Genomic DNA, 57671 nt, shown 5'->3' with positions numbered 1-57671 from the left:
AAAAATCAAGCTAAAATGAATTTAATTCACAAAAAAACTGAATATAAAGTCTTTTTAAAAGGAATTAAAGTATTAGAGAAAAATGAAAGAAAAGCTAAAAAAAGAGATTATATTAAAAATAAACTTCTCGAACGTAAGTTAAAAATTGCCTCTATTAAAAATAGTAAATTAGCTGAAAAAAACAATAAAATTCAAATTAAAAGATGAATTTTGTCAATTAATTATAAAGACAGAGCCTATGTTAAAGATAATTTAAGAGAAGCAGAACGTTATAAAAAACTTGTAAAAAATGGAGTATTAATATTTAAAACTAAATATGTTAACTAATAAAGGTAGGAATTTGCCTTTATTTTTTATATAATAATAGGTGGTATATAAAAATACTAAAGGGGCAGTCATATTATGGTACATCTAAGAGCTAGAAATTTACAATCTAAAGCTATTTTAAAAAAATGATTATTTTCTGGAGAAGAAATTGTTTTTGGTGAAGATTTTGCTCTGGTTGAACTAGAAGATGGTAAAGAAGTTAAGATAAAGTCTAATTATAATGGTCTTATTGCAAAAACAATTAAAATAGGTAGTCCTATTAAAAATGGTAGTATTTTGGCAAATATTGTAATTGGAGAAGAAGAAATTAAAAAATATAAGGGAGAAAGTTTTAAAAGAATTGAAGTTTCTAAGATCATTGATAAAGAAACTACAACTAAGCAACAAAACTTGCAAGAAAGTAATATTAACAAAAATTTAATATCTCAGCAAATAACAAAAGAATCATCTAATCAAAATACTAAATCAACAGTAGCAAATAATAATAATAATAATATCAAAGAAGAATTTAAAAGTACTTCAATTAAAACACAAGAGAGTCAAGAGGAAAAAAACAATATGAGCGAATCAAACAATCAATCAATGGATAAATTTGCTCAAATGAGAGCAAATATTAAAGAATCAATTAAAAATGCTCCTCAAAATAATTATAATGGAGATTTTTCAAAAGAAGAATTATTAAAAATTACCCCAGAAGAAGTAGTTAGAGAAGATGGTAAAAACTTATTGTCAACAGATAATGTTAGTGGAATGAGTAAATTTAGACAACTTGTACAAGCTAGAAAAGAAAAATTACTTGAAGAGGAAAACTTTAAAGAATTTAAAGATACATCAGCTGAAATTAATGCAATGTCAAAAACTGATGAAAAAGGTCGCCCACTAATTATGAGAAATATTATTCAAGCAAGAATTGAAAAATTAAATAGTGCAGGGGGAGATCCAAGAGTTTTAGAATCAGACATTATAGCTATCAAAAATAATGCTGTTTTAGACCATCAGAGAGTTAAAAATAATGACAGACCAGATAAACATTCGAATGACAATAATAGTCAATTACAACAAACTTCTCAAATTACAAATCAAAATAGAGATAATTCTCAGACACTTAATAAACAAGATAATGTATTAAATCAATCATATTTTAAAGAAGAAAAATCAGCATTAGTAGATTCTAATAATGAAATTGATTTCAGTGGGGCAAAAATGAGTAAAGATAATTCAAATCAATTTAATAAAATGGAAAGTAATTATAAACCTAATTGAAATTATGCAGAAGCAAAATTATCTAAACTTCATGATACAAGAAAAAGATGAAGTGTTATTAAAAATGATGATAGTTCTACTTCTATTAGAAAAAGAAGAGAAGCTGTTGAACAAGGTTTACTTGAGGGCAATTTAAGTTTTAGTAAAAAAATAAAAGAAATTGGAATACCAGCAGAATTTTTAAGAGAAGTTTTACATCAAGACCCTGAAACTGGAGCTACAACATATGTATTATATAATGAGACACCAAAAGGTAGAATTGAATTTGAAAAGTGATTAAAAACTACAAATTTGTATTCAGCGTATAAAGCAGAAAAGCGATATATTGAAAGAACTCAAGAGTTGCAAATTAAAGGTCAGGAAAATAATCAGGCTTTGAATGAGAAGAAAAACCAAGATGTAGATCAAGAGAAAGAGCAAGGAATATATAAAAAAATTCACTTAAAACTTTCAGAAAATGAAAATTTAAGAACAATGGAAACTGAGGAGTTTAATGCAAACGACGATGAATTTGATAATTCTCTTGTTCTTGAAAATTCAAGTACAGTTGATTTTGAAAAAGATGATATTCCTGAAAAAACTCCCAAAGTTGTTCAAAGAGAAATAAAAACAGAAATAAGTAAAAAGGATGATGAACTTGTGAAAGTATATGATAAAAAAATTGCTGATGAAACATTGGATTTTTTAAAATCTGAAATTAGAGAATTACATAGAACTTTAAAAGAGCAAAATCAGTTACATGCAGCAACTTCAAAATTAAATCAACAATCAAATTTTAATGCTGGTCCAGATACATTCGGTCAGATGATGCAGTATATGTTAATGCAAAATATGATGCAAAATATGAATCAAAATAAAATTACAAATAGAGATATAAGTGCAAGTGATTTAAAGTCAATTATCAAGGAAGAAATTAGTCTTTTTGCAAATGATTTAAAGGAAAAGCAAATTAAAGAAGAAGCAGAGAAACAAAAATTGGAAGCAGAAAGACGTAAGGAACAAGAAAGATTAATTTTAGAACAAGAAATTATTGCAAAAGTTGAAAGAGAATTTAGAGAAAAATATGAAAGAGAAAGACTTGAAGAGGAGCAACTTATACAAGAAGAAATTGATTTTAAAAAGTTGGAAAGACAAAAAGAAAATATTAGAGAAATAAATTTTGAAAAGGATAAACCAGATAACTCAGTTGGCTATTTGCAATTTGAATCTAATGATCAAAACAAAGTTATTGAAAGAGAAAAAATAAATCAAAATAGAAATTCAGCTGTTAAATCAATGATTTTAAGTCAAAACTTTATTCCACCATTAACAATTTCAACAGAAATTGATATGAGTTCAATTTTAAAATTAAAGCATATGTTAAAACAAACTCAAAATCATATAAAATTTACAACTATTTCATTTATAGCAAAAGCAATTTCAATTGCTCTTGAAGAATATCCAAGATTAAATTCAAGTTACGACCCAGAAACAAATGAGGTAATTATTAAAAAATATCACAATATTGGACTTGCCACAGAAACAAGTGAAGGTTTAATTATTCCTGTATTAAAATTTGTTGATAGATTATCGATAAAAGAAGTTGCAATTGATATTAAAGAAATGACATCAAGACTTCGTGCAGGAGAACTTTTAAATTATGAAGCAGAGGGAAGCACAATTACAATTTCTAATTATGGAACTGTTGGTGCGATTCAAGCAACTCCAACAATTTTCTATCCAAATGCAGCTGTAATTGGAGTAGGAAAGGTTGTTAAAAAGCCTGTAGTAGTTGATAATGAAAAATTAGCTATAAAAGCAATCATGCATATGAGTTTAACAGTTGATCAAAGAATAATTGATGCTGCAGAAAGCGGAAATTTCTTAGCAAAAGTTAAATCAATACTTGAAAAACCAGAAATATTAACAGTTTCTTAAAATACAACAAAATTGTTGTATTTTTTTTGCTCTTTTTAGTATAATAAATAGGTGCAATATTTTATGGCGTATATGGCGAAGTGGTTAACGCTCCGGATTGTGGTTCCGGCACTCGAGGGTTCAATTCCCTTTATACGCCCCATTAAAGAATTTAAAGTCTCTTTTTAATTAAAAGAGACTTTTTTTATCAATAATGAGCGATAACCTAATTGAGGTGATTTTATTTTAGATATAAATATTAAAGACGAAATTAAATTTACAAATGAACATCAAGATAAGGAATTTATAAAAGTTAGTGAAGTTAAAAACAACACTTTAAATTTAGATGCTGTATTTTTTAATGAAAAATATATTGTTAACAAGAAAGAATATTATAGATTATTTGTACGTCCAAGTTTATCAAACAAAAATGGTTATGATTATTTTAGAAGCTATTTTTTTAAAAATCCTATAATGTACCAAACAAAAATAAATTTTAAATCAGGAGCTATTCAATTTTATATAAAGACACCAACAGGAGTAGAAAATATAAAAGTTGGCAAAGAAGATTTACTTATCATCCCTAGTTATACGATAATAGGTAAAAGACTTAGAACTTATACTTTAAATGATTTTGACTTTATGCAATTAAATATACCTGCTAATTTAGTGGATGGCCAACAGCAGTTAGTTATTTCTTATAGTGCTAGTTACAATGTAGAAGGTTATGATTTAAAACCTCATACCAATTATGGAACTATTGAAATTGATCGTAGAAATTTAACTGAAAATATATATCAGACTAATAACTCTACAGTTACAATTGCAAATTTAGCTTATGGCTATTTGAATTTTGATTTTAATAATAAATATAAAAAAAACTATTTTGACTTAATAAAAAATGACTTGAAAATTAAAATTGAACAAAACTCATTAAATACAATTGATCCTAAAATTAGAATACAAAGTGATTATTCATTATGAAATGATTTGGAATTATCAATTTTAGGAAAAAAAATGAAGTTATTTATTGAAATGTTTTTACAAGGTGCTAATAGAACTAATAGATTAGAGTCAACTCCAAAATTAAAAAGTGTAACTAATTTTTCAAATTATTATAATATAAAAAAAATTAAAGATAGAGTTACATATCAAGAAAATTACTATGAAATAACTAATGATAATTTTACTTCATATAGTTTTCCAAAAAGCTTAGTTGAAGAAACAGAAAATGGAGAAAGGGGTATTTTATGAAATCCCTTATATAATAACCCCATTATTTATAATAGAGTCATAGATTTAAATTCACGAGAAATATCCATAGACTATATTTGTGATAACTTAAATAAAGGAATATATGAGATAAATTATGATAGAGAAATTAATAATAAACTAAATTATTTAGTAAATTATAAAATAGATGAAATTAATTCAATAGGTTGAAAAGAAAAAGAAAGTATTATTAATTATATAAATGAAAATCAAAAAATTATATAAGTATTTATTCCTATTGATACTTTTACTATCAATAATTTCAACTTTTGGATTTATAATTTTTTATTATATAAAATCAATTAATACAGTTATTGAAGAAAATAATGGAGTTGAAGAAGTTAATAAACCACCAGTAGTTGAAAAAAGTGATTTTGTAAAAAAAGATTTAAAAATTAACTTTAATTTAGAACAGAAAATTTTTATAATTAATTTTTCAAAGGAAAAATACTTTATTTTAAATGAATTTAAATATTATTTTATAATTGAGTTTAATAAACTCGGACCAAAAAATAATAATATTGAAATTAAGTTTGGAGTAGATAATTTAGCTCTCCCAAAAGAAATTTATGTTAATTATCAAGGAGTAAATCATAGATATAGTTGAAATTTTAAACTTATTTAAGTTATAATTATTAGAGGTGATTTAAATGAATTATTTTGAAGAAATTAAAAAGGCACTTTCAAATAAGGGTGCAAAAGGTACAATTACAAATAACACAGAATTCAAATCAATGGGTCTAGATTCACTTGATTTAATGGATATGATTGTTACTTTAGAAGATAAATTAAATATTACTGTTTCAGATGAAGACTTATTAAATATTAAAAAAGTAAGTGACCTATTAGAAATAATTGAGAAATTAAAAAAATAATATATGGAAAATAAATTAAATGAATATTTAAAACTTTTTAAAAGTAAAAAAATTAAGCTTACAGATGTAAGATTATCTATGTTAAATATTATAATTTCAAAAAAGCACTTTACAATTAATGAGGTTATTTCTATGGTTGAAAAAGATCTAGGCTCTGTTAATGTAATGTCAATTTATAATAATATAGACTTATTCTTGGAATTGCATTTATTATTTGCAAACACTATTAATGGTAAGCAAATAATTTATGAAGCTATTTCACCACAACTTATGCATATTTTTTGTGATAATTGTGGGAGTTTAGAAGATTTAGAAAGTCCTTCATTGGCAAGTGAATTATTTTTGAGATTTTCTGAGATATTAACTAATAAAGATATGAGCTTAGAACATTTTAAATTAGAGCTGCATGGAATTTGTAAAAATTGTAAATAAAATAATGTTGAATTTAAACAAAATATTTTTTAATGATATAATTAAAATGTATTTTTAAATAGGGGTATAGTTCAGTTGGTAGAACATCGGACTTCAAATCCGAGTGTCGTGGGTTCAAGTCCTGCTACCCCTGCCAAATATAAAACTAAATTTTACCCAAATAATATTTTGGGTATTTTTTTATAAATAGGGGTATAGTTCAGTTGGTAGAACATCGGACTCCAAATCCGAGTGTCGTGGGTTCAAGTCCTGCTACCCTTGCCAAAAAAAAAAAAAAAATAACTTTATGTATTTCTAATTAAGTACATAAAGTTATTTTATTTTTTTAGGTAGTAATGTTTTTTTAATTGCTATAAGTGCTATTGTATCAATACCTGCATGTCAAGGAAAAACAGTAGGTACTTTATCTTCTTTAAATTCCAATTTATTTTCTGATAGATAATTTCTGATTTGTTCAATTATTTTATGATTTATTTCTTCTAATGATACAAGAAGTAGCTCATATTCATTTTTCATTTCTTTTTTTAAAGCTGTAGTCATTTTATCTAAAACTGCTTTATATGTTCTTCCCATACCAATTTTTTTTGGTTTTTCTAATCATTGAATTGAAACTTTCGTCTTCATAAATTTAAGAATTGCTATTAAAAGTGAATTAGCACGACCACCTTCGGCAAATTTTTTTAGATCACTTGGTATAATTGCAATTCAAGTGTCCTTAGTTCATTTATCTGTTTCTTCTTGAAATTTCGAAATATCATTAATACCATCCATTATCATTTCTTCAAACTTTAATGCTAATAACTGTACACAATTAGCTGCTAGGAAATGCTTAATAATTGTAACTTTTCCTTTATAATTGTCATCATTTGCTAACATTACAGCTGTTTGATGCATACCTGATAAATTTGAAGGAATTGTCATATGAATTATATGATCAAATTCTTTTAACATTTCATCATATTTTTCCATTAGCTCACCAGGTGAGGCTTGACTTGTTGTAGTACGATTATTTCCTGCAAGAATTTTCATCAAGTCGTTATCTTTAATAACTTTTGGTGTATCCAAATAGTCGTCTTTATTATTAACAATTAAATGCAATGGTATTACCCTTATAAGTTTTGAATTATGTTCTTCTGGAATGAAACCAGTAGAACTATCTACTAATATTCCTATTTTCATATATATTCTCCTTATTTTTTTATAGTCAAATTCCTAATGCAAATGTCTCTCTACCTGTATGACAAGTAATAGTATTAGGCATTTCATCTAAAAATCCAATTTTAAATCCAAATTTTATTACTGTTTCTTTTACCATATTTAGAGTTTCTTCATCAACTCTTGAATATGAAATATCAATTGTGTCTTTATTACTAAAGTGTTTTAGTCCTGTTAATGATTCTTCAATTGCTTTTTTAAAAGTTCTAGTTTTTCCATGTTTATCGATTTCTCCATTATATTTTAATATTGGAGTAATTTTTAAAAACTTAGCAAGCCCTGCGGCAGCTTTGCTTATTCTTCCACCACGAACTAATTGAGTTAATGATTTAGGAATAATAAATACTCTAAAGTCTTTATTTGCTTTTTCAATTATATCAGATATCTCTTGTCCATTTTTTCCTTCTTTAATTAATTGTAAAACTCAATGAACTTGTTTTTTTAAGATTATACTTACACCATTTGTATCAACTACAAATACTTTTCCCTTGTAGTTATCTTCATTTGATAACATTTTGCAAGTATTAAATTGTCCTGAAAGACCTTTTGAAAGTAATAAACAAACAACTTGGTCATAATCTTTTAATAATTCATCTCATTTTTCCATCATAATACCTGGAATTGATTGTGAAGTTTTTAAAAGTTGTGAATCATTTAAATTATAAAAGTCATTTGCTTTAAATAATTCATCATCAGCTATTTGTTCTCCATCTTCTTTAGTAATCATTAAAGGAACTAAATACAGGTCTTTAATACTGCTTATATCATTAATTCCACACGATGAGTCAGTAATTACAGCTATTTTCATAGTTCTTCTCCTCATATTTGAAACGGCATAAAAGCAAACGTTTCTCTACCAGTATGACAAATAATTGTATTTGCTAGATCATCTAACAATCCAATCTCATAACCAGCATCTGTTACTAATTTTTTAACAAGATTGATAGTTTCTTCATCAGTTCTTGAATGTGAAATATCAATTTTTTTATTTTCAGGATACATAGCTTTTAATAATTTTAATGCTTCTTCTACAGCCTTTTTAAAAGTTCTGGTTTTTCCTTGTTTATCGATTTCTCCATTATATTTTAATATTGGAGTGATTTTTAATATTTTAGCAAGTCCTGCGGCAGCTTTGCTTATTCTTCCACCACGAACTAATTGAACAAGAGATTTAGGAATAATATAACCGTGGATATCATTGTAATGTGTTTCAATGATATCTCTAATTTCTTGTCCATTTTTTCCTTGTTGAATTAGTTTTTGAACTAATTCTAATTGACGTTTAATAACAATGCTTACACCGTTATTGTCAATTACATGTATTTTATCTTTATATTTATCTTCTTGAGAAAACATTCTGAATGTATTAAACTGTCCTGAAAGGCCTTTTGAAAGTAATAAACAAACTACTTGGTCATAATCTTTTAATAATTCATCTCATTTTGTCATAACATCACCTGGAATAGATTGTGAAGTTTTTAAAAGTTGTGAGTCATTTAATTTATAAAACTCATCAGTACTTAAATTTTCATCATCAGCTATTTGCTGTCCATCTTCTTTTGTGATCATTAATGGAATCAAATACAAGTCTTTATAATCTTTTGTATTCTTTATCCCACAAGAAGAGTCAATTAAAATTGCAATTTTCATAATTCCTCCTCTATATAAAAGACTTAATATATTATATAATTGTTTTGATATTATTCCAATAGAAAAGCCAGGTAATTGATATGAAATTATTTATAAAATATATTAGAAACTTTAATACAATAGCAGTTATTTTAAGTAATAAAAAAGTTACTGAAACAAAAACAGACTCAAATTTAGCAGTTTTATTTCATAATCAAGAAATTGCTGGATTTAACATTCTTAATTTCAATTCAAAGCAAAACTTTTATTTGGAAGATAAAAGATTACAACAAAAAATTAGGCCTATTTTAAAGCAATATTTTGGAGATATTAAATTTGAAAAACAGTTTATTATTGCAAAAATAACAGAATGTGAAAAAATTCCTGAAACTCATTTATCAAAATGTAAAGTTAATACTGGTAAAGAAGAAATTCAAATTATTTGTGGAGCAAAAAATGCAAGAAAAGATATCTATACAACTTTGGCTACAATTGATTCTTGAATGCCCGATGGCAGTCAAATTAAAGCTGGCAAACTTAAAGGATTAGACTCGTTTGGAATGTTATGTTCTGCAAAAGAATTAGAAATTAATGATGAAAAATATAATAAAGATGGAATTATGGAATGAGAAGTTGATGATACATATATTGGTAAATCAATTTGGGGTGTTTTAAATGAAAAATAAATTCAATATTGATTTGAGAATATTTGAAGATTACTATTCAGCTGATTATTTTAAAAAAACTAGAGAAATTCTTAGTAAATTTAAGCCTAATCAATTAGTAACAATGCAATGATTTCAAAGAAAAGAAAATACAGTAGTTTGTGGTATTGAAATCATAAAAGAAATCTTAAGATTATCAAAAATTAAAAATCTTAAAGTTGAAGCAGTTGATGAGGGTGATATAGTAGAACCACTAGAACCGGTTTTAAAAATAACAGGAAATTACAATGATTTTGCCCATTTTGAAGGTCTTTTTGATGGTATTCTTTCAAGAGCTTCAACAGTTGCAACAAATGCTCGAAAAATTTCAATTGCTGCAAATGGCAAAAAAGTATTAAATATGAATGATAGAATGGATTATTATACAAATCAGCAAGTTGATGGTTATGCATCAACAGTTGGTGGTATTAAAAATTTAGTTACATATGCTTCTTTTGAATATTTGCAAGAAGAAGTGGAATTGAATGGAACAATGCCTCATGCATTAATTGCTTCATTTAATGGTGACTTAATTGCAGCTACTAAGGCTTATAAAGAGGTTTTTCCTAATAATAACTTAGTTGCACTTGTTGATTATAATAATGATTGTATAAATGACTCTCTAATGGTATGTAATCACTTTAAAAATGAAATTTTTGCTGTAAGATTGGATACTTCTCCAAATTTAGTTGATAAATCCTTATTAAAATTGAAAGAAAAAGATAATGAACTACATGGTGTAAATCCTACCTTAGTAAAAATGTTAAGAGAAAAATTGGATTTGAATGGCCATCAAAATGTAAAGATTATTGTTTCATCTGGTTTTGATGAATATAAGATTAGATATTTTGAAGAAAATAGTGTTCCTGTAGATATTTATGGTGTAGGAGATGCAATTACCAAAAATAAAATAGGTTTTACAGGTGATATTGTATTAATTGATGGAAAAAAGCAATCTAAATTTGGTAGAGAAAATACTTTTTCAAACAAGATAAAAAGTATAAAATATATGTAATGTTGTATAGAAGGTGGTTTTCTAATGAATTTGTTTAAAAATAAAAAAACTAAAAATAAAGATAAAATCAAAGTAATTGAAAACTCTAATCAAAAGCAAGAGGAAAGAACTCCAAATCATTGAACATATAATGATGACCCTTTGCTGAATATGGAACCATTATTCTCAGATGATCCTGCCGCTAGCAAAATATCTAAAAATTTCTCTTCATCTTCGAATTTAGATAATACTGAAGTTTCTGGTGATGTAGATATTTCTGTAAGAAATAAGTTAGAAGAACTAAGAAAAATTGTTGGCGCTCAAAAAGTGACACCTCAAAAAAGAGAGGGAGTTTTAGGTTCAATTATTGACCGTGCTAGAAAAAACTCGCAAGACATTCAAACTCAAGTACTTGAAAACGACCCAGTAATTGCTAAATTACTAAAAATAGAAAATTTAAGAAAAACAGGTGGTGTTGATGAAGAATTATACACTGATGTTGAAAAAATTAAAAAAAATACAGTTAGTTATGCTGATAGAGCAAAGGAGTTCTATTCTAAACATACAAGTAAACCAGTAGAAAGTGAATTAGAAAGAGTAAGAAGATTATCCCAAGAAGTTCAAAGTAAACGAGAAGAACAAAAAAGACAATCTTCAAATTTTAAAACTAATGAAATTATTGAAAATTTAAATGTGGAAAAAGATAATCGAACTGTAAAAGGAATTTTTAAAGTACCACGAAAATTGCATTCTTATTCTCATATTCAAGAAATTACTAGAGAGCAAGAATTAAAAAATAAATTATTAGAGATTAAAAAAGTAAAATTTAGAAATATAGAAGAAGAGATTGATTTAACTATACAAGAGATTGATTCAAAAAAATTTAAAGATCAAAGTAAAAAGGACCAATATCTTGATGAAAAGCTTAAAGAATTTGATAAATTACTTAGAGATAGTACTAAAGAAAATAGAAAACCTGAATTAGAACTTATTAAACCAAGAAGAACTCAGAGTAAAAAGAAATAGGGTGAAATTAAATGGACAAGAAAAATGATGATTTCATTTTAAATAAGAAAACTTATGAAACAAATGAGACAAAAAAAAGACTTGAAGAAATTAAAAATAGTAATATATTAATGAGCTCACAATCAACTGCTAATGATTTTTATGTTCCAAAAAGAAAGACTAAAAATTCTCAATTAGAAAAAGTAGATATTATAAAACCAAGAAAGAAAAAGAACCTTCCTTTTAGTCCTGAACAGCAAAAAGAAATAGAAGAAACAATTACAAATATTCAATCAGAGTATAGAGAATTTGATAAATCAAGCAAAATTTTTGAAAAAAGACTTTTAAAAGAAGAACAAAAATTATCAAGATTAATTTTAAAAACTAATAGAAAAATTGGCAGTTTAATTTTTAAAGAAGATACAGAACAATTAGAAAAAACAGTAGAGTTACAAGAAGAATATTTAAAAGCCTTTGATAAAGTCCATGATAATATAGATACCATTGCATTGAGAGAACAAAATGTATCTCTTAGAGATAGAAGAAAACATATTTACAGTAAAGCCTATAATGCTGAAACCGAAAGAGCAAGAAGACTTATTGAATTAAGAAATAAAAATAGAGCTACTTGAACAAATCAAATAAAAAAAGAAGTTAAAGCAAATTCAATAAGAAAAAGTGAAAATTGAATGGAAAGATTGGGAATACTTGATGATGAATAGATTTTTATTATCAAGTATTTTTATATGTCAATTTGTTTTTGAAAAGGCACATTAGTGTTATATAATTTTAATAATTATTAGGAGATTTTATATATGAATTTAACATTAATTTATGCAACAGCAGTTGAAAAAACACAAACAGTTATGATAATTATTCTATTAGCATTAGCAATAATTTTAACTTTATATACAATAATCACTTTAAGAAAAGTAGGAATAGCTGCTAAAAAAGTTGATTATTTTTTTGAGGACTTAACTTATAAATCAGAAATGTTAAATGCAACAGTTGATACTGTTGCAAGAGTTACAAATTATGCAGATATTTTTGATGCTTTTGCTAAAAGAAATGTTAAATCATGAGTTAAAGTAGCAACTAAAAATAAAGATGTTGTTTATAAACTAGTGGATAAATTAAGAGAATTTGCTAATTCAAAAGACTAGAATGAGGGGGTTTTAAAATATGTTTAAGTTAATAAGATTTGCCTCATGAGTCTTTATTGGAATGATGTTAGCTCCAAAAAAAGGTGTTGAGATTAGAGCTGACTTTGTTGATTATTTAAAAAAATATAGACCACAAATAAAAAGATTAATTACTACTATTGAAGAAACTTGAGAAAAATCTCAAGGAAATGAAAGTGATGAAATAGTTGCTAATGTTGAAATGAAACTTTCAAATATTAGACAAGCAAGTGATGAATTAGATGCAGCCAAAACAAAGGAATTAGCATTTAAAGCTTTACAAAAAATTGGTCAAGCAACAGTTAAAATTGGTCAAGAAATCTCTAAATCTGATAATGTAAAAATTATTGCTAAGGACTTAGCTTTAATAACTGTTGACATTATTGATAAAGCAGATGACGTTTATTCAAAAGTAAAAGATGTATCAATAAGCATGAGCGATGATGTTTATGAAAATGGCGATTCAAAAAAAGTTAAAGCAAAACCAAAAATTAAAAAGGAGAAGTAAAATGCAAAGTATTTTAAAAGAACTAGAAGCAAGAGAGTTACTCAAGCAATACACAAATGAAGAAAAAATAATTAAAGCTCAAAAAGAAGGAGCTGGATTATATTGTGGATTTGATCCAACAGCCAATTCACTTCATGTTGGTCACTTAATTCAAATCATTAACTTAAAAAGGTTTAAGGAATTTGGTTTTAGTCCAATAGCAATACTTGGTGGTGGAACTGGAATGATAGGTGACCCTAGTTTTAAAAGTGAAGAAAGAAATTTATTAACTTTAAAACAAGTTGAAGAAAATGTTAAAGATCTTAAAAAACAATTAAATTTTTTAATACCTGATATTAAAGTTGTTAATAATAATGATTGATTGGGGAAAATGTCTTTAATAGATTTCTTAAGAGAAATTGGTAAAGATTTTAATTTAGCTTATTTATTAGCAAAAGAAAATATTTCATCTAGAATTGAAAAGGGATTAAGTATTACAGAATTTTCTTATACAATGCTTCAAGGATATGATTTCTACAAGTTATATCAAGATCATAATTGCTGAATGCAAATTGGAGGATCAGATCAGTGAGGTAATATCACAAGTGGTATTGATTATATAGCAAGTAAAATTGGTAGAGAAAATTCAAAAGCTTGTGGAATAACAATGAATCTTTTAACAAAAAAAGACGGTGTGAAATTTGGAAAAACTGAATCAGGAGCAATTTGGTTAGACAAAAATAAGACAAGTGAATATGAATTTTATCAGTTTTTTATTAATCAAGATGATGAAGACTGTGAAAAATTATTTAAATTTTTAACTACTGTTTCATTAAAAGAAATTGAAAAAGTTAAAATTGAACATGCTAAAGAGCCTTTTAAAAGATTAATGCAAAAAAAATTGGCTCAAGAAATTACAACTTTTGTTCATGGACCAGAGGGTTTAAAAAAGGCTGAAAAAATAACTCAAGCTTTATTTAGTGGTAATATATCTGATTTAAAAAAAGAAGAATTATTATCAATAATTAATTCTATGGAGAAAGTGCAAGTTAAAAAAAATCAGGAAATGGTTGATTTTTTAGTGGAGTCAAAAATAGCCAGTTCAAAAAGAGAAGCTAGAGAACTTCTTAATGAAGGAGCAATTTGAATTAACAATAGCAATAAATTTGATGAAAAAACTATTGTTAATGAAAAAATGACAACAGTAGATAATTTTATTATTGTTAAAAAAGGTAAGAAAAAATATATTATTATAGAAATTTTATAGGAGTATTCAATTATGAATTTTAATTTAATCTTGAAAAAAACTTTAGGGGAAATTTTAATTTATTTTAATGAAGAGTGTTTTAAAGACTTAAAAATAAATAACAAAAACATAAAATTAGGTTCAGAAGATTTAATAGAAAAAATAACTACCGATAATTTAGATATGATTGATTCGATTATTCAGGAAGTAAATATATTAAGACAAGAGAATCAAGAATTGCTAACAAGATCAAATGTTGATCATAAGCTTTATGCAAGTACAGAGATTTTACTGTCATCTGCTTTTGAAGCTTTTAAGAAAGTTAAAGAATCTTTTACTGATCTAAATTTTTTAAAACATTCTCAATCTGATGTAAAATTGATTGATCTAAATGAAAAATTTGTTATAAGAAAACTGACATCAAATTGTCAAAGAGTTTTAAATAAGTACGAAAATCTCCCATCAAGATTTTTAGATAATTTAAAAGTCGAAGAACTTTTAAATTGTTTTAAAAAAATAATACCTTGTGAAAATATTAATGAGATTGTAGTTTTGGCAAAAGAAGTTTTGATTAAACAAGATGAAATTAAAAGGCTAGATTATTTTATTGATTATAATGCTCTTATTGATGAATATGGCTGAGTTCATGATATTGTTAAATTATCATCAGCAAATGCAGAACATATGGGTTTAATAGTTAATGTTGAGATATTTTCTAATGTAATAGCTCAAGCAGGATTAAAAATTTAAATTTATAAATAAAAAAACTGATATGTAAATATATCAGTTTTTTTATTTTTTGTTCATTTCATTAATTTTTTTAAAGTAAGACTTTTTAAAGGGATAATAAATTGTTCCATTTTTAATTCTTTCTAGATATTCCTTTTTTATTTTTGTTTGAAATAATTCATTCTTTTCAGAGTTTGGATTATTGTAAAAAGTATAGACTACATGATCCAAAATATCAGCTAGTCTAATAACATCAGTTAATTTACTAGATAAATAATAAGTATTTATAGTATAGGGTTTTTCAATATAATTAGTTTTCAACAAATTTTCCAATTGGTTATATTCAGTTTTCTTTAAGTTTCTTTCATCCATTAAGAGAAAAATTCTTTTACATTTTTCTTCAAAAGAAAACAATTTAGAATTAAAATGTATTAAGTTATTAACAAAGAAATCATATGCCAACATTTCATTAACAGTAAAGTGCTCACTTAGCTCTTTTCTAGAAACAACAGAAAAAATGGGGTAAATGCAATCTCCAATTTCATCAAAAATTCTATTAATAAAATCTACCATAGCAAGTTCATCAGATTTATTACCTTTTAATTCAAAGTTCTTAGGAATGTTATATTTATTTTTAATTTCATTTTCAATCAAACGTATTTTAGTCTTTACAAGGTCTTTATCAGAATACAAAAAACCACCAACAATAAAAAAATTAGCAATGTCATTTTTATTCAATTTTCCACTTTCGTCCAAAGCTATATACAATTTTTCATCTATGAAATTTCCCATAAAATTCCTCATTTTTTATATTCTATCATATATGAATATCTAAATATTTAAATATTCATAGGTTAGTTGTTAGTGTTATATTATAATAAGATAGAATGAAAAGAGGCTTCTTTATGAATTTAGCAAATAAAATTACATTAATAAGGATACTTTTAATTCCTTTAATAGTTATCTTATTACTTTTAACCCCTGTAGAACCTATATATAGTGGGGTGCCAGCATTAAAATTAACTGTTATTAGCATTGGAAATTATAATTTAACATTAACATATTTGATAGCAGGAATACTGTTCATCATTGCTAGCTTAACTGATATGTTAGATGGTTATGTTGCAAGAAAGTACAATATGGTTACAAATTTTGGTAAGTTTTTTGACTCAATAGCAGATAAACTTTTAACAAATGCCATATTAATTATATTTGCATGTTTTAAAATAATTCCAATTTGAATGTGTGTAATTTTAATATGTAGAGACTTTATAATTGATGTTGTAAGACAAGTATTAGCAAATTCAGCAGTGGTAATGGCTGCAAATCAAATGGGAAGAATTAGAGCAACTGCTGAAATGCTAGGTTTATCAATTTTATTTTTCTTAGGTATTCAATGTTGAGAGGGTATGGGAGAATATGGTTGAGTTAATCAAGTTGTAATAATACCGATGTATTTAACAACTATTCTTTCAATTATTTCTGCATTTATTTATATAAAAGCAAATAAAAAAGTTTTATTTGATAGTTCAACGGAGAAAAAAGATGAAGAAAAATCAAAATAAACAAGCATATGCAATAGTTACAGGAGCAAGTAAAGGACTTGGTTATGCTTATTGTGAAGAGTTATTGAAATTAGGTTATAACATTATTGGTGTTGCAAGAGATACAAGTTCTCTTAAGGAATTACAAGACAAATATTTGGATTTAAAAGTTGAATCATGAGACTTAGATTTAAGCGATATTAAAAACTCTTATAAACTATTTGAAAAATCTAAAGACTTTGATATTGAAATTGTTATTAATAATGCAGGTTACGGAGTTTGGGGATTTTTTGAAGAATCTGATTTAGAACAAGAACTAAATATGATAGATCTAAATATTAAGACTTTACATATACTTACCAAGTTATTTGTTCAAGAATTTCAAAAGAAAAATAGAGGTAGAATATTTAACATTGGGTCTATGGCAGCATTTACACCAGCTCCAGTTTTTTCAAGTTATTATGCTTCAAAAGCTTATGTCTGAAGTTTAGGAGTTGCAATTAATACAGAACTTAAAAAGACTAAATCAAAAGTAAGAGTGATTACTTTATGTCCTGGGCCTTTAAAAACTGAATTTTGAAATAGAAGTAGCAATCAAAAAGAAGCTAAATATAAATCAACTATTAAGGTTATGAAAACAAGTACATATGCAAAAAAAAGTTTGCTGGCAGGTTTAAAAACTAAAAGAAAAAATTATATTATAACAGGTAGAAGCAATAAAATGGCAAAGTCTCTTACAAAATGAGCACCTCAATCAATAGTTTTAAACTCTGTTTATAATTATCAAAGAAAGAGAAAATAATGTTAAGTAAAAGAAATATTCAATTAGCTATACAGCTTCTAAATGAGAATAAAATAGTAATTCTACCCACAGATACAATATATGGTATTAGTGCCCTATATGATGAATTAAATGAACAAAAGATTAATGAAATAAAAAAATCAAGTACTTCAAAAAAATTGATTGTTTTATTTTCAAAATTTAAGCAACTAAAAAAGATTGCAAAAATTAGTAAAGAATTCAAAAGCAATAGTAAAAGTAAAGAACCCCTAACTCAGATTATAGATGGACAAAATGGACCAATTGCTTTAAGAAAAGTTAAAAGAAAAGATTTAAAAAAGATAATAAATAAAGTTGGTTTAATTTTTTCTACAAGTGTCAATTATTCAGGAAATAACTTTTTGACAAAAAAAGAAGAGTTAGATTTATTTAATATAAAAATAAGTGAGATTTTCTGAGATGGTGAGTTAAAATCTAAACCATCAAAAATAATAGATCTTAGCAAAAATGAAATAATTAGACAATAAAAAAATTTCTATTTAGTAGAAATTTTTTTAATAATTAGATTTAATGTAAATACTTCTTAAACTTTATATAAAAAAAACATCTTAATTTAATTTCAGATGCTTTTACAAATTAACTCATTATTTAATTAAACGGTTGTATCATTCAACAATTAATGCTTCATTAATTTCTTGGTTTAATTCTTTTCTTTCTGGCAATCTTAATAATGACCCAGTTAATTTTGCTTTATCAAATTTTACAAATTCAACAGTTGATACATTTGATGCTAATGCTTCAACAATTTTGTCATTTTTTTGCATTTTTTCTTTAACAGAAATAATATCTCCGATTTTAACTGCATAAGAAGGGATATCTAATTTTTTCCCATTAACTAAGATATGTCCGTGAGACACTAATTGTCTTGCACCTTGTCTTGTTAATGATAATCCCATTCTGTAAACTACATTATCCAATCTTGATTCTAATTGTTGTAAGAAAATTGTACCTGTAATTCCTTTAATTTTTTTAGCTCTTGCATAAGTATTTCTAAATTGTCTTTCAGTTAAACCATACATAAATTTAACTTTTTGCTTTTCTTGCATTTGTTGACCATAACCTGATAGTTTTGTTCTTCTTGCTCCATGTTGTCCAGGTGCAGTAGTTCTTTTTTTACCTTTTGAGAACTCTTTTCCTGTTTCTAAGATAGAAAATCCATATCTTCTAGCTTTTTTAAATGTAGAGCCTGTATATCTTGACATACTTTAAATCCTCTTAATTTTCTATTTTTATTATATTATTTTGGAAAATCCTAACTAAAGTTAAACTCCAGCAAAGGAAGTCTATAGTTCGCCCTTCATCTGCAGGGGTTACTTTTAATAAGTTATAGACTAATTATTTTGCAGTGTTTAATTGCAGATTAACCAAAAATAATTATATCTTAAATTAGGAGTAAAAAATAAGATATTTGAAAAAAAACAACAAGATTTATGTATATGATATAATGAAATTAATTCTAAGGAAGTATTATATGAAATCATTATGGGATATTGATCAATTATTTAAGAATCCAATATACATATCTGCTTTATGTATTTTTTTAGCTTGTCTTGTGGCAACAGTCATTATTCTTATTTTATTAAGCATTTATAAAAAAATTCTTCAAGTTGCTGCTAAAACAATTGATTTAATTGATGACTTAAAAAAATCTCCTTTAAAATATAGGCTAAATAGAATATCAATTATTTTTGACGAAACAGGTAGTTTTGAAAAGGAACTAATGATTTGAAGAACAAAATATGAAATTTTATTTGAAAAAGAACTGCAAAAAATATTTGTGGATTTTGTTGGATTATTAGAAGATAAAAAGAATACATTACCTAACTTAAAAAATGTTAAAAAATTTGAAGCAATTTATTCAAGAGTAACAAATATTAACAAGAATGTTCATGATATTTTTATTGATATTATGAATTATCTTGAAATTGAATTTATTCAAAGAGATTCAATAACATTTCAAAAAGAATTATTTAGAATACTAAAAGATGAAGTTATAATGACTACATTTAAAGAAGTTGCCATAGATGAAGAAAAATTAAAGAACACTATTGAACAAATAGATGAGCTATTTGAAGATTTCTATTTAAAATTAGATGAAGGTAAATATAAGGAAAGTTGAGATTATTTATTAAAAATTGATCAAGCCTTAGTTTTTTTAATTGAACTTTTAGATTCAATTCCATATGTGATTTCAACAATAACAACTGTGATTCCAGAATTAATGATAAGTTTAAAAAATAAACATATTACTTTTGGACCTGTTGAAAGAAAATTACCAAGAAATGCATTGAAATATGCAGAACTTGAAAATCAAGTAGATAAATTAAGAGTTAAAATTAATAATGAATTAAAGAAATTGCAATTTAAAAAAGCAAATAGAACTTTAAAAGAGGTCTTTAATCAAATTGCAGTATTCAAAAGTGCTGTTGAAAATGAAGATAATTTAAAGTCATTCTTTGAAGTTAGAACTCCAGAAATAAGAAATAAATTTGACCGTATTGAGCAATCATCAAGATATATTGAAAGAGATTTTGCAAAAGTTGAAGGAATTTCAAAGCAGATTTCAAAGGAAAGAAATGAATTTGAAAATGCAAAATCTTCTTTTAGAAAAACAAAAACAAAAGCTGATTTATTATTTTCACAAATTGATTTAGGAACTAATAGTGGAAATGAAATTAATTTATCTGAGATTAAATCTCAAATGCTTGAGCTTATGGACCAATCATTAAAAGATATGACTGCTTTAGAAAAATCTGCAAAAACAGTTGAAAGTAAAAGTACAAATATTGATTCATTAGAAAATCAAATTATTTTTGTTCAATCAATTTTAAATCAATTGGATGTTAAAATAAATCAATATAAATCAATTAAAGAATTAGAAAAATTTATTTTACCAATTCAAGAAATACATGCTAAATTACAAAAAATCTCTACAGATAAGTTAAAGAAAATATCAACTTTAGAAGATCGTTCATTAGTATCAAATGAAGTTGAATTATATAATCAGGAAACTTTATTTATAGCAAGAGATTTAAATGATACAATTTTTTTAGACTATATTTCTCAAGAAATTATTATATATTTGGAAAGATATGTAGGTAAAATTGAAGGAATTGAAAAAATTATATTTGATTGTGAAGGGTTATTTAAAACAAGACAACTTGATCAATTAATAGGTTATTCTTTAAAAACATTATTAAGAATTAAAGAAAATTACAGAAGATAAATTACAGAGGTAATAAATGAAAAACATTTTAATAAGATATGGAGAATTAACATTAAAGGGTAATAATAGAAATGCCTTTATTAGTAAACTAATTCAAAATATAAAATATAAATTAAAACAATATAAAGATATTATTGTTTATAAAAAAGACCATAACAGTTTAGTTTTGGAGATTAAGGATTCAGATAAGTTAGAAGAAATTTGTCATATATTACAAAATATTTTTGGTATATATTCTTTATCAATAGTTGAAATTGTAGAAAAAGATGTAGACTTAATATTAAAAAGATGTTTGGAAGTTGCAAGTAAACATATTGGAAGTTTTAAAGTTGAAGTTGAAAGAAAAGATAAAGGTTTTCAAGTAAGTTCTCAAGATTTAAAAACAAAAATTGCAGTGAGCATACTTAAAAATAATCAAAACATTACTGTTGATGTGCACAATCCACAATTAAAAATAACTGTTATTATAAAGCATAATGGTGCTTTTATATTTACTTCACGAATAAAAGCCTCAAAAGGCTTACCAGTTGGAGTTAGTGGCAAAGGCTTATCCTTATTAAGTGGAGGAATTGATTCTCCTGTGGCAAGTTATTTAACTTTAAAAAGAGGAATGCAAGTTGATTTTTTACACTTTATGACTCCACCTCATACTTCAAAAGAAGCATTGGACAAAGTTTTTCAATTAACAAGTAAAATAGAAAAATATAATCAGAGTAATTTCTCTCTTTATATTTGTGATTTTTCAATTATTTTAAAAGAATTAATGCATATAAAAGAAGAATCTTATAGAATAACAATTATGAGAAGAATCTTTATAAGAATTGCAAATAAATTATGTGAGTTAATTAAGGCAAATGCAATTATAACAGGAGAGTCATTGGGGCAAGTAGCTAGTCAAACTATTGAATCAATTAATGTTATTAATGAAGTTTCAAAATTGCCAATTTTGAGACCAGTCTTAACATGTGATAAAGAAGAAATTATTGAAATATCAAAAAAAATTGATACGTATAATATCTCTATATTGCCTTTTGATGACGTTTGTTCAATGTATGTCCCAAAAAATCCAGTTACAAAACCTAAATCTTTTATTGCTCAAAAACAAGAAGAGAACTTACTTTTAGATGAATTAATTGATTATACAATTACAAATTTAATAAAAACTTATATATGAAAAGATGGTGAATTATGTGAAAAAGAAAACAAATAAAAAGAAATTAGCAAAAAATAAATTTGGAGTTTTCAATGGCAATATAGTCAATAGTGAAACTTTGGGAGTTGATCAAGAATTTGCAATAGAAAATTATAAAGATTCTTCATTAACAATTTCTGAAATTGAAAAAACTTCACCATTAAATAAAAAAGACTGAGAAAATAATATTAAAAGTAAAAAAAGAAAAACAAATTATTTAATTTATAAAATTGCAGCATATATAATAATATTATTAATAATAGTTTTACTAATAGTTTGGCTTGTTATTACTTAGAGAAGAGAGAAATTGATGGATGATTTATTTAAATTACTTTGAAGAATAATCAATTTTATTTTTATTTATTTACTTATTGATATGTTATTCAGTAGAAAAAAAAGAAGAGGCGGACCAAATCAAAATAATAGAAATAATAATCAAAGTCGTTATTTTGATGATGAAACAAAAGATCAGGGTTTTGATCAATCGCAATCATATACTGATTTTTATAAAGGAGAATCTCAAATTAATCAAGCCTATCAAGCTTTAGGATTACAAAAAGGGGTAACTTTAAAAGAGGTCAAAAAAAAATATATTGAATTAGCTAAAAAATATCACCCAGATAAAAATCCAGGTAACTTAGAAGCTCAAGCTGAAATGACAAAGATTAATAATGCATATGATATTATAGTTGAAGATTTTAACAAAAGAAAAGCGTAAACACTATTTCAATAAATGGTGTTTTTTTGTTAATAATGTAAAATAAAGTAAGTGAGGTTTAATTAGGATGGAATACTTAAATTTACTTAATATTCATAGTTGCTATAATTTCTTAAATTCAACAATTAAAATTGAAGATTATTTGAATTTCTTAAAATTAAATAATTTGAGTTATGGTTTTTATGCAGATAAAAAAACCATGTATGGTGCAGCCGAATTCTATGAAAAAGCAAAGCAATTAAATATTAAACCTATTATAGGTTTAAACATTGATTTGTCTTTTGGAACTATTTTAATTTATGCAAAAAACAATAATGGTTATCAACAAATAAGCCATATAAGCTCTTTTATTAATGAAAATGATAAATTAGACTTAGAGAAATTAGAGAATTTTTTTTGAAATATAATTTCAGATGACTTAATTGTTATATCAATTTTTTCAATTGAAAATGTTGATAAGTATATTGATAAATTTAATAAGATCTTAAATGCTAACAATTTTTATATTGGAATAAATAAGCAAAATTATAAATATTTTTCAAAAAATAGTAATACCGTTTTTGCAAATCCTATTAATTTTTTAAGTGAGAGTGAATTTTCGGTATATAAAACTTTACAAGCTATATCTGAGGGAAAATTAATTTCAGAGTTAGAAAATGTCGATAAAAATTTTTATTTTTCAAAGGACTTAGTTGCCAATTATATGAATATTGAAAATCATCAAAATAATCTATTAAAAATATATTCACAAATTGATTTTGAAAATATCTTTGTTTATAAAAAACATTTTTTAAAATATCCAAACAGTAAAAAAATGCCCTCACAAAATTATTTACAAGTAATTTGTGAAGAGTTTCTAGAAGAATATTTGGAATCAAAAAAAGAATTGAACAAAAATTTATATAAAGAGAGATTAAAATATGAATTAGATATTATTAATAAAATGGGATTTGAAGACTATTTTTTAATTGTTCATGATATGATTTGCGAAGCAATAAGATTAGAAATCTTATATGGACCAGGAAGAGGATCAGCTGCTGGAAGCTTAGTTTCATTTTTATTAAAAATTACTAAATTAGATCCAATTCAATGAGGATTACTTTTTGAAAGATTTTTAAATATAGAAAGAGTTACACTTCCAGATATTGATTTAGATTTTCAAGATGATAGAAGAGAAGAAATTTTGGAATATCTATTTAACAAATATGGAAAAAATAATTTTGCAACTATTACTACATTTCAAACTATTGGAATTAAAAATGCATTAAGAGATTGTGGCAGAGTTTTTGATATACCAATTAGTGACATTAATCATATGAGCAAACAGATTAATGAGAAGAATGTCAAAGACTTAAGTTTGGCTTTAAGAGACAGTGAGATTTTAAAAAAATATAAAGATAAGTATCCTCAAATTTTTGACATTAGTGAAAAAATAATAGGATTACCAAGACAAACAGGTACTCATGCTGCAGGTGTAGTTTTTTCTGATGTTGAATTATATAAAGTTGTTCCAACCAAAATTGGAATTAATGGTATTTCTCAAACACAGTTTTCTATGAACTATCTAGAAGATATTGGATTAATTAAAACTGATATTTTAGGTTTAAGAAATTTATCAATAATACAAGAAATAATTAAAAATATTAAAATGATTAATAAAGTAAATATTAAGTTAGAAGATATTCCTTTAAATGATAAAAATACTTTTAATCTTTTAAAATCAGGTGATACTAGTGGAATTTTTCAATTAGAATCAGTGGGAATGACAGATGTATTAATTAAAATGAAAGTAGACTCAATTGATGATATAGCTCTTACAAGTGCATTGTATAGACCAGGTCCGCAGGATAACATTCCTTTATTTATTGAAAGAAAAAATCATGGAATTAAAGATTTATCAGTTGACAAAAATATTGAAGATATTTTACAATCTACTTTTGGAATAATAGTTTATCAAGAACAAATTATGCAAATGCTACAGAGAGTTGCTAATATGAGTTTAAGTAAAGCAGACATTGTAAGAAGAGCTATTGGTAAAAAAGATAAAATTTTAATGCAAGATTTTAAAGAAGAGTTCATTAATGAAGCAATCAAGAATGGCTATTCTAAAAATAAAGCAAATGAAATTTGAGTTTACATTGAAAAATTTGCTTTATATGGTTTTAATAAATCTCATGCAATTGCATATTCATTAATAAGTTATTGAATGGCATATTTAAAAGCTAATTATAAGGCTTCATTTTATTGTTCATTATTAAATGGTTCAATTAGAAATGAGACAAAGACCTCTCAATATTTAAATGAAGTTAAAAAGGCGGGATTTAATGTTAATCCCCCAACAATAAAAAACCCAAATAGTATCTATGTTTTTCATAATAATATGATAAATATTCCTATGAATATAATTAAATATATTGGTCCAGAATTTCTAAAAAATATAAAACTACTATTTAAAACTAAAAAAGAAGTTTTTGAAAATATTCTTTTATTTATTGGTAATATGAAAGAAAATGGTTTAACTGAACAAAGATATATTGCATTAGTTTATTCTGGAGCATTTGATTGCTTTGGTTTTTCAAGAAAAGATTTAATTTTAAGAAGAGAGCAAATTTTCAATTTAAGTGAAACAGCGACATTATTAAATGATCCAAATATATCATTGGACTTACAAAAAAGAAAAGATAAACCAGAAGAAATAGTAAGTTTTGAAAAAGAATATTTAGGTTTTTTTGTATCTTCACATCCTTTATCCCTAATGAGACAAAAAATAATCAACAGTAATAAGTTAAGAACTTTAAATAGTTTGAAAGATAGTGGAATTATTTGTGATGTACTTATAAATATTGAAAATATAGTTACAAAAAATGATAAAAATGGAAATGAAATGGGCTTTATCGATATTGTTGATGAAACTGATTCAATGATAGTTACAATTTTTGCTTCAGTATTTGAAAATCTGAAACCTAAATTAAATTTAGGAAAAAATTTAATTATTAAAATTAAAACGCAAAGCTTCAATAATAAAATAAATGCAGTGCTACTTGAGGTAGTTAAAGAGTTATAATAAAAAGAGTGATAAGTTTCTTTGTGTTATATAGAATTAATGGTGGAAAATATGAAAAACAAATTTTTACTTGTTGATGGTAATGCTTTAATTTTTAGAGCATTTTATAGTTCTTATGGAAGAGCAACATTAACAACAAAAAGTGGGATACCCACAAATGCTGTATTCTCATTTATTAATATGCTTATGAATATTATTGAAAAAAATGATTATTTTTGCGTTAAGGTAGCTTTTGACAAAGGTAAAAAAACCTTTAGACATGAAAAATTAAAAGATTATAAAGCAGGAAGAGCTAAAACTCCTTCTGAGCTAGTTTTACAATTTCCCATAGTTAGGGAATTTTTAACAAATGCCAATATCGAATGATTTGAAGTGGATAATTATGAAGCAGATGATATTATTGGATCAATAACTAAAACTTTGGAAAGTAATAAAGAAGCAGAAACTCATATTTTAACAAGTGATCAAGATATGTATCAATTGATATCAGATAAAACATTTGTTTTATCACCTCAAATTGGAACTAGTGAACTAGTAGTTTATAATCGTGAAAAATTATTTGATAAATGAGGGGTAACTCCTGAGCAAGTAATTGATTATAAAGGTCTTAGAGGAGATTCTTCAGATAATATCAAGGGTGTTGCAGGGATTGGAGAAAAAACTGCAAAGGACTTATTACAAGAATTCCATACATTAGAAAATATTTATAATAATCTTGAAAAAATAAAAGGTGCAAAGCAAGCTAAATTAATTTCTGGAAAAGAAGATGCGTTCCTTTCAAAAGAAATAGCAACAATTTATAAAGATATGGAATTGAATAAAATAGACTTTAATAAAACTGAAATAAATTTTGAAGCTCTTAAGAATTTTTTTATAAAATACGAAATGAATTCTCTTTTAAAAAAATATAGTTCAAAAAACAGTGTGGAAACCAAGGAAGAAAAATTAGAGTATATTGTTTTAAATAAATGAGAGCCAAAATATAGTGACTCTGAGAACTATATATATTTAGAAACACTAAATGATAATTATCACACAAGTGATGTAATTGGAATTGCAATAGCAAATTCAAAGGGAAATTTTTATTATTCATTTAATACAAGTGAAACCGTAGATATTTTTAATTGGAATAATTCTGTAATTGATGAACAATTTCAAATATTTTTAAAAAACTCAAAGTTTAAAACTTATGATGTTAAAAAAACTATTATTGCATTAATGAAAATGGGCTATCAAATAAATCCTGATTTATTTATTTATGATATGATGATTGCTTGCTATGTTATCAATTCAAATGTTAAATCAACTTTTGATCAACATATAATTATGATTGACCCTTCAATTGAAACAAAAACTTTTGAAGAGATTTTTGGTAAGGGTGTTAAAAAAACTCAAGTGATTGATGAAAAAGTAAAAATGGACTATATTGTAAACAAAGTTTTACTAATAAAAAAAGATGAACAAGAAATTTTGAAGTTATTAAAAGATAATAATCAAATGAGCTTGTATGAAAAAATTGAATTTGAATTTGCCAAAGTTTTAATTGATATGGAAATTGAAGGAATTCAAGTTGATCGTGATGAACTTGCAAAACAAGAAAAAAATATATTACAATTACTAGTTGATTTGGAATTAGATATAAAAGATGATTTAAAAGAATATATAGACAAGGATTTTAATTTAGCTTCTCCAAAACAATTAAAAGAACTACTTTTTGAAAAACTAAAATTACCTGATTACAATAAAGGAAGTACCGATAGAGAAACTTTGGATTATTTAGAAGATAAGCATCCTGTAATTTCAAAAATTATTGCTTTTAGAAAATATAATAAATTACATTCAACTTACTTAAAAGGTTTTGAAAAATTTATTCATCCAGATAATAAAGTACATACAATTTTTAATCAAACCCTTACAAATACAGGAAGACTAAGTTCTAGTTATCCAAATATTCAAAATATTTCTGTAAGAGATGAAGAACAAAAAAATGTTAGAAAAATATTTGTAACTAAAGAAGATAATGTATATTTGAGTTTTGACTACTCTCAAATTGAATTAAGAGTTTTAGCAGATATAGTTAATGAAAAAAAACTTGTTGAAATTTTTTCAATGAATAGAGATATTCATTCAGAAGCTGCAAGAAGTATATTTAAATTAAATCAAGATGAAAAAATTAGTTCAGAACAAAGAAGAGTTGCAAAGGTATTTAATTTTGGAATTCTTTATGGTTTGAGTGACTTTGGTCTTGCAAAGGATTTAAAAATTTCTATTCCCCAAGCTAAAGAATATATAAAAACTTATTATGAAGCTTTTCCTCAAATTTTAAAATTTAAAGAAGAAGTTATAAAACTTGGTTATGAAAAAGGTTATGTTGAAACATTAGGGAATCGTAGAAGATATATTTATGAATTAAGTAATACTAATTATATGGTAAAACAATTTGGTGAAAGAGCAGCTGTTAATGCTCCAATACAAGGAACAGCTGCTGATATCTTAAAAGTTGCTATGATTAATGTATTTAAAAACTTAAAATCTCAAAAATTACAATCAAAGATGATAGCTCAAATTCATGATGAAATTATTCTATTAGTTAAAAAGCAAGAATTAGAAGAAGTTAAAACTATGGTTTTAAAAACTATGCAAGAAGCTTATAATGATTTATTAAAAATAGCAAATAAAAATAGAGAAGCACTTGTTGAATTAGAAATAAATTATTCGCAAGCAAATGATTGATTTAATCTTAAATAAGGAGACTTAAAATTATGCCAGAATTACCAGAAGTTGAAACCGTTGTAAGAACCTTAAATAGTAAGGTTAAAAATCTTACAATAAAAAAAGTTAAAATAACTTATCCAAATCTAATTAAAACAGATATCTCGATTGAAGATTTTGAAAATAAGATTAAAGGTAGAAAAATAGATAATATATCAAGAATTGCAAAACATATAATTTTTGAATTGCAAGATCTTGTTTTAATAAGCCATTTAAGAATGGAAGGTAAATGATTTGTTTTCGATTCACAAACTGTATATGATACAAAGCATGTTGAAGCAATTTTTGAATTAAGTGATAATAAAATGATGGTATACAGTGATACAAGAAAATTTGGAACATTTCATTTGCAAGAAAAAGCTACATTTAAAAGTCAAAATCCAATAAATAAGGTGGGTCCAGAACCCTTTAATAGCGCTTTAAATGGCCAATATTTACTTGATATAATGTCTCGTTCAAATAAACATATTAAAACAGTCTTATTAGACCAAACCAAAATATCAGGAATTGGCAATATTTATGCTGACGAAATCTTGTTTGATTCAAAAATTCACCCTGAAAAAAGAGCTAGTGCTCTTAATTTAGAAGACTATGAAAGAATACTTAAATCTTCTAAAAAAATATTAAAACGCTCAATTGATCTTGGTGGTTCAACAATAGATACTTATCAACCAGAGCAAGGAATAGATGGTAAATTTCAAAATGAGTTAAAAGTACATACAAGAAAAAATAAACCTTGCTATGAATGTGGAAGAATTATTGAGAAAATAAAAGTAAATGGAAGAGGCACTTATTTCTGTAAAGAATGTCAATTTCTATATTAAGTTGTGGATAACTTCTAAAACACCTTTATTTAAGGTGTTTTTTAGTTTTTTTTATTAACAATTAATAGTCAATTTTTAAAAGATTATTAAATCTATTTCCTTTTTTTTCTTTTTTTTTATTATTAGTAAGTCAAAAGGGTAAGAGGTATACAATGAATAATTTTAATTACAGAGTCATTTTAAAAAATATGATAGATAGTTCAAATATTAAGATTATAACTTACTTATACCAGCCAATAATGGGCTCTAAAGCAGTTTCTTTATACTATTCGTTAATTAACGAGTCATATATTTTTCATGATCTAAAAAAAATAAATTTGTCAGATAATAGACTTTCAAAAATTACAGGTATTTCACAAAATAGTTTACCTAAATATTTTAAAAAATTAGAAGCGTTAGGACTCTTAAGAACTTTAGAAAATAAAGAACGAAAAACTATAATCTTTAATCTTTATTCACCATTAGAACCTTCAATCTTTTTTGAAAATCAGGTTTTCAATAATGTATTAATATCTAAGCTTGGCAAAGACGATTATGAATTGGTTAGATTTTCATTTAGAGATGAAGGAGAAGTTTCAATAGAAAGTGGTTATCAAGATACATCTTCAAAATTTGTTGAAGTTTTTGGAGAGGTTAAAAAAGACATAGCAAACGAAGCAAAAATGATTAAGGCAAAACCAAAAAGAACAAATGCATTATTAAACGGATTAGATTATAAGCAATTAATAAAATCTTTAGAAAAAGAAGATTTTATAATTAGTGAAAGTAATAAAGTTGTTCAAAAAGCAGTAGAGGAAGTTTTTGGATCATATAATATAACTCAAAATGAAATTGAAAAAATAATAAAAAAGATTTATGATAAAGAAACGTGCTCATTTGATAGTCAATTATTCTATAAAGAAGCTTCAAAAGTTATTTTTAAAAAAGACGAGTTTAGCGAAACTATTCCTGACTTTGACGCTAAATTAAATATTCAAAATCAAAAAAATAAAAAATTAACAGAAATGGAAACAATAGAACCTGAAGAATATTTATTAGCTTTAATAAATTCTAAATCTGCAAATATAATAGAGTTGGATAAAATTCATAATGAAATAGTTGAAATTTTACAAAATAAATATAAGTTAAGAAATGGAGTAATTAATTGTTTATTGGATTTTGTTTTCTTAAAAAATAAAGGAAAGATCATTCCTAATTATATTTATAAAATTGGAGCAACAATGTCAGAAAATGGATTTAATGTTGCTGCTGAAGCTTTTGAATATCTAAAAGTTGCTCATCAAAAATCAAAAGGAAAGATTAAAAAAGAGCATAAAATTGAATTGGATTCTAAATGAGATGAGGCTTTACATAAAGAAACATATAAAATAAAAATTGAAGATGATTTAGTTTTTGATGAAACAGGATGAGGTGATTTTTAGATGAAGCAATTAACTTTAGAAGAAATTAAAAATCACAAGGATTTTAAAGAACTAATTAAAAAATATAGTATAACAGATCAAATATTGGAAAATAACATTTTACTTATTAGAAGATTTCTAAGTGATTATATCTATTGTTCTAAAGAAGAAGAATTGAGGTTTTGCAAGCAACCAATTGTAGGTGTCCAACAAAAACTTGTTTATAAAAATAATGTTTTTTATATTGCAAGTAAAAATTGTAAACATTGAGTATTTGAAAACAAAGATTATAAAATTACAAAAAATATAATATATGCAGATTATGATTTAAAAGAGAATACTCAAACTATTGGCGAATATATTGAAGCTTTAGACTTATCAAAAGTTAGTTTGACCCAAAAAACATTATTTACTAAGATTAGAGAAAATTTAACTAATAATTCATGAAAGGGATTTTATCTGCACGGTAAACCTGGAATTGGTAAAACTTTTTTAATGAAAAGATTGGCAAATTATTATGCAAAAAAAGATAAAAAAGTCATTTTTGTTACTGTAAATAAATTAGTAAAAATAGTAAAAGATACATTTAATAATCAAGAAAGAAATGAATTGTCTAAATTTTATGATGATTGCTTAAATGTTGATATATTAATACTTGATGATATTGGAGCAGAGATAGTTAGTGACTGAAGTAGAGATGAATTACTATTTGGAATTTTAAATCATAGGTTGGAAAATAAAATGGTAACTCATTTTACTTCAAATTTTTCAATTTCAGAATTACAGGGTTATTATTTAAATAAAAGAGTGACTGGAGTTGAAGAAAAAAAATTTGAAAAGCAAAAAACTTTAAGATTTACAGAAAGACTAAAGGGTTTAACATTTGAATTTCATTTAACTGGAACTAATAAAAGATATTAATAGATTTTTTTCCACATTGGAAAAATTAGTCGGAAAAATTGGAAATAAATTTTTGTGCTTTTTTTTAATAAATTAAGTCATTAAGGTATAAAATAAAGACGTGAAAGGAAACGACCAAATATGAAAAAAATAGCAATTAACGGTTTTGGAAGAATTGGGCGTCTAGCTTTTAGACAATTATTCTTATCAAAAAATGTTGAAATTGTAGCAATTAACGATTTAACAAACTCAAAAACATTAGCATACTTATTAGAATTTGACTCAGCTCACGGGAGATTTATGAGTGGAAAAATAGAGGCTAAAGAAGATGCAATAGTAGTTAATGGTAAAGAAATTAAAATTTTAGCTGAAAGAGAAGCTAAAAACTTACCATGAGGAAAAATGGGTATTGACTTAGTAGTAGAATGTACTGGATTCTATGCTGATAAAGCAAAGTCACAAGCTCACATTGATGCAGGAGCTAAAAAAGTAATTATTTCAGCTCCAGCAACAGGAGATTTAAAAACAGTTGTTTTTGGTGTAAACCACAAAACAATTACAGCTGATGATACAATAGTTTCAGCAGCTTCATGTACAACAAACTGTTTATCACCAGTAGCAAAAATTTTAGATGAGAAATTTGGAATTGTTAAAGGATTAATGAATACAATTCATGCCGTTACAAATGACCAAAACTTATTAGACTTACCTCACGTTGACTTACGTCGTGGACGTGCAGCAGCATGAAATATTGTTCCATCAAAAACTGGAGCAGCAGCAGCAGTAGGAAAAGTTTTACCAAACTTAAATGGGAAATTAGATGGTTTAGCATTACGTGTGCCAACAATTACTGGATCAATTGTTGACTTAACTGTTGAATTAGCAAAAAATACAACTGTTGATGAAATTAATAACTCAATTAAAACAGCAATTTCAAAAGATGCTGGCTTGAAAGCAGCTTTAGAATATTGTACAAAAGAAATCGTTTCACAAGACGTAATTGGATCAACATATGGTTCAATCTTTGATGCAACTTTAACAAGAGTTATGGAAGTTGATGGAAAACAATTAGTTAAAGTATTTGCATGATATGACAATGAAAATTCATTTACTTCACAGTTTATCCGTACAATTAACTACATGTTAAGTTTATAATTTTCTAAAATAAAACAATTAACATATTTTTACACGATATTATTATTGAGGTGAAAATATGTTTTTTTATTCAAAAGAAGAATATATTGAGTATGTACTTAATGTAATTGCAAAGGTTAAATTAAATAATAATCTTAAAAAGGTTACTCAAATTCAAATTCAAAAAATAATGTATATTATCTATTCCTACTTTTTAATTTTTAAATCTAAAATAGTTGATATAAAATTTGAAACTTGAAAATGAGGTCCAGTAATTTATGAATTATGAAAGAATCATACAAAATATTCTAAATTAAATGTTCCTTTAATTTTTGACAAAGAAAAGGATTTCAAAATATCTAATAACTTTGAAATTGAAAATAAGATTACTTATGAGATTATTAAATTTTTATTAAATTTAAAACATTGGGATATAGTTTCGATTTGTCATGAACAAACACCATGAAAAAAAATATATAGTCCAAGTAAAAATTATTTAATTACTGATCAAGATATTTTAAGTTTTCATATGGAAAACAACGATAATTTTTTTGAATATATAGATTTTATAGTTAAAAATGTTTTAAAATAAATAAGTATAGGAGAATATAAAAATGAAAAAGACACTAAACGATATTCAAGTAGCAGATAAAACTGTTCTTGTTAGAGTTGATTTTAATGTACCATTAAAAGATGGGGTTATAACTGATGATAACCGTATTAAAGCAGCTTTACCAACAATTAATTACTTAATTGAAAAAGGAGCAAAAATTGTTTTATTTTCACATTTAAGTAGAATTAAAGAAGAAAGCGATAAAACCAAAAAAACATTGGCACCGATTGCTAAAAAATTGGAAGAAATATCAAAAAAATCAGTAAAATTCATAGCACAAACAAGAGGAAAAGAATTGGAATCAGCAATTAAATCTTTAAAAGCTGGAGAAATAATTTTATTTGAAAACACACGTTTTGAAGACGTTCAAAATGGAGAGGTTGTTAAATATGAATCAAAAAATAACAGTGAACTTGGTAAATACTGAGCTAGTTTAGGAGATGTATTTGTAAATGATGCATTTGGAACAGCTCATAGAGCTCATGCTTCAAATGTTGGAATTGCATCTAATATAAAGGAAAGTTGTGTTGGTTTTTTAGTTCAAAAAGAATTAGAAATGCTAGCAAAGGGAATTGATAAACCTGAACACCCATTTATTGCAATAATTGGTGGAGCTAAGGTTTCTGACAAAATAGGAGTTATTGATAATTTATTAGAGAAGGCAGATAAAATTATTATTGGAGGGGGAATGGCATATACATTCTTCAAAGCACAAGGTCATAAAATTGGAAAGTCATTATGTGAAGAAGATAAAGTGGCTTTAGCAAAACAATATTTAGATAAAGCTAATGGAAAAATTATTTTACCAATAGATTCTGCAAATAATAGTGACTTTAAAGATACACCACCAACAATATCAGGTGTTGATTTACCTGATGATGTAATGGGGTTAGATATTGGTCCTAAATCAATTAAGTTGTTTGAAGATACTTTAAAAAATGCAAAAACAGTAGCTTGAAATGGCCCAATGGGAGTTTTTGAATTCAATCACTATAATAAAGGAACATTAGCAGTTTGCGAAGCTATTGCAAATTTAAAAAATGCATTTACTTTAATTGGTGGAGGAGATTCAGCAGCAGCAGCAATTCAATTAGGATTTAAAGAAAAATTCACACATATTTCAACTGGTGGTGGAGCTTCTTTAGAATATATGGAAGGTAAAGTATTACCAGGAGTTGAAGCAATTCAAAATAAATAATTATAAAACAAACACGATTTATAATCGTGTTTTTTGATTTATAATTAGAAATGGTGATTTACTTGAATAGAAAAACAAGAAAAATAGATAATAGTGAATGAATTACAAATATATTCTTAGATGAGAATAATATATATTTTACAGATAGTCTTCCAAATAAAACCAATAATTTCCTTTGCTATATTTCAAAAGAAAATTTTAATGAAAATTTAAAAAATAAGGCAGACATACAAAGAACATTTTTATCACACCCAAGTCCTTTAGTGTCTTCACTTGAAGATATTAGTAAAACTGATATAGAGGTATTAAAAGTTTCAAAATACTATATTCAAAATTTTGTAAGTATTGAAGGAATTGAGTATATAAGTTTTATTAAAAATAATCAAGTTTTTACTAATATTCTCAATTCAGAATTAGAAGCCAAACAGTTACAAATTATTAAAAAAATAGGCAATAGATTAGTAATTAAAAAAGAAGATGGGATTTGATTAACTGATCATTTTCTGAAATCTATTAAAAAAATAAATTATGATATTGTAGATATTATTAAATTGAAAACTAAATATGTAATTCAAACTTCAAAAGAAGAATTAATAGTTTTAGATGAAAATTTTAATTTTGAAAAAAATATTTTAACAAAGCAGGGTTTTAAAAAAATATATTATATAAATCAAAACAATATATTAATAAGTTATAAGGAACTTAATATTACAAATATTTACAATATTTTTACAGATAAGGATGAATTATTTGATAATTCTTTTATAAATAGAGCTATTCTATTAGGTGAAAATTTGCTGCTTTCAAAGAAAATTGAAAACAGTACAAAAAGTGATTTATTGAATTTAATTTATTAAATTTAGATGAAAATTAAATACAAAAAAATCCATACTAAATTGTATGGAAATATCTTACTAAAATAAACTTTAATTAAAGTTTATTTTTTTATTTTTAAGCTTGTGCTTCGTTAACTTCATACTCTCTTTGTTTTTCAGCAAGTCTTGAGTAATCTTGATATTCAATAGTATCACCTTTAGCTCATATACCTTTAATAATTCTATTTATTGTGTAAATAATAAATAATTGAATTGCAATTCTATATGCAGCAAATGTTGTACTCAATAGTGCTCCAAAGAATCCTCTTTTTTTGTTGAATAGATCAGCAAAAATTGAGAAAATTGTAAGAACAGCTGCTATTAATTGTCATATCAATACAAATGTAGCAAAGATTAAGTTTATAATTGCTATAAAATTCATAAATTTATAGGCAATTCCTTTTTTATCTCATGCTGCTTTTGAATTTGGTGTTGCAAACACCAAACAGTTTAAAGCTCCTCAACATACGATTGCTGATAGAATACCAACAACGATTTGATCTGCTAATCCAGCATTAAATATTTGTTTTGTAGAAATTAATGAATAACCAAAATAAAGTGCTAATGCCAATGAACCAGCAATTAAACTATTTCCACCGTATCCTTTAGATATTGTGAATTTTGGACTAACTGTTGATTTAATAGGAATATTTTGCATTTGGGCTAGTACAAATGGTGTGAATAAACCACCAACTGAAATAGAGAATAATGCAATGATATATCTATTATTTAGTAATGTAATATCATCAGATTTTCTTAAAAAGTTTATGATGAATGAACAAAAGAATATATTAGTTATAATAGCAAAACCTACTAATGAAACAATCATTGGAACTAGATTTTTTATAGTTTCATCTCCATCACTAAGTTCATTTGCAAAATTTGGATCTGCTATATAAAAACCAAACACTACAGCTGATAATAAACCTACAAATAATCCGAATCAATTTCCAATTAAAAGTAGCACTCTTAAACTTGAAGTTTGTCTATTTCCTCTCATTTTTCCACCTCCTTACTAGAATTGTACCACTAAAAAAAAGAATTTTTTTTTAGTTAATTTTAATTACTATCTTCTTTACCTGGAGTATTTTTGATAAGAATTTTATATTCTCCAAATGCACCTTCTTTGTTGGTGATGCCTATATAGAAATAATCTTCATCAACTCTTACACTATCCTCATATGCTTTTCCAGGAGAATAAGTATTTGTATCTTTATCGAATATAGCACGATATACAGTTTCAGGTCTATCTATTTCATTTAATTTCACTTTTTTAACTTCATTTATATGTTTAAGAACATCTTTTCGCATTTTTTTACTTTCTTCATTTGCACTCATAAATCAACCAATAATATAATATTCAGGTGGAAATGGTACATTTTGAGGAAATTTTAATCCCCAAGGGTTTTTATCATAACCATCTATTCGAATCTCTTTGTGAATTTCTAATTCAAAAATATTTTCAAATTCATTCTTTAGATCATCTAATGTTTGAAAAGGTTTTGAAGAGTTAAGACCAAACAACCTAATTTTTTGATTATTAATTGAAGCATAAACATTAGCAAAATATAAATAACCTAAAGTAGGGTCATTATATCTTTCAATAACAAGAGTATGGTTTTTAATATTCATTGCATTTATATTTTTATTTGCATCTTCAAACTCTTTGCTAAATTCTTCTGCTTGGCTATTTTTAGATCCTAAATCACCATTAAAATTTGTTGTAATAGAGTTAATAAAATAAACATTTGATATTTCTTCAGGAATTTCTTCAAACATTTTTTCAACGCAATCTCTTAATGCCTTTGTAAATTCTTCATTAGTTAGTTCTGCTTGAGAAATTCCATTTATAGTTTTAAACTGTAAATTATTTCAATTAAACTTTTTAAAATCATAAGAATAACTAATTTTTTTAGTAATTATTTCAACAGGAGCATAAAGAGAAAAGTTTACAACAGGAGCAATTGCACCAACTGATAAAGCAGATGTACTTAATATTATTAGTAATTTTTTCATATCTTTTCCTCCATAATAAGATAATTATATTATAAAAAAATAGTCCTTTATGGACTATTTTGAAACACTTTTATTTTTTAATTTTTCTTCTTTTAAACTTAATTTGTATTGTAAATATTCTTGATCATTTTTAATTTCTTCAGCTCTAATATCTGCCATTTCTTTATCAGTTAAAAGTCTAAAGAAATTTTCATATTCTGAAATAACTTTTCCCATTTCTGAATTTGGGTCCATTTTTTTCATTTTCTTTTTGTAATATAAGAAGTATTGTAAGACTGCTCATATTACAATTCCCCCAAAGTATACCAATTGGAAGATACTGCTTACTAGATTTTGAACAAGTAATTTACCATTTTCATCTTTTGGATTTGCAAATACATCAGCTAATCCTTTGAAGTATCAAACTAATATAACCATTAGGAAAGCTAAAGTAATGAACCAAGCAATGTATTCTCATATTTGAACTTTTATTTTCTTTTTAAAACCTTGAACTAATACAACAGGAATAATTATTCCATAAATTGCAATTAGTAGAATTGAAGCACAACTTGCTATTGTTCCATAATTTAGTGGAGAAGGTGACTTTGTAGCTCCTTCAATAATATCTGGAATAAATAAGAACATTATTGCACAAATTACAAATAATCCCATTGTTGCTAAAACTCCAGCAACAGGAACATTTTCTTTATTTTCTTTTCTAAAAATTGGTGAAATGTACCCTTGACTTGATAGGGGTTCCAAAGTTGAACCTCCAAATAATGTTATTTGTAATGAAGAATTAAATCTCATTAGTATTGTACAAATAATAACTAAAGTTGGACCAAAAGTTCTTAAAAAGTTATTTTCTGGAAATAACTGACTATTTGGATTTCCAGTAAATGGCCCACCAACTGCAAACATAGTAATTGTAGAGAACACTATGTAGAAAATTGTGATTGCAATCATTATAACAATTATTGCAATTGGCATATTTTTTGCTCTATTTTTAATATTTTTACCAGTTGAAATGAATGTCTCTATTCCACAAAATGCAAAGAAACAAGTTGTAAAGGCATTTGTAAATCCATTCATAGTAAGTTTTTGATCTTTGTATGCATCAAAAGGATTATTACCTACACTTAAATTCATAAATCCAGCTGTTATACCAAAAATCATTAACAATAGTGTCATTCCTCATGTCATATAACCAATAATTAATCCAACATATTTATATTTTTTAATTCCAAAAAATATAATTGTTGCTGCAAAGATATAAAGTGCAAAAGCGATTAAATCTAAATATAGATTTCCTCATTCACCAAATTTACCATATTGCCCTTTAGCATCTTGACCAACTAATCATAGTCCATTTTGACCATCTTCTAATGGTCCAAAGTTTGCTCTAATCATTGTAACTATTAAAGCCATTCCAATTACTGGAATAACTGAATAATTAATAAAACCAATTAATAACCCTCAGAATTTACCAAAGGCTGTTCTTACATATTGACTTCCTCCACCATTTGCTTGGGGATGATATTTAACTAATTTAGCAAAGGCCCAAGCACACATAAATGCTATTAAACCTTCAACTAAAAATAATCATATAATGTGAAGTCCTATTCCTTGTTCTGGATTTTTTCCATCTCCTACAAGAACTATTTGACTAAAGCTTGCTGTAAAAGTAATTCCAGCAATAAATGTAAAGCCGATTCATATTATTGAAAAAAGGCCTAATTGTTCTTTTCTTGTTTTCATTATTTATTAACCTCTATTTTTTTATTTAAAATGACTGGAATAATTAAAGGATTTCTTCTTTTATATCTAAAGATGAAAGGTGATAAAGATTCCTTAATTGCATTCTTAATTGCGCCAAATGTTGGTTTTGGTGATTTAAGAACTTCTTGTACTGCATTTGTAACAATATTTATTGATTCAGAAATAACATTTCCACTATCTCTAACATAGAAACTACCTCTAGAAACAATTCTAGGTGGTGCTGAAAGCTTATTAACTTGTGAATCAATTGAGATAATTACAGCCATTAAGCCGTCTTTACTTAAAATATTTCTTTCTCTAATTACATTACTTGCTTTTCCTGTCATATCTTTTCCATCAATAAAGACAGCTTCAGCTGGAACTCTTTTTCCTAGTTGACCAACTCCATTATGTAATTCAATTTGATCTCCATTTGCAACAACAAAGACATTGTGGGGTTTAACATTAACTTTTGTAGCTGTTTCCCCATGAATTTTTAACATTCGATATTCACCATGCATCGGCATAAAGCATCTTGGTTTTAATAAAGTGAATAATAATTTTTGTTCTTCTTGACTTGCATGACCAGAAGTATGAATTTGATTGTATCCACTGTTTTCAATAACTTTAGCGCCAATTCTTGTTAATTTATTAATTACATTTTCTACATCAGCTCTATTACCAGGAATAGGTGATGAAGACATAATTACAGTATCACCAGGAATTATTTTTATTGTTTGATGTTCCATTCTAGATATTCTTGAAAGAGCTGCCATTGGTTCTCCTTGACTTCCTGTACACAAGATCATAATTTGATTTTTAGGGAAGTTTTCGATTTCACTAGGTTTAATGAACATTTTATCATTAATATTTAAATGACCCATTTGTCTAATTATTTTAATAATTCTTTCAATACTTCGACCAATAACAACAATTCTTCTACCATATTTATTTGCAAGTTCAATAATATGTTGCAATCTATGAACATTTGAAGCAAAAGAAGCAATAATGATTCTTCCTTTTGATTTTAAGAAAAGTGTATCAATATTTTGAATAACTTTTCTTTCACCAATTGTATAACCTTCAACTTCAGCATTTGTTGAATCTGCCATTAGCAATTCAATGCCATCGTTTCCTCATGTTGCTAATCTTTGTACGTTAGCATCATGGCCTAAGGGTGTCCAGTCAAATTTGTAATCTCCTGTTGAGAAAACAGCACCATTAGGTGTTTGAATGTGAACTCCAAAAGCATCGGGTATTGAGTGGTTTACTGCTGCGAATTGAATAGTGAAATTTACTGTTGCGTAAACATCATTTTCAGTATATTCTTTAACAACTGTTTTATTTTGTAACTTGTATTCTTTTAATCTATCTCTAATTAATGCTGCTGCTAAGGCAGGTGCATAAATTACGGGTACTTCAACTTGTTGAAGTAGATATGGGATACCCCCAATATGATCTTCGTGACCATGTGTAATAAATAATCCTTTTAATTTCGAGTTATTTTCTACTAAATAACTAAAATCAGGAATTACAGCACTAACACCTAATTGTGTAGCATCAGGAAATTTAACTCCTGCATCAATCATAATAATTTCATTATCATATTCGATACAATAAGTATTTTTCCCAACTTCTTCCAAACCACCTAAAGCAAATACTTTTGTTGGAAAAGGTGCTTGTTGTAATTTTTTCTTTGGCGGATTTGTATTATCTGCCAATTTTTTTATTTCAATTTTTTTCTCTAAATTTGCAACTACGCTTTTGACCTGTTGTAGAGACTCTTGTTTTTTGTCTTCCATATTTTCAACTCCTTATATTAAAATGTAAAAATTTGTAAAATGATACGTAAAAGTATTATATATATTATCGTTTCCAAATAATTTAAAAGTCATAGTTAATAGTATTTTAGCAAAAAACTAAATTAAATATACAAAAATCTTAGTAAATTTAAATAAAAAAAGAAGTTTTGTTAAACTTCTAAATTATTATTCAACTTTCATCTTTAAAATCGGGATTTTGCTTGTTAATTCGGTCATAGTAAAGTTCACCTTGATTGTGTTCTAATTCATGTTGAAAAACAATTGCATGATAACCTCTTAGAGTTAACTCAATATATTCTTGATTTAATCAATCATAACCTTCAATTTGAATTTTATAACTTCTTGGGACTAAACCTTTATGATCCTTATCAACACTTAAACAACCTTCACCGTCACTTAAACAACTAATTTGATCGCTTTTTGCAGTAATTTTTCCATTTATTATTGCATATTCTTCAACATCACCAGCTTCAACATCTCATTCAAATCTTGTAAAAAACATATTAGTATTACTTCCAATTTGAGGAGCTGCCAAACCAACAGCAGGTCTTAAATAATCTTCATTTTCTTTTTTATTTAATTCAGGATCTTGACTATATCTTACAAAATCAATTAATTTTTTCATTACTAACTCATTTTCTTTACTTAATGGTAATTCCACATCAATTGATTTATTTCTAATAATTTCTGGTTGATTATCTTTGCACAATCATTTATTTGTTGGCAATTGCGATTGCAATAAGTCCTTTTTTAAATCTAATTTCATAAATCAACACCTCAATTACCATTATATAATAATTATTTTTGTATAATATAAAAAGCAAAGGAAAAATTAAAATGAAAGTTATTAGTGGGCGTTTTAGAGGTAGAAAACTAGTTACATTGGAAGGAATGAATACAAGACCAACAATTACTAGAGTTAAAGAAGATATGTTTAATGTTTTAAATAATTATTTTATTTTTGAAGGTAAGACTTGTTTAGATTTATTTGGTGGGAGTGGTGCTTTGTCACTTGAAGCTTTATCTCGAGGTATTAAGTTTGCGTATGTAAACGATCATTATAAACCTGCTTTAGAAATAATTAAGAAAAATTTTATTGGTTTAAACAATGAAGAATATGAATTATTTAACTTGGATTATAAAAAAATGCTAAATTATTTAACATCAATGAAAAAACAAGTCGATTTAATTTTCTTTGATCCACCATTTGCTAAAATAGAGTATTATAAGGATTTTTTCAAATATATTTCTGAGAATCAATTGCTTAATAATTATGGTATATTAATTATGGAATCAGAGTTAAGGTTGGAAATTAGCGAACTTACAATTCTAAATGTTTTAAAATATAAAGATTTTAAAAATAAGCATCTCTATATTTTAAGATTTGAAAAGGAGAATTTATAAATGGAGAAAAAACAAGGGAAAATAATTATTTTATCAGGACCATCTGGTGTTGGTAAGGGAACAATTAATAAAGAATTAGCACAAGACAAATCATTAAATTTAGTACAATCTGTTTCTATGACAACTAGAGCACCTAGACCAGAAGAAGTTGATGGAGTTAACTATTATTTCGTTGATAAAGATACTTTTAAAGATGCAATACAACACAATGAATTAATTGAATATGCAGAATTTATTAATAATTATTATGGAACACCAAGAAAAATAGTTTATGACAAAATTGCAAAAGGTGAAAATGTAGTTTTAGAAATTGAAGTAATTGGTGCTACACAAGTTTTAAAAAAAGAGAAACCAGAAAATCTTGTTTCAATATTTTTAATGCCTCCAAGCTTAAAAGCTTTAGAACAAAGATTAAGAAAACGTGGAACTGAAAAAGAAGAAATTATTAAACAAAGGTTAGATAAAGCTTTATTAGAAATTCCTTTGAAACACAAATATCAATATGTTATTGAAATTGATAGTGTAGAAAATGCTGTTGCAAAAGTTAAAGACGTTTTAACAAAAGAAAATACATTAAGTGTTGACCCAAGTGAAAGTAAGTATTTTAAATTAAGAGATAAAGTATGTGAAATTGTTACTGAACAATACGAATATTTTGTAAATAATTGAAAAGAAAATGTCGAAAAAGTTGGTGGAGAACAAATTGATAAGAATTTTGATTTTAAAAATTATTTGGTTGGATTATTAACAGATAAAACATATGCATATGTATTGGCAAGTCAAGATTTAAATAATCTTGATAAATCAAGTTTTATTGAAGCTACTGTGGAACAATTTATGATTGATGTTAATTTCTTTAGTGTTGAACAAAAAGAATTTCAAAAATAATGAGCGCAAGAAAAGAAGCATTAAGGATTTTATTTGAAGTATTTAAAAATAATAAATTTTCAAATAAATTACTTAGTAATCTCAAACAAACAACGGCTATGTCAAAAGAAGACATAGCTTTTGTTTTTAAATTGGTATATGGAACTATTCAATACAAAATTTATTTAGAGTACGTTGTTAATAAAATAATTGATTCAAATAAAACTGATTTAAAAATTCAAATATTACTTTGAATGAATTTATATCAATTAAAATTTTTAAAAGCAAAAGCATATTATGTAATTAATGAAGCTGTTGATATTGCAAAATCAATTAATAAAAATTATTCAGGCTTAGTTAATAAAGTTTCAAAAATATTAGAAGATGAAAATATTTGAGAAGTTAAAATTAAAAATAAGCAAAATGTTTTCCCATTAGAAAATGGATTTCCATTTTGACTTTATAAAAAAATTGAAAATGATTATTCAAAAGAGCAAGCTCAGCAATTTATTTTACATTCAAATATTGAAAGTAAAATTTCGTTGAGATTAAATACTTTAAAAATATCTTTAGAAGATTTTGAAAAAAAATATTTTGAAAAATATAAATTGGAAAAATCTCAACTGATAGAATATTTTTATTTATCAAATAAAAATATTATTAATCAAGAAATATTTTTGGAAGGTTATGTAACAGTTCAAGATCAAATGAGTGGGTATGCCTCATATATTTTAGCTCCAAAAGAAAATTCAAAAGTTCTTGATATGTGCAGTGCTCCTGGTGGTAAATTAACTCATCTTGCACAAATAATGAAAAATACGGGAAAGATACATGCGTATGAATTGCAAGAAAACAAAATACATTTAATAAAACAAAATCTCTCTAGGCTAGGAGTGAAAAATGTTATTTTAGAATGCAAAAATGCACTTGAAATTGAAGAAGAAAAATATGACTTTATTTTGTTAGATGCACCTTGTTCTGGATATGGAGTTATAAGGCAAAAGCCTGAAATTAAGTTAAAAAAATATAGTGAACAAGAAAATGAAGAGCTTGTTTTATTGCAATCAAAACTTTTAGAGAAAGCATATAATTGTACCAATAAGGGAACTGAAATTCTTTATTCAACTTGTACTATTAATAAAAAAGAAAATGAAGAACAAATTAATAATTTTTTACTAAAGCATAAAGATATTGAAAAAATATATGAAAAAGTTTTTTTTGGTAATGAATATGATAATGATGGTTTTTACATTTGTAAAATGAAAAGAATTTAATTCTTTTCATTTTTTATTTCATATTGGTCGATTAAGAGAAAGAAGGAGAATACAATATGATAAAAATATTAAAATTGTTATTTACAATAATTCCTTTTGGGACAATATCATCACCTATTATGGAATTAAATATTAAAAATTTATTCAAAACAAGTACTGAAATTGAAGAACATAATTTAGAAAAAGAACCATACTATCTTTTAGATGACCAAAAAGAAAATATTAGTACAATTATAAGAAAAAATAATAGTGCCATTTTTAAAAGTAAGATTAATAAATTTATTTCATTAGAAGAACTTAAACTAGAACACATGCAAGAATTTTGATTTGACTCATCTTTAGAATTAAACTTTAAAAATATTGTGCAAAGAAATTCCAGTGGATTACAGGCTGGTCAAAATATTAAATATGAAAATCTAGAGTTTGAAAGTTATAAATTAAATATTAATTTAGATAAAAGACAAGAATCAAAAACAATAGAAAAAGAATATAGTTATCATGATAAGTGAACTGATACATTTATATATACAAAATTAAATTTGGAATTTAAAAAAGTATTTGAAGTTAAATCTGGATTAGTAATTTCTGGAACAATTGAAGAAGAAATTCTTAAAGATAAAATTGCTTTAAAAAATAAAAAATGAGGATCAAATCTTGGAGCAATTGAAAGTGGTGGTTTATTATTAACAAATTTAAAAACAAATTTTATATCTAGAAAAAATTATTTTCAGGATAAAGAAGAAAAATATTATACAGTGCTAACAGATATTAATACTGACTATAGATACTCGCGAGAAAAATTGCAAAAAGTTTTAAATTCAGATGATAAATTTTTTAAATATTTAAATATTAAAAAAGAGGCCGGTCACATTATAGAAATAAAATCACTAAATTCAAGTAATTTATTTCAAACAAATTTAATGACTGGTGTTGTAGAGTTAAAAAATAATTCACAAATTTTGAAAAAAAATATCAAAGTATTTATTAAAGGATTAGAAGTAAACACAAATTATGACAATGTTGATTTAAATTTTGAAAGTTCATTAAAAAATATAAATGAAAATCATCATAAAATTAAATACTTTATTTCTAAAAAATATAATTTAGCTGAAAATGAAATAAGTTTCAATATTGATAGTCTTAATAACTCTAAAGCTATAAAAGATTTTAAACTTAATAAATCAACAATTTTCAAATATGATTATAAAAAACCTAGTGGAAAAATTTTAAGTTTTAACGTTTCTATAAAACATACAAATAATAAGTCTGATGAAAATATTGAAATGAGCAAATGAAATGAAATGAAATTTGAAATCACAAATAAAAATTATCAATTAGATAATTATTCAATAATCAGTGAAAGTAACATTCAAGGTAATGAATTAGAATTTAAGGAAATACTTACTTCTTTTGAAAGTATTACTTTAAAGAGAAATGAAGTTAAAGAGTTATTTATATTAAATGGAGATAATTTTAGAAAAATAAATTATAAATATAATAAAAATTTAAATGTGCAAATTGAAAATAAAAATATTTTAAAATTAAAAGGTTTGGAAATTGGTAAGACTTTTTTAGAAATTGATTCAATAGATGCAAAAAATAAAAAAACTATTGAGATAGAAATAATCCCTGATGATGAATATTTTGAATTGGAAACAAATGAAATAACAATTAAAAAAGGAGAATTTGATTCCATTAATTTATATTCAAATTCTTTTGAAAATTTAATTATAGTTAATAAGAACAAAAATATAATTGCAATATTAGAAGAGGATAAGATTTTAATTAAATCAAATGAATTAGGGTTATTTGAAATTGAGGTTTTTTCCAATATAACAAAAGAAAGTGAAATTATAAAAATTGAAATTATTGATAATAAAAATTTAGTTGAGTTGGATAAAAATATTTCCTTAACAGAAGTAAATACTTTAAATACTTTAAATATAATTAATTTTGATGAACTTAATGAAAATGAATTAACTATAAATAGTTTTTCAAATGATTTGCTTATTACTAGAGAAAAAGAAAGAATTACTTTTATTTCAAGAGCTGTAGGAAAATTTAAAATAGAATTAAAATATAGAAATCAAATTTTAATTTTCGAGATATATTGTTTTAATAAATTTACAATTAAGGAAATAGATAATTATGATCAAAATTTAATAATTAATAAAAATGATTATGAATTAAAAAGTTATGATAAAAATATTAATTTACTTGATTTAAATGGAGACTATAATTTTTCTTTAAAAGAAAATTACAATATTGGCATTATAGAAATCGTAAATAAAAAGGGAGAGTATATAAATATTAGAATGCATTCTAATATTAGTGAAGAAGATAATAAAGAAGATAAAGAAGATAAAGAAAATAATGAAAAAAGTAAAGTAAATAATAATTGAACTAAAATTATGGCTCTTTGCTTAATTCCTCTTACTTTTGGAGTCTCATTAGTTATCTTTCTTATTTTGAAAAAAAAACTTAAAAAAGCAAGTCTTTAAATTAAACAATTATTAGTATGATAAAATATACATTGGAGTTAAATTTTTATGGAACAAACAAGTATATTTAGGTACACAATTCAAGAATTAGAAGATATTCTTGTAGAAAATGGATTTAAAAAATTTTCTGCTAAACAAGTTTATGATTGAATTTACATTAAAATGGAAACAAAATTTGATAATATGACTAATTTAAGTAAGGAGTTAAGAGAATTTCTTAATGCAAGATTTGTAACTAATTTACTTAAGGATCTAGTTACTGAAGAGTCTAAAGATGGAACAATAAAAATTTTATTTATGTTAGATGATAAAAAATCAATTGAAACTGTTCTTATGCCTCAGAAGTACGGACAGTCAGTTTGTGTTACAACACAAGTAGGATGTAAAATGTCTTGTAAATTTTGTGCCTCTGGTTTAATAAAAACAGAGAGAAACTTATCAGCTGATGAGATAGTTAGACAAATATATACAATGAATTTATTTTTAAAAGAAAAATATAAAAATGACCCAGAAAATAAAAGGGCTAGAGTTAGTCATATTGTTGTTATGGGAATTGGCGAACCATTTGATAATTATGAAAATGTATTGAAATTTATAAAAATAATTAATGATAAAAATGGCTTTGAAATTGGAGCTAGACATATTACAATCTCAACTTGTGGAATTGTTCCAAAAATTAAAGAATTTGCGGATTTAAAAACTCAAATAAATCTTGCAATCTCCTTGCATGCTTCAAATGATGATGTGAGAAATCAATTAATGCCAATTAATAAAGCATATCCAGTTAAAGTATTATTAGATTCCGTAAGATACTATGTGGATCAAACAAATAGAAGAGTTACTTTTGAATATATTTTAATTGATGGATTAAATGATAAGCCAGAGCATGCGTTAGAATTAGCAAAAATTATTAGAGGGATTAACGCATATGTTAATTTAATTCCTTATAATGAAGTTGAAGAAAACCCATATAGAAAATCAACTAGAGTAGATGAATTTTTCAAGATATTAAAGAAACAAAATATTACTGCAATTGTAAGAAAAGAATTTGGCGCAGATATTGACGCGGCTTGTGGCCAGTTAAGAGCTAAAAGGGAAGGTGTCATAAAAAATGAAATTTAAAAGTGCAATGTTAAGTGATATTGGTAATTATAGAAAAACTAATCAGGACTATCTTGATTTTTCAACAAAAAAAACAGGAGAAGCTTTAGGAGTTGTTTGCGATGGAATGGGTGGTCACGCTTATGGTGAAGTAGCATCAAAGTTAGCTGTTGAAAAATTTATTGAATATTTTAATGAAAATGATTTTTCTAAACTTAATCAAAAAGAAATAAATAGATGATTGAGAAGCTGTGTAAATAATATATTAACTGAAATGGTTGAATATTCAAATGATAGATTTGAAACAAAAGATATGGGAACAACATTAACAGCCATTTTGTTTACAAAAGAGGGTGGATTTGTAATCAATGTTGGAGATTCAAGAACTTATAAATTAGTTAATGATAGTTTATTTCAAATAACAGAAGACCAAAATTTATGAAACTCTACTCCAGAAGCAGAACGAAGAGATATTCAAATGTCAGGAATTTATGAAAAAGCTAATGATGTTACTTTTTGAAAAGTTCTAACAAGTGCTTTAGGTCCACAAAAAACATTAAGAATTGATACTTATTTTGTTGAAAATCAAGAAGGTATATACATGTTAACAACTGATGGTGTTCATGATTATATTGATCAAGAAATTGTAGCCTCTACTTTAGCAAATAAAAAAGTTAAATTAAAGGATAAAGCAAGTTTAATAATAGAAGATGCAAAAGATAATATATCAACAGATAATTTATCAATATTAATTATTGAAGCAGAGTAATCTAACTCTGCTTTTTTTGTTATTATTATATTGAAAAGGGAGTAACTTTATGAATAAGTATGAACCAGGGTCATTAATAAATGAAAGATATGAAGTTATTAGCCAACTTGGGAAAGGTGGTATGGCTTCTGTATTTAAAGCATATGATATAATAACAAGAAATGTTGTTGCAGTAAAAGTTGTAGCGCCAGAAATTGTTGTTAAACCTGTTGGACAAGAAAGATTTGATATTGAAAAAGAAGCTTTTGCAAAATTAGGTTCTAATCCCTATGTTGTAAAACTTTTTGATATTATCCAAAATGGAGATGAATGATTTATTATTTTAGAATGTGTTGAGGGTGGAACTTTAAAAGATAAGTTTCAAGATTTTGGTTCAATGACATTAAAGGAAATTAAGTATTATTTCTCAAGAATTTGTGATGCTTTATCAGAGGCACATAAATTAGGAATTATTCATAGAGATATTAAACCTGATAATGTTTTATTAACTCAGGCTGGTGATGTTAAATTAGGTGATTTTGGAATTTCCGTTATGGAAGGTAAATCTTCAGAAGTTAATAAAGCAATTGGAACTCCAAAGTATATGCCCCCAGAAATAATTGCAGCTCAAGGCCCATCGCCTAGAAGTGATATTTATTCACTAGGTATTATGCTTTATGAAGTAGCAACAGGAGTTGCTCCTTTTACTGCAAAAGAAGCCCCTAAAATTGCAGCTAAACACTTAAAAGAAACACCAACAAGTCCAAAATTAATAAATCCCTCAATACCACAAAGTCTTGAAAATTTAATTTTAAAAATGATAGAAAAGGAACCTGATAATAGGTTTAATAATATTGATGAAGTTAAAAGTGATCTTTTAAGAATTAAAAGATCAGATAATCCAAAGCCCTATATCTATCATAAAAAAGTAACTTTAATTATGAATGATGGTAAAAGGAAACTTCAAGTAGGAAATACTTTGGATAAATTACCAGCAATTGCCAAGACTAGATTTGTAGCAAGTTTTTTAATAGTTATTATTTCACTTATCGTCCTTATTGTTCTGTTAATGGTATTATAAAATGAATCAAGGAATTATTTTAAAAATATTAAGTGAGTATGCTTATGTATTGTTTGAAAAGAATTTATACGAATGTAAGGCAACAGGTAAAGTAAGACATAGCAATCAAAAACCAACAACAGGGGATTATGTTAATTTTGAAATTACTGATAAACAAAACTTTAAGGGTTCTTTAACAGAAATTTTGAAAAGAAAAAATGAATTATATAGACCAAGAATAGCAAATATAGATCAAGTAGTTATTATAACTTCTTTGAGAGAACCGATTTTGAATACTTACACACTTAATAAGTATTTATTTTTTCTTGAAACTCTTCATTTAAAACCAATTTTAGCTTTTACAAAAGCAGATTTAACAAATCAAGATGATGAAGAAATTTTAAAAGCTAAATTATATAAAACTATTGGCTATGAAGTATATTTAATAAATAACATGATTGATACTGATAAAAATTGAAATGAGTTTTTAAAAAGTTTAGAAAATAAAACATCAGTTTTTACTGGACAAACGGGTGCAGGAAAATCAACAACTTTAAATCATATTATTCCAAATGTTTCTGAAAAGACCCAAGAAATTTCAAAGGCCTTGAATAGAGGTAAGCATACAACTACAAAAAATGAATTATTTATCTATAAAAATTCATTAATTGGTGATACACCAGGCTTTTCATCATTTGAATATAAAGAAATTACTAAGGAAGAAATTGCCTTGAGTATTAATTTCTTTAAAGATATCAAATGTAAATTTAACAATTGTTTACATATTAACAACACCCCTGGTTGCAAAGTAATTGAGGCTGTAAAAAATAATAGTTTTCCACAATTTATATATGATGACTATGTAAAAATTCAATTGGAAATAGAAAATCAAAGGAGAAGATATTAATGGCAAAATTTATTGTAGCTCCAAGTATTTTAACTGCTAATTTTTTAGATTTAAAATCTGATTTAGATAAGTTAGAAAAGGTAAAAATTAAGTGAATTCATTATGATGTGATGGATTATAATTTTGTTCCTAATTTATCTTTTGGACCAAAAATATTAACAGATATAGTTGCTAGTTATAATTTTAAAATGGACTTACATTTAATGGTTAAAATTGAAAATATTAGTGTAGAGCAATATTTAAAACCTTTCCTTGTAAAAAATGTAAAACAAATTACGATACATTTTGAAGCTTTAACAGAAAAACAAATTGAAGATTTTTTAAAATTTTGTGCCAATAACAATATAATTCCATCAATTTCAATTAATCCTGATACTGATGTTAAAAGCATTGAAAAGTATTTATCTAAAATTGGAAATGTTTTAATAATGAGTGTATATCCAGGTTTTGGGGGACAGTCTTTTATTGCCAGTTCATTAGAAAAAATAAAAAAATTAAGAGAATTAAAAAATAAGCATAAGTACATTTATTCAATACAAGTTGATGGTGGGATAAATGACGATACTTATAAACTTGTACAAAATGCTGGAGTTGATATGATTGTTGCGGGTAGTTACCTTGTGGGTCCGAATGTTGAAAATTTAATGGAAAGGGTTACTAAACTTGAAGGATAAGGCATTAATTGTAATATCAGAAACTAATATTAACTTAAAACATTTTCAAAAAACTCACTTAATTGTTGGTATTGAAAGAGGATGCTTAGATCTAATAAAAAAAGATATTAGTATTGATATTGCAATGTCTGATTTTGATCAAGTTACACAAGAAGAATTTCAAATTATTAAGTCAAAGGCTAAAAAAACCATTTCTTTTAATCAGGAAAAGGATTATTTAGATGGTATTGCTTCAATTCTTTATTTAAAAGAAAAAGGAATAAAAGATATCACAATGATAGTAAATCCATCAAAAAGATATGATATGAATTTAACTATTATTGAATATGTGTTTAAACATAATTTGAAAATATTTAACGAGCAATCAATTATTTTTAGATTAAATGCTGGTGAAAATACTATAGATTTTAATAAATATCAAGATTTTACATATGTTTCATTATTTAGTCTAAAAGATAACAAAATTACTATTATTGGAATGAAATATGAAGTAGCAAATGTTGAATTAAAAGCTTTTAACTCTTTTGCATATTCTAACCAATTTTTACCATATGTTAACCCTAAAATAGTTTTAGAAGAAGAAGTTATGGTAATTATGACAAAATAAAAAAAAGCAGATTTTTTAATAATCTGCTTTTATTTTTTTAGCTGGTGCCCTCTATCGGAGTCGAACCGATACGATTTCTCGGCAGATTTTGAGTCTGCTGCGTCTACCAATTCCGCCAAGAGGGCAATACCAATAATTATTATATAATGAAAAAAAAGAAACTTCGATGAGTTTCTCAATTTATTGTATTTTTATTTTGCTAATTGATTATTTCTTTTTAAAGTTCTAAGTGTTCTTGCTGAAACTTTCAAAGTCATAACTTTTCCGTTATCATCCATTACTTGAACTTTCTGTAAATTAAGGTTTCATTTTCTTTTGCTGGCATTCATAGCATGTGATCTTGAATTACCTGACAAAGGACCTTTACCTGTTAAACCGTCTTTTCTTGCCATATTTTCACCTCGGACTTATAAATAATATAATAATTACATTGAAAATACAAGAAAATCTTTAAATTATTCTAAACTAAATTTTTACTTTTAGAGTTTATTATTTTATTATTTTGCTTTAATAGTGTAAAATAATTTTGTACTAATTTGAAACGTAACATCATGATTTTAGTGTTACCCTGAATTAGATAATAAACTTGTACATCTTTTTACGGAGGCCAAAATGATAAATAAAGCCATTTTAGATTCTATATCAAATGCTGTTGTTACAGTTCCTGGTGTAGCTTCATTTGCAAATTATGCAGCAAAATCAGAATCTGAGTTAAAAACTGAAGATATTGCAAAAGCAGTTGAGATGGTTTCAACTGATACAATGGACAGAGTAAAAGTACATATTATTTTAATCAATGGAGTTAACATACGAGACGTTGTTAGTGAAGTTCAAATACGTGTAAAGTATGAATTAGAAAAGCTTTCTCAGTTCGTGCGAAATTATATAGTTGATATTGCAGTAGATGATCTTATTGTCGTTTAGACAATATTTTATTTACTATATTAAAAGCAAATATTAATATATAAGCTGGCAAATAAAATTTGCAATTTTTTAATATTTTTTAATTTTAAATAATAAAAAAACAATATAGTTTAGAGGGTGACAATACTATGAAAGATACACAAATTTTAAAGGGTATGATTACTAGTGGGGTTAATAATTTATATAATAATTATCCCCATATAGATAAACTAAATGTTTTTCCTGTACCAGATGGTGATACAGGAACAAATATGAATTTAACTTGTACCAATGGATTTGTTGAAATTGAAAAAGAAGAGTTTTCTAATGTTGGCTCATTGATGAGCAAATTTTCTAGAGGGCTAATAATGGGCGCAAGAGGTAATTCAGGTGTTATTTTCTCTCAAATCATTAAAGGTTTTTCAAATGGGATGAAAGATAAGGAAAAACTTGATTTAGATACTTGAAAAGAATCTTTTGCAAAAGCAAAAGAGGTTGCATATGCAGCAGTTATGAAACCAGTTGAAGGAACTATTTTAACTGTAATTCGTGAAACTAGTGACTATGTAAATGCTCTTACTAAAGAGCAATCTCCAAATGATTTTTGAGATGGACTTGTTAAAGCTGCAAATAAATCATTAGATAATACTCCAGAATTATTGCCTGCTTTAAAAGAAGTTGGAGTTGTAGATAGTGGTGGGTATGGTTTAGTTAAATTTTTTGAAGGAATGCAATATTTTGTTAAAAAATTAAAGCCAATATCAAAATTAAAAAAACTAGAAGAGAATACAGGTTCTAATATTGAAATGTCAATTGAAGATGAATTTGGTTATTGTACTGAAGCAATTGTAATGTTAAATGAAGAATTCATTGATAAATTAAAAATTGATACAGTAAGAGATACTTTTGAGCAATACGGAAATACATCTATTGTTGCAGTTATGGATGGTGATATTTTAAAGGTTCATACACATGCACTTATGCCAGGTCAAATATTATCCTATTTACAACAATTTGGAGAATTTAAAACTATTAAAGTTGAAAATATGACTTTACAAGCAGATAAACATGTTGCAAATAAAAAAGAAAGTGCCGCAAAAATAACTGCTCAACAACAACGTAAATTAAAAAATGCTGTTGCTACAATAGCTGTTGTAAGGTCAAAAGGAATTCAAGATTATTTTAAAAATGAGTTAAGTGTAGATTATGTTATTGATGGTGGGCCAAAAATGAATCCTTCGACAAATGATTTTATGAAGGCAATAGAAGCAGTTGATGCAAAAACTGTATATATATTCCCTAATGACTCAAATGTCTTATTGGCTGCAAAACAAGCAAAAGAATTAGAAAAAATGTCAAAAGTAGTAGTAATTGAAACTAAAACAATTCCACAAGGTATTACTGCTTATCTAAATCTTGATATCGAAGACACTGCTAAAAAAAATGAATCAAATATTAATAAAGCACTTAAAAATATTGTTTCAGTTTCAATCAATAAAGCAGCAAGAGATGCGGAGATTGATGGTGTTAATATCAAAGCAGGAGAATATATGATGATTGCAGATAAAAAAATTACAATATCTGCAAAAACTTTGAAGGATGTTTTCCATAAATCATTGTCAAAATTTATCACAGCAAAAACTGAAATTTTAACAATATTTACAGGTCAAGATGCTTCCTTTAAAGATATTAATGACTTACGTAAATATCTTGATGAAAATTATGATGTTGAATATGAAGTTGTTGATGGTAAACAAGAAGTTTATTCATTTATTATTGGTATAGAATAAAAGTGGTTCTTATGAATCATTTTTTTTATTTAATAAGATATAATAAGTATGCTTTATAAAAGGAGAAATTATTATGCTTTGTATTAAACAGAAACCGAAAAAAAGTATTTTTTATTTAATAATTAGTTTAATAATTACTTTACTTTCTTTATTTTGTTTAATAATTTCAGTAAAATTCCTTGTAACAAATAATTTAAATATTTCAAATTTACTTTTACAATTTGGACTTTTTATAATTGGTTTTCTTTTATCAATTATATATCTTTGAAAATTAGTTAATTATATTGATACGATTAATTACTTAAAAAAAATTAAATTAGATCAAATAAATAAAGAACTTTTTAATAATTTAATTAAGAAAATGAAATTAGAATTAAATCCAAAAACTTATTTAGTAATTGCAATTTCAATATCAATGATATTTGTTTATATTTTTTCACAAGATAATATAACAAGAAATTTAGAAATTAGTAAATTTATTTATATAAATAGAATGGTTTTATTAATAATAAGTTTTTCAACTTTTGAATTTATAAGTGTTATATTTATATTTATTATATTAAAATATATTAGATGTACAAAGTTTAAATGGTCATATATAAAAAAAATTAGTCATAATTTATATTTAACATTTTTAAACTTAATAAGCTTTATTTCAATTAAATTCCATCAATTAAAAAATGGCTTATTAATTTTTTATGTCAATATAACAAAAAAATTAAATATTTATGATACTGATCAAAAGAATATAATTTCTGTAAAAAAAAGAAGTTTTTTAACAGAAAAGTTAAAAGGAGATTGCCCACCTAATTTTATAATTTAAATTATTTTAATTAGTTAGGAGAAAAAAATGAAAAATATATTTAAATCTTATATGAAAGCCTTTTTAAAGGCTTGAGTTGAAACACTAGGAACAATTATGTTTCTAATGATTTTTACAATGCTTATCTTCGGGATGCTTGCAACACCCTTACAGTTATCATTAAAAGCATCATCTGTTAAAAAAAATACTAATCTTTGACAAGAACAATTTCAAGGTATCACAAAACTAGATGATGATTTTATTTACTCATATATTTGAGAAGAGGAAACTTTAATATTTGAGTATAATGATATGAATTTTGAATTAAATCAACCTACAGAACAAGGTTGATTACAAAAAGAAACTTATGATTTAATAGTTGAGTATGTAGAAGATGTTGTAAATGAAGTTAGTGGTTCTAAATATACACTAGAAGAAGAAAAAGAAGAGTTAAAAAAACAAGAAACAATATCAGCTTTAAAATCAATTATTTGATATTATACATACTATGGAAATAAAAATGTAATTAACATATTTAATACAAAACAAAGTCCAAGACCATTAGAAGTAGGTAAGATTTTTACTGAAGATGGTCAAAAAGAAATTGCCAATTATGGTGATTTTCAAAATAGAAATTTTAATAATTATGTTATTCTCTCTGTTTTAGAGCAATTAAAAAATCAATCGAATGATTCATTTTTATATGAGAATTTTATTAATTCAAGTATCAGAATGGAAAAGGGAACTGAAGAACATTTTATATATAACATGTCAAATGTTGAAGCACTAAGTGGCAATGATCAATACAATGTAAATAATGTAGTTTTACAAAGTGGAAGATTACCAGAAAAAAATAATGAAATTATTATTAGTGATGCCTATGCCAAAAATCAAAACAAAAAAATCGGGGATGAAATAATATTAGGTGTTGATATACCTTTTCAAAATCCAGCTCCTACTCCAAAACCTTTACCATTCAAAATTGTAGGAATTGGTTTAAAATATAGTGCACTGACACCAATTAATTTTTCATCATTTTCAGATTCAATTAAAAATTATGGACAAGTTTTTTTAAAAAATAGTTTTTTTACAGAAATTGAAAATGCAGAAGGTTATACATTTAGCCAGTTATTTACAACAGACAATATGACAGCAAATGCAGATCTTGGATTTCAATTTTCTTATCGTGAAGAAACTTTTGTAACTAAAAATAGTAAAAGTTTTAATTTGAATGAAATTTTTACTAGCAACATATTAAGTAGTAATAAAAGAGAAAGTAATATATCTATTTTAGCTCCTGGTACTACAATATTTAAAGTACCAAGTGAGCATAGTGTTATTGCAACTTTAACTAATTTATATATTATTACTTGAATTTATGTAATGATTGGTGCAATTTTATTCTTATTAGGATTTATGTTTATAGTTTTTGTTCTTAAAAAAGAAATTAACAATACTAGAAAACAACTTGGAGTATTTAAATCTCTTGGTTATAAAACAAGTGAGCTTACATGAGTATTTTCATTAAAAACATTTATAACTATGATTATAGGAATAGGAATAGGATATTTACTATCATTTCCATTTCAAATAGATAGTGCAACAAAACAATTTAGCACGTTTGTTATTTTTGACTATCAAACAATATATGCTTCACCAATATTTTTAATTTTCTTAATGTTAATAGTTCCAATCTTATTTGCTGGATTAAGTTATTTAATTATATTTAAATTTTTAAATGAAGGTGCGTTAGCTTTATTGACTAGTGGACCTAAAAAAAGCAAAGCAGATATAATTGTTTTAGTATTAAAAATTATATTCTTTCCAGCACTAATTTATTCTCTATTTAATTGAATTACTTTAAAAATATTGAGAAAAACTAATAGAGGATTTACATTTAG

General features: G+C 25.2%; 55 protein-coding genes and 4 tRNA genes (2 of these 59 only partly in view). 47 read left to right on the top strand and 12 right to left on the bottom strand.

Annotation, left to right across the window (positions count from 1 at the left end):
• The 9 genes from SCANT_RS04560 to SCANT_RS04520 form a co-directional block, all read left to right on the top strand.
• Nucleotides 1-327, top strand: partial view of a Pr6Pr family membrane protein gene (locus tag SCANT_RS04560; RefSeq protein ID WP_053946539.1) — the 3' portion only. 969 nt of this gene lie to the left of the window's left edge; 327 of the gene's 1296 nt are visible here — the last part of the coding sequence; its start codon lies off the left edge, out of view; it ends in the stop codon at nt 325-327.
• A gap of 75 nt (nt 328-402) precedes the next feature.
• Complete coding sequence (locus SCANT_RS04555) at nt 403-3507, top strand: 2-oxo acid dehydrogenase subunit E2 (RefSeq protein ID WP_053946538.1); 3105 nt, start codon at nt 403-405, stop codon at nt 3505-3507.
• A 66-nt stretch (nt 3508-3573) separates the two neighbouring features.
• Nucleotides 3574-3649: transfer RNA gene (locus SCANT_RS04550), tRNA-His, on the top strand.
• 311 nt (nt 3650-3960) lie between these two features.
• Entirely contained in the window at nt 3961-4983 is a 1023-nt protein-coding gene (locus tag SCANT_RS04545) for a hypothetical protein (RefSeq protein WP_053946537.1), read from the top strand.
• On the top strand, nt 4961-5383 hold the full coding sequence (locus SCANT_RS04540) for a hypothetical protein (protein ID WP_053946536.1): 423 nt from the start codon (nt 4961-4963) through the stop codon (nt 5381-5383). The genes SCANT_RS04545 and SCANT_RS04540 overlap by 23 nt, the downstream gene beginning before the upstream one ends.
• Before the next feature lie 25 nt (nt 5384-5408).
• Nucleotides 5409-5633, top strand: coding sequence for an acyl carrier protein (locus tag SCANT_RS04535; protein ID WP_053946535.1), 225 nt, complete (start codon nt 5409-5411; stop codon nt 5631-5633).
• Between the two features lie 3 nt (nt 5634-5636).
• Nucleotides 5637-6065: a Fur family transcriptional regulator gene (locus SCANT_RS04530; protein WP_053946534.1), complete on the top strand. Its 429-nt coding sequence runs from the start codon at nt 5637-5639 to the stop codon at nt 6063-6065.
• A 60-nt stretch (nt 6066-6125) separates the two neighbouring features.
• Nucleotides 6126-6201: transfer RNA gene (locus tag SCANT_RS04525), tRNA-Trp, on the top strand.
• 52 nt (nt 6202-6253) lie between these two features.
• Nucleotides 6254-6329: transfer RNA gene (locus SCANT_RS04520), tRNA-Trp, on the top strand.
• A gap of 48 nt (nt 6330-6377) precedes the next feature.
• Here the strand turns inward: SCANT_RS04520 and SCANT_RS04515 are convergent.
• From SCANT_RS04515 to SCANT_RS04505, 3 genes are read right to left on the bottom strand one after another with little or no spacing between them, the layout of a single operon-like run.
• A complete protein-coding gene (locus SCANT_RS04515; RefSeq protein ID WP_053946533.1) occupies nt 6378-7244 on the bottom strand; it encodes a DegV family protein in 867 nt (288 codons plus the stop codon).
• 19 nt (nt 7245-7263) lie between these two features.
• Nucleotides 7264-8088 carry a DegV family protein gene (locus tag SCANT_RS04510; RefSeq protein ID WP_053946532.1) on the bottom strand — a complete coding sequence of 275 codons (825 nt, stop codon included), beginning with the start codon at nt 8086-8088 and terminating at the stop codon, nt 7264-7266.
• Nucleotides 8079-8930, bottom strand: coding sequence for a DegV family protein (locus SCANT_RS04505; protein ID WP_053946531.1), 852 nt, complete (start codon nt 8928-8930; stop codon nt 8079-8081). Before SCANT_RS04505 ends, SCANT_RS04510 begins: the two co-directional genes overlap by 10 nt.
• A gap of 80 nt (nt 8931-9010) precedes the next feature.
• Between SCANT_RS04505 and ytpR the strand changes: the two genes are divergently transcribed.
• The 8 genes from ytpR (at nt 9011) to SCANT_RS04465 (ending at nt 15276) form a co-directional block, all read left to right on the top strand.
• Entirely contained in the window at nt 9011-9595 is a 585-nt protein-coding gene (gene ytpR / locus SCANT_RS04500; RefSeq protein WP_053946530.1) for a YtpR family tRNA-binding protein, read from the top strand.
• On the top strand, nt 9585-10628 hold the full coding sequence (locus SCANT_RS04495; protein ID WP_053946529.1) for a nicotinate phosphoribosyltransferase: 1044 nt from the start codon (nt 9585-9587) through the stop codon (nt 10626-10628). The genes ytpR and SCANT_RS04495 overlap by 11 nt, the downstream gene beginning before the upstream one ends.
• Before the next feature lie 24 nt (nt 10629-10652).
• A complete protein-coding gene (locus SCANT_RS04490) occupies nt 10653-11633 on the top strand; it encodes a hypothetical protein (RefSeq protein ID WP_053946528.1) in 981 nt (326 codons plus the stop codon).
• A gap of 11 nt (nt 11634-11644) precedes the next feature.
• On the top strand, nt 11645-12334 hold the full coding sequence (locus SCANT_RS04485) for a hypothetical protein (protein WP_053946527.1): 690 nt from the start codon (nt 11645-11647) through the stop codon (nt 12332-12334).
• A 93-nt stretch (nt 12335-12427) separates the two neighbouring features.
• Nucleotides 12428-12775, top strand: a complete 348-nt coding sequence (locus SCANT_RS04480) for a hypothetical protein (protein ID WP_053946526.1) — start codon at nt 12428-12430, stop codon at nt 12773-12775.
• 19 nt (nt 12776-12794) lie between these two features.
• The gene (locus tag SCANT_RS04475) at nt 12795-13301 is read left to right on the top strand and encodes a YtxH domain-containing protein (protein ID WP_053946525.1); all 507 of its coding nucleotides are present in this window, start codon (nt 12795-12797) and stop codon (nt 13299-13301) included.
• Between the two features lies 1 nt (nt 13302).
• The gene (tyrS, locus tag SCANT_RS04470; RefSeq protein ID WP_053946524.1) at nt 13303-14547 is read left to right on the top strand and encodes a tyrosine--tRNA ligase; all 1245 of its coding nucleotides are present in this window, start codon (nt 13303-13305) and stop codon (nt 14545-14547) included.
• Nucleotides 14548-14559: 12 nt separating this feature from the next.
• Nucleotides 14560-15276 (top strand): hypothetical protein, encoded by a 717-nt coding sequence (locus tag SCANT_RS04465; RefSeq protein WP_053946523.1) that lies wholly within the window; start codon nt 14560-14562, stop codon nt 15274-15276.
• Nucleotides 15277-15318: 42 nt separating this feature from the next.
• Here SCANT_RS04465 and SCANT_RS04460 read toward each other — a convergent pair whose 3' ends face one another.
• A complete protein-coding gene (locus tag SCANT_RS04460) occupies nt 15319-16047 on the bottom strand; it encodes a DUF3800 domain-containing protein (RefSeq protein ID WP_053946522.1) in 729 nt (242 codons plus the stop codon).
• A 113-nt stretch (nt 16048-16160) separates the two neighbouring features.
• Here SCANT_RS04460 and pgsA point away from each other — a divergent pair, with 113 nt between their 5' ends.
• From pgsA to SCANT_RS04445, 3 genes are read left to right on the top strand one after another with little or no spacing between them, the layout of a single operon-like run.
• Nucleotides 16161-16820 (top strand): CDP-diacylglycerol--glycerol-3-phosphate 3-phosphatidyltransferase, encoded by a 660-nt coding sequence (pgsA, locus tag SCANT_RS04455; protein ID WP_053946521.1) that lies wholly within the window; start codon nt 16161-16163, stop codon nt 16818-16820.
• A complete protein-coding gene (locus SCANT_RS04450; protein WP_053946520.1) occupies nt 16801-17601 on the top strand; it encodes an SDR family NAD(P)-dependent oxidoreductase in 801 nt (266 codons plus the stop codon). The genes pgsA and SCANT_RS04450 overlap by 20 nt, the downstream gene beginning before the upstream one ends.
• The gene (locus SCANT_RS04445; RefSeq protein WP_053946519.1) at nt 17601-18107 is read left to right on the top strand and encodes a Sua5/YciO/YrdC/YwlC family protein; all 507 of its coding nucleotides are present in this window, start codon (nt 17601-17603) and stop codon (nt 18105-18107) included. Before SCANT_RS04450 ends, SCANT_RS04445 begins: the two co-directional genes overlap by 1 nt.
• A gap of 117 nt (nt 18108-18224) precedes the next feature.
• Here the strand turns inward: SCANT_RS04445 and rpsD are convergent, their stop codons facing one another.
• Complete coding sequence (gene rpsD / locus SCANT_RS04440) at nt 18225-18842, bottom strand: 30S ribosomal protein S4 (protein ID WP_053946518.1); 618 nt, start codon at nt 18840-18842, stop codon at nt 18225-18227.
• Nucleotides 18843-19111: 269 nt separating this feature from the next.
• Between rpsD and SCANT_RS04435 the strand changes: the two genes are divergently transcribed.
• The 13 genes from SCANT_RS04435 to SCANT_RS04375 all read left to right on the top strand — a co-directional run bounded on the left by SCANT_RS04435 (nt 19112) and on the right by SCANT_RS04375 (nt 35538).
• Nucleotides 19112-20866 carry a septation ring formation regulator EzrA gene (locus SCANT_RS04435; RefSeq protein ID WP_053946517.1) on the top strand — a complete coding sequence of 585 codons (1755 nt, stop codon included), beginning with the start codon at nt 19112-19114 and terminating at the stop codon, nt 20864-20866.
• Nucleotides 20867-20882: 16 nt separating this feature from the next.
• Nucleotides 20883-22076, top strand: a complete 1194-nt coding sequence (gene thiI / locus SCANT_RS04430) for a tRNA uracil 4-sulfurtransferase ThiI (protein WP_053946516.1) — start codon at nt 20883-20885, stop codon at nt 22074-22076.
• On the top strand, nt 22057-22353 hold the full coding sequence (locus SCANT_RS04425; protein ID WP_053946515.1) for a hypothetical protein: 297 nt from the start codon (nt 22057-22059) through the stop codon (nt 22351-22353). Before thiI ends, SCANT_RS04425 begins: the two co-directional genes overlap by 20 nt.
• 15 nt (nt 22354-22368) lie before the next feature.
• Nucleotides 22369-22776, top strand: a complete 408-nt coding sequence (locus tag SCANT_RS04420) for a J domain-containing protein (RefSeq protein ID WP_053946514.1) — start codon at nt 22369-22371, stop codon at nt 22774-22776.
• Between the two features lie 67 nt (nt 22777-22843).
• Entirely contained in the window at nt 22844-25840 is a 2997-nt protein-coding gene (dnaE, locus tag SCANT_RS04415; RefSeq protein WP_053946513.1) for a DNA polymerase III subunit alpha, read from the top strand.
• A gap of 51 nt (nt 25841-25891) precedes the next feature.
• On the top strand, nt 25892-28588 hold the full coding sequence (gene polA, locus SCANT_RS04410) for a DNA polymerase I (protein ID WP_053946512.1): 2697 nt from the start codon (nt 25892-25894) through the stop codon (nt 28586-28588).
• Nucleotides 28589-28602: 14 nt separating this feature from the next.
• Complete coding sequence (mutM, locus tag SCANT_RS04405; RefSeq protein ID WP_053946511.1) at nt 28603-29436, top strand: DNA-formamidopyrimidine glycosylase; 834 nt, start codon at nt 28603-28605, stop codon at nt 29434-29436.
• Nucleotides 29437-29588: 152 nt separating this feature from the next.
• Nucleotides 29589-30857 (top strand): replication initiation and membrane attachment family protein, encoded by a 1269-nt coding sequence (locus SCANT_RS04400; RefSeq protein WP_053946510.1) that lies wholly within the window; start codon nt 29589-29591, stop codon nt 30855-30857.
• Complete coding sequence (locus SCANT_RS04395; RefSeq protein WP_053946509.1) at nt 30858-31757, top strand: DnaA ATPase domain-containing protein; 900 nt, start codon at nt 30858-30860, stop codon at nt 31755-31757. It abuts the gene before it with no gap.
• A 120-nt stretch (nt 31758-31877) separates the two neighbouring features.
• The gene (gap, locus tag SCANT_RS04390) at nt 31878-32891 is read left to right on the top strand and encodes a type I glyceraldehyde-3-phosphate dehydrogenase (protein WP_053946508.1); all 1014 of its coding nucleotides are present in this window, start codon (nt 31878-31880) and stop codon (nt 32889-32891) included.
• 58 nt (nt 32892-32949) lie between these two features.
• The gene (locus SCANT_RS04385) at nt 32950-33462 is read left to right on the top strand and encodes a type II toxin-antitoxin system antitoxin SocA domain-containing protein (protein ID WP_053946507.1); all 513 of its coding nucleotides are present in this window, start codon (nt 32950-32952) and stop codon (nt 33460-33462) included.
• 22 nt (nt 33463-33484) lie between these two features.
• Nucleotides 33485-34681 carry a phosphoglycerate kinase gene (locus SCANT_RS04380; RefSeq protein WP_053946506.1) on the top strand — a complete coding sequence of 399 codons (1197 nt, stop codon included), beginning with the start codon at nt 33485-33487 and terminating at the stop codon, nt 34679-34681.
• A 62-nt stretch (nt 34682-34743) separates the two neighbouring features.
• Nucleotides 34744-35538, top strand: a complete 795-nt coding sequence (locus SCANT_RS04375; protein ID WP_053946505.1) for a hypothetical protein — start codon at nt 34744-34746, stop codon at nt 35536-35538.
• 94 nt (nt 35539-35632) lie between these two features.
• Here the strand turns inward: SCANT_RS04375 and SCANT_RS04370 are convergent, their stop codons facing one another.
• From SCANT_RS04370 to def, 5 genes are all read right to left on the bottom strand, one after another.
• Nucleotides 35633-36556 (bottom strand): hypothetical protein, encoded by a 924-nt coding sequence (locus SCANT_RS04370; protein ID WP_053946504.1) that lies wholly within the window; start codon nt 36554-36556, stop codon nt 35633-35635.
• A gap of 59 nt (nt 36557-36615) precedes the next feature.
• Nucleotides 36616-37572, bottom strand: a complete 957-nt coding sequence (locus tag SCANT_RS04365; RefSeq protein WP_053946503.1) for a hypothetical protein — start codon at nt 37570-37572, stop codon at nt 36616-36618.
• Nucleotides 37573-37626: 54 nt separating this feature from the next.
• Nucleotides 37627-39309, bottom strand: coding sequence for an APC family permease (locus SCANT_RS04360; protein WP_053946502.1), 1683 nt, complete (start codon nt 39307-39309; stop codon nt 37627-37629).
• Nucleotides 39309-41111: a ribonuclease J gene (locus SCANT_RS04355; RefSeq protein ID WP_053946501.1), complete on the bottom strand. Its 1803-nt coding sequence runs from the start codon at nt 41109-41111 to the stop codon at nt 39309-39311. Before SCANT_RS04355 ends, SCANT_RS04360 begins: the two co-directional genes overlap by 1 nt.
• 178 nt (nt 41112-41289) lie before the next feature.
• The gene (gene def, locus SCANT_RS04350) at nt 41290-41898 is read right to left on the bottom strand and encodes a peptide deformylase (RefSeq protein ID WP_235443285.1); all 609 of its coding nucleotides are present in this window, start codon (nt 41896-41898) and stop codon (nt 41290-41292) included.
• Between the two features lie 38 nt (nt 41899-41936).
• On the opposite strand from def, the gene rsmD reads away from it, so the two are divergent.
• The 10 genes from rsmD to SCANT_RS04300 are packed head-to-tail and all read left to right on the top strand — an operon-like array spanning nt 41937 to nt 52275.
• Entirely contained in the window at nt 41937-42536 is a 600-nt protein-coding gene (gene rsmD / locus SCANT_RS04345; RefSeq protein WP_268794785.1) for a 16S rRNA (guanine(966)-N(2))-methyltransferase RsmD, read from the top strand.
• Nucleotides 42537-43424, top strand: coding sequence for a guanylate kinase (gene gmk / locus SCANT_RS04340; RefSeq protein WP_053946499.1), 888 nt, complete (start codon nt 42537-42539; stop codon nt 43422-43424).
• Entirely contained in the window at nt 43424-44677 is a 1254-nt protein-coding gene (gene rsmB, locus SCANT_RS04335) for a 16S rRNA (cytosine(967)-C(5))-methyltransferase RsmB (RefSeq protein ID WP_053946498.1), read from the top strand. The genes gmk and rsmB overlap by 1 nt, the downstream gene beginning before the upstream one ends.
• Nucleotides 44678-44733: 56 nt before the next feature.
• Complete coding sequence (locus tag SCANT_RS04330; protein WP_053946497.1) at nt 44734-47178, top strand: hypothetical protein; 2445 nt, start codon at nt 44734-44736, stop codon at nt 47176-47178.
• Between the two features lie 48 nt (nt 47179-47226).
• The gene (gene rlmN / locus SCANT_RS04325) at nt 47227-48300 is read left to right on the top strand and encodes a 23S rRNA (adenine(2503)-C(2))-methyltransferase RlmN (RefSeq protein WP_053946496.1); all 1074 of its coding nucleotides are present in this window, start codon (nt 47227-47229) and stop codon (nt 48298-48300) included.
• Nucleotides 48290-49048: a PP2C family protein-serine/threonine phosphatase gene (locus tag SCANT_RS04320; RefSeq protein WP_053946495.1), complete on the top strand. Its 759-nt coding sequence runs from the start codon at nt 48290-48292 to the stop codon at nt 49046-49048. The genes rlmN and SCANT_RS04320 overlap by 11 nt, the downstream gene beginning before the upstream one ends.
• A 49-nt stretch (nt 49049-49097) precedes the next feature.
• Entirely contained in the window at nt 49098-50108 is a 1011-nt protein-coding gene (locus SCANT_RS04315; protein WP_053946494.1) for a serine/threonine-protein kinase, read from the top strand.
• A gap of 1 nt (nt 50109) precedes the next feature.
• Nucleotides 50110-50994 carry a ribosome small subunit-dependent GTPase A gene (gene rsgA / locus SCANT_RS04310; RefSeq protein WP_053946493.1) on the top strand — a complete coding sequence of 295 codons (885 nt, stop codon included), beginning with the start codon at nt 50110-50112 and terminating at the stop codon, nt 50992-50994.
• Nucleotides 50994-51668: a ribulose-phosphate 3-epimerase gene (locus tag SCANT_RS04305; RefSeq protein WP_053946492.1), complete on the top strand. Its 675-nt coding sequence runs from the start codon at nt 50994-50996 to the stop codon at nt 51666-51668. Before rsgA ends, SCANT_RS04305 begins: the two co-directional genes overlap by 1 nt.
• Nucleotides 51658-52275 carry a thiamine diphosphokinase gene (locus SCANT_RS04300; protein WP_053946491.1) on the top strand — a complete coding sequence of 206 codons (618 nt, stop codon included), beginning with the start codon at nt 51658-51660 and terminating at the stop codon, nt 52273-52275. Before SCANT_RS04305 ends, SCANT_RS04300 begins: the two co-directional genes overlap by 11 nt.
• Before the next feature lie 42 nt (nt 52276-52317).
• On the opposite strand, the gene SCANT_RS04295 is transcribed toward SCANT_RS04300, so the two are convergent.
• A tRNA-Leu gene (locus SCANT_RS04295) sits at nt 52318-52400 on the bottom strand.
• Between the two features lie 66 nt (nt 52401-52466).
• Nucleotides 52467-52667, bottom strand: a complete 201-nt coding sequence (rpmB, locus tag SCANT_RS04290; RefSeq protein WP_053946490.1) for a 50S ribosomal protein L28 — start codon at nt 52665-52667, stop codon at nt 52467-52469.
• 220 nt (nt 52668-52887) lie between these two features.
• On the opposite strand from rpmB, the gene SCANT_RS04285 reads away from it, so the two are divergent.
• From SCANT_RS04285 to SCANT_RS04270, 4 genes are all read left to right on the top strand, one after another.
• A complete protein-coding gene (locus tag SCANT_RS04285; protein WP_053946489.1) occupies nt 52888-53199 on the top strand; it encodes an Asp23/Gls24 family envelope stress response protein in 312 nt (103 codons plus the stop codon).
• 128 nt (nt 53200-53327) lie between these two features.
• The gene (locus tag SCANT_RS04280) at nt 53328-54968 is read left to right on the top strand and encodes a DAK2 domain-containing protein (RefSeq protein ID WP_053946488.1); all 1641 of its coding nucleotides are present in this window, start codon (nt 53328-53330) and stop codon (nt 54966-54968) included.
• 73 nt (nt 54969-55041) lie between these two features.
• On the top strand, nt 55042-55791 hold the full coding sequence (locus tag SCANT_RS04275) for a hypothetical protein (RefSeq protein WP_053946487.1): 750 nt from the start codon (nt 55042-55044) through the stop codon (nt 55789-55791).
• Between the two features lie 27 nt (nt 55792-55818).
• A protein-coding gene (locus SCANT_RS04270) for an ABC transporter permease (RefSeq protein ID WP_053946486.1) crosses the window boundary here: on the top strand, nt 55819-57671 show its start. Its footprint extends 1867 nt past the window's final position; only the first 1853 of its 3720 coding nucleotides appear in the window; its start codon is at nt 55819-55821; its stop codon lies beyond the right edge, outside the window.

It is taken from the genome of Spiroplasma cantharicola (assembly GCF_001281045.1).
Lineage (GTDB): Bacteria > Bacillota_I > Bacilli_A > Mycoplasmatales > Mycoplasmataceae > Spiroplasma_A > Spiroplasma_A cantharicola.
Note: the sequence above shows the minus strand (reverse complement) of the source record. Positions and strands in the feature narration are given on the sequence as shown.